The sequence below is a fragment of the Micromonospora wenchangensis genome (assembly GCF_002210435.1).
Lineage (GTDB): Bacteria > Actinomycetota > Actinomycetes > Mycobacteriales > Micromonosporaceae > Micromonospora > Micromonospora wenchangensis.
The window spans coordinates 230,687-287,252 of sequence record NZ_MZMV01000001.1 but is presented as its reverse complement, the minus strand read 5'-3'; the positions used below and the strand labels follow the sequence as shown (position 1 = coordinate 287,252).

Annotated in this window: 53 protein-coding genes (2 of these 53 cut by a window edge); 32 read left to right on the top strand and 21 right to left on the bottom strand. The window is 72.8% G+C overall.

Translation table 11 applies throughout. From position 1 onward, the window contains the following. On the bottom strand, positions 1 to 258 hold the 5' portion of the coding sequence (locus tag B5D80_RS01200) for a DUF427 domain-containing protein (protein ID WP_088641843.1). The gene continues 27 nt to the left of window position 1, outside the view; 258 of the gene's 285 nt are visible here — the first part of the coding sequence; it begins with the start codon at positions 256 to 258; the stop codon falls past the left edge of the window. Positions 259 to 450: 192 nt separating this feature from the next. Between B5D80_RS01200 and B5D80_RS01195 the strand changes: the two genes are divergently transcribed. From B5D80_RS01195 to B5D80_RS01140, 12 genes are all read left to right on the top strand, one after another. Continuing rightward, a complete protein-coding gene (locus B5D80_RS01195) occupies positions 451 to 1,833 on the top strand; it encodes an FAD-binding oxidoreductase (protein WP_088641842.1) in 1,383 nt (460 codons plus the stop codon). Then, positions 1,830 to 3,167: a class I SAM-dependent methyltransferase gene (locus tag B5D80_RS01190; protein ID WP_088641841.1), complete on the top strand. Its 1,338-nt coding sequence runs from the start codon at positions 1,830 to 1,832 to the stop codon at positions 3,165 to 3,167. Before B5D80_RS01195 ends, B5D80_RS01190 begins: the two co-directional genes overlap by 4 nt. A 124-nt stretch (positions 3,168 to 3,291) precedes the next feature. Then, complete coding sequence (locus B5D80_RS01185; protein ID WP_088641840.1) at positions 3,292 to 3,852, top strand: winged helix-turn-helix domain-containing protein; 561 nt, start codon at positions 3,292 to 3,294, stop codon at positions 3,850 to 3,852. Beyond that, positions 3,845 to 4,708, top strand: coding sequence for an SRPBCC family protein (locus B5D80_RS01180; RefSeq protein ID WP_088641839.1), 864 nt, complete (start codon positions 3,845 to 3,847; stop codon positions 4,706 to 4,708). The genes B5D80_RS01185 and B5D80_RS01180 overlap by 8 nt, the downstream gene beginning before the upstream one ends. A gap of 609 nt (positions 4,709 to 5,317) precedes the next feature. Beyond that, positions 5,318 to 6,022 (top strand): S1C family serine protease, encoded by a 705-nt coding sequence (locus tag B5D80_RS01175; protein WP_245854140.1) that lies wholly within the window; start codon positions 5,318 to 5,320, stop codon positions 6,020 to 6,022. Between the two features lie 71 nt (positions 6,023 to 6,093). Further along, entirely contained in the window at positions 6,094 to 6,327 is a 234-nt protein-coding gene (locus B5D80_RS01170) for a zinc-ribbon domain-containing protein (RefSeq protein ID WP_088641838.1), read from the top strand. 239 nt (positions 6,328 to 6,566) lie between these two features. Continuing rightward, the gene (locus tag B5D80_RS01165; protein ID WP_088641837.1) at positions 6,567 to 7,655 is read left to right on the top strand and encodes a hypothetical protein; all 1,089 of its coding nucleotides are present in this window, start codon (positions 6,567 to 6,569) and stop codon (positions 7,653 to 7,655) included. Next, entirely contained in the window at positions 7,652 to 9,148 is a 1,497-nt protein-coding gene (locus B5D80_RS01160) for a hypothetical protein (RefSeq protein ID WP_088641836.1), read from the top strand. The genes B5D80_RS01165 and B5D80_RS01160 overlap by 4 nt, the downstream gene beginning before the upstream one ends. Before the next feature lie 116 nt (positions 9,149 to 9,264). Next, on the top strand, positions 9,265 to 11,538 hold the full coding sequence (locus B5D80_RS01155) for a putative bifunctional diguanylate cyclase/phosphodiesterase (RefSeq protein WP_245854139.1): 2,274 nt from the start codon (positions 9,265 to 9,267) through the stop codon (positions 11,536 to 11,538). A 130-nt stretch (positions 11,539 to 11,668) separates the two neighbouring features. Continuing rightward, complete coding sequence (locus tag B5D80_RS01150; RefSeq protein ID WP_088641835.1) at positions 11,669 to 12,427, top strand: MerR family transcriptional regulator; 759 nt, start codon at positions 11,669 to 11,671, stop codon at positions 12,425 to 12,427. A gap of 63 nt (positions 12,428 to 12,490) precedes the next feature. After that, positions 12,491 to 12,775, top strand: coding sequence for a putative quinol monooxygenase (locus B5D80_RS01145; protein WP_088641834.1), 285 nt, complete (start codon positions 12,491 to 12,493; stop codon positions 12,773 to 12,775). A 107-nt stretch (positions 12,776 to 12,882) separates the two neighbouring features. After that, entirely contained in the window at positions 12,883 to 13,662 is a 780-nt protein-coding gene (locus B5D80_RS01140; RefSeq protein WP_088641833.1) for a hypothetical protein, read from the top strand. A gap of 172 nt (positions 13,663 to 13,834) precedes the next feature. Here B5D80_RS01140 and B5D80_RS01135 read toward each other — a convergent pair whose 3' ends face one another. Continuing rightward, positions 13,835 to 15,388, bottom strand: coding sequence for a gluconokinase (locus tag B5D80_RS01135; RefSeq protein WP_245854138.1), 1,554 nt, complete (start codon positions 15,386 to 15,388; stop codon positions 13,835 to 13,837). 242 nt (positions 15,389 to 15,630) lie between these two features. Here B5D80_RS01135 and B5D80_RS01130 point away from each other — a divergent pair, with 242 nt between their 5' ends. Together B5D80_RS01130 and yidD are read left to right on the top strand one after the other, a co-directional pair. Continuing rightward, entirely contained in the window at positions 15,631 to 16,728 is a 1,098-nt protein-coding gene (locus B5D80_RS01130; protein WP_088641888.1) for a hypothetical protein, read from the top strand. Between the two features lie 113 nt (positions 16,729 to 16,841). Next, positions 16,842 to 17,225 (top strand): membrane protein insertion efficiency factor YidD, encoded by a 384-nt coding sequence (yidD, locus tag B5D80_RS01125; RefSeq protein ID WP_088641832.1) that lies wholly within the window; start codon positions 16,842 to 16,844, stop codon positions 17,223 to 17,225. A gap of 15 nt (positions 17,226 to 17,240) precedes the next feature. Here the strand turns inward: yidD and B5D80_RS01120 are convergent, their stop codons facing one another. Beyond that, complete coding sequence (locus B5D80_RS01120; RefSeq protein ID WP_245854137.1) at positions 17,241 to 17,477, bottom strand: hypothetical protein; 237 nt, start codon at positions 17,475 to 17,477, stop codon at positions 17,241 to 17,243. Between the two features lie 99 nt (positions 17,478 to 17,576). Between B5D80_RS01120 and B5D80_RS01115 the strand changes: the two genes are divergently transcribed. Together B5D80_RS01115 and B5D80_RS01110 are read left to right on the top strand one after the other, a co-directional pair. Continuing rightward, positions 17,577 to 18,290, top strand: coding sequence for a TetR/AcrR family transcriptional regulator C-terminal domain-containing protein (locus tag B5D80_RS01115; RefSeq protein ID WP_088641831.1), 714 nt, complete (start codon positions 17,577 to 17,579; stop codon positions 18,288 to 18,290). A 78-nt stretch (positions 18,291 to 18,368) separates the two neighbouring features. Beyond that, positions 18,369 to 19,529 (top strand): phosphotransferase family protein, encoded by a 1,161-nt coding sequence (locus tag B5D80_RS01110; RefSeq protein WP_088641830.1) that lies wholly within the window; start codon positions 18,369 to 18,371, stop codon positions 19,527 to 19,529. Positions 19,530 to 19,609: 80 nt separating this feature from the next. Here B5D80_RS01110 and B5D80_RS01105 read toward each other — a convergent pair whose 3' ends face one another. Next, a complete protein-coding gene (locus B5D80_RS01105; protein ID WP_211291343.1) occupies positions 19,610 to 20,044 on the bottom strand; it encodes a DUF2690 domain-containing protein in 435 nt (144 codons plus the stop codon). Positions 20,045 to 20,178: 134 nt separating this feature from the next. Here B5D80_RS01105 and B5D80_RS01100 point away from each other — a divergent pair, with 134 nt between their 5' ends. The 4 genes from B5D80_RS01100 (at position 20,179) to B5D80_RS01085 (ending at position 27,580) form a co-directional block, all read left to right on the top strand. Next, on the top strand, positions 20,179 to 21,777 hold the full coding sequence (locus tag B5D80_RS01100; RefSeq protein WP_144081531.1) for an XRE family transcriptional regulator: 1,599 nt from the start codon (positions 20,179 to 20,181) through the stop codon (positions 21,775 to 21,777). Positions 21,778 to 21,886: 109 nt separating this feature from the next. Continuing rightward, complete coding sequence (locus B5D80_RS01095; protein WP_088641827.1) at positions 21,887 to 26,188, top strand: AAA domain-containing protein; 4,302 nt, start codon at positions 21,887 to 21,889, stop codon at positions 26,186 to 26,188. Further along, positions 26,160 to 26,480, top strand: a complete 321-nt coding sequence (locus B5D80_RS34700) for a helix-turn-helix domain-containing protein (protein WP_281253429.1) — start codon at positions 26,160 to 26,162, stop codon at positions 26,478 to 26,480. The genes B5D80_RS01095 and B5D80_RS34700 overlap by 29 nt, the downstream gene beginning before the upstream one ends. A 95-nt stretch (positions 26,481 to 26,575) precedes the next feature. Then, the gene (locus B5D80_RS01085) at positions 26,576 to 27,580 is read left to right on the top strand and encodes a trypsin-like serine peptidase (protein WP_144081530.1); all 1,005 of its coding nucleotides are present in this window, start codon (positions 26,576 to 26,578) and stop codon (positions 27,578 to 27,580) included. A 127-nt stretch (positions 27,581 to 27,707) separates the two neighbouring features. On the opposite strand, the gene B5D80_RS01080 is transcribed toward B5D80_RS01085, so the two are convergent. Next, entirely contained in the window at positions 27,708 to 30,770 is a 3,063-nt protein-coding gene (locus B5D80_RS01080) for a DEAD/DEAH box helicase (RefSeq protein ID WP_088641826.1), read from the bottom strand. 468 nt (positions 30,771 to 31,238) lie between these two features. Between B5D80_RS01080 and B5D80_RS01075 the strand changes: the two genes are divergently transcribed. Further along, positions 31,239 to 32,495 carry a DNA sulfur modification protein DndB gene (locus B5D80_RS01075; protein WP_088641825.1) on the top strand — a complete coding sequence of 419 codons (1,257 nt, stop codon included), beginning with the start codon at positions 31,239 to 31,241 and terminating at the stop codon, positions 32,493 to 32,495. A 78-nt stretch (positions 32,496 to 32,573) separates the two neighbouring features. Here B5D80_RS01075 and B5D80_RS01070 read toward each other — a convergent pair whose 3' ends face one another. Together B5D80_RS01070 and B5D80_RS01065 are read right to left on the bottom strand one after the other, a co-directional pair. Beyond that, positions 32,574 to 33,515 (bottom strand): phosphotransferase enzyme family protein, encoded by a 942-nt coding sequence (locus tag B5D80_RS01070; protein WP_245854135.1) that lies wholly within the window; start codon positions 33,513 to 33,515, stop codon positions 32,574 to 32,576. After that, the gene (locus B5D80_RS01065; RefSeq protein ID WP_245854134.1) at positions 33,512 to 34,705 is read right to left on the bottom strand and encodes an NsdA family TPR-like regulatory protein; all 1,194 of its coding nucleotides are present in this window, start codon (positions 34,703 to 34,705) and stop codon (positions 33,512 to 33,514) included. Before B5D80_RS01065 ends, B5D80_RS01070 begins: the two co-directional genes overlap by 4 nt. A gap of 801 nt (positions 34,706 to 35,506) precedes the next feature. On the opposite strand from B5D80_RS01065, the gene B5D80_RS01060 reads away from it, so the two are divergent. Further along, positions 35,507 to 35,785 (top strand): globin family protein, encoded by a 279-nt coding sequence (locus B5D80_RS01060; RefSeq protein WP_088641823.1) that lies wholly within the window; start codon positions 35,507 to 35,509, stop codon positions 35,783 to 35,785. Continuing rightward, positions 35,782 to 36,741 carry an FAD-binding oxidoreductase gene (locus B5D80_RS01055; protein ID WP_088641822.1) on the top strand — a complete coding sequence of 320 codons (960 nt, stop codon included), beginning with the start codon at positions 35,782 to 35,784 and terminating at the stop codon, positions 36,739 to 36,741. Before B5D80_RS01060 ends, B5D80_RS01055 begins: the two co-directional genes overlap by 4 nt. A gap of 30 nt (positions 36,742 to 36,771) precedes the next feature. Here B5D80_RS01055 and B5D80_RS01050 read toward each other — a convergent pair whose 3' ends face one another. Next, the gene (locus tag B5D80_RS01050) at positions 36,772 to 37,242 is read right to left on the bottom strand and encodes a macro domain-containing protein (RefSeq protein WP_088641821.1); all 471 of its coding nucleotides are present in this window, start codon (positions 37,240 to 37,242) and stop codon (positions 36,772 to 36,774) included. A 105-nt stretch (positions 37,243 to 37,347) separates the two neighbouring features. On the opposite strand from B5D80_RS01050, the gene B5D80_RS01045 reads away from it, so the two are divergent. Together B5D80_RS01045 and B5D80_RS01040 are read left to right on the top strand one after the other, a co-directional pair. Continuing rightward, the gene (locus tag B5D80_RS01045) at positions 37,348 to 38,670 is read left to right on the top strand and encodes an AAA family ATPase (RefSeq protein ID WP_088641820.1); all 1,323 of its coding nucleotides are present in this window, start codon (positions 37,348 to 37,350) and stop codon (positions 38,668 to 38,670) included. Positions 38,671 to 38,703: 33 nt separating this feature from the next. Then, entirely contained in the window at positions 38,704 to 39,078 is a 375-nt protein-coding gene (locus B5D80_RS01040) for a globin family protein (protein ID WP_211291342.1), read from the top strand. 6 nt (positions 39,079 to 39,084) lie between these two features. Here B5D80_RS01040 and B5D80_RS01035 read toward each other — a convergent pair whose 3' ends face one another. Continuing rightward, a complete protein-coding gene (locus B5D80_RS01035) occupies positions 39,085 to 39,963 on the bottom strand; it encodes a cellulose binding domain-containing protein (RefSeq protein ID WP_088641819.1) in 879 nt (292 codons plus the stop codon). A gap of 145 nt (positions 39,964 to 40,108) precedes the next feature. Continuing rightward, complete coding sequence (locus tag B5D80_RS01030) at positions 40,109 to 40,858, bottom strand: SDR family oxidoreductase (RefSeq protein WP_088641818.1); 750 nt, start codon at positions 40,856 to 40,858, stop codon at positions 40,109 to 40,111. Positions 40,859 to 40,960: 102 nt separating this feature from the next. Here B5D80_RS01030 and B5D80_RS01025 point away from each other — a divergent pair, with 102 nt between their 5' ends. Then, positions 40,961 to 41,782, top strand: coding sequence for a helix-turn-helix domain-containing protein (locus tag B5D80_RS01025; RefSeq protein ID WP_088641817.1), 822 nt, complete (start codon positions 40,961 to 40,963; stop codon positions 41,780 to 41,782). Between the two features lie 11 nt (positions 41,783 to 41,793). Here the strand turns inward: B5D80_RS01025 and B5D80_RS01020 are convergent, their stop codons facing one another. From B5D80_RS01020 to B5D80_RS01000, 5 genes are all read right to left on the bottom strand, one after another. Beyond that, positions 41,794 to 42,645 (bottom strand): aldo/keto reductase, encoded by an 852-nt coding sequence (locus tag B5D80_RS01020; protein ID WP_088641816.1) that lies wholly within the window; start codon positions 42,643 to 42,645, stop codon positions 41,794 to 41,796. Positions 42,646 to 42,714: 69 nt separating this feature from the next. After that, positions 42,715 to 43,914, bottom strand: a complete 1,200-nt coding sequence (locus B5D80_RS01015) for an endonuclease (protein WP_088641815.1) — start codon at positions 43,912 to 43,914, stop codon at positions 42,715 to 42,717. A 153-nt stretch (positions 43,915 to 44,067) separates the two neighbouring features. Continuing rightward, positions 44,068 to 44,289: a TM2 domain-containing protein gene (locus tag B5D80_RS01010; RefSeq protein WP_088641814.1), complete on the bottom strand. Its 222-nt coding sequence runs from the start codon at positions 44,287 to 44,289 to the stop codon at positions 44,068 to 44,070. Between the two features lie 116 nt (positions 44,290 to 44,405). Beyond that, entirely contained in the window at positions 44,406 to 44,819 is a 414-nt protein-coding gene (locus B5D80_RS01005; protein ID WP_088641813.1) for a Rho termination factor N-terminal domain-containing protein, read from the bottom strand. Then, positions 44,816 to 45,748, bottom strand: coding sequence for a ParA family protein (locus B5D80_RS01000; protein ID WP_158224099.1), 933 nt, complete (start codon positions 45,746 to 45,748; stop codon positions 44,816 to 44,818). The genes B5D80_RS01005 and B5D80_RS01000 overlap by 4 nt, the downstream gene beginning before the upstream one ends. A 59-nt stretch (positions 45,749 to 45,807) precedes the next feature. Between B5D80_RS01000 and B5D80_RS00995 the strand changes: the two genes are divergently transcribed. Then, the gene (locus B5D80_RS00995; RefSeq protein WP_144081528.1) at positions 45,808 to 46,983 is read left to right on the top strand and encodes a hypothetical protein; all 1,176 of its coding nucleotides are present in this window, start codon (positions 45,808 to 45,810) and stop codon (positions 46,981 to 46,983) included. Here the strand turns inward: B5D80_RS00995 and B5D80_RS00990 are convergent. The 4 genes from B5D80_RS00990 to B5D80_RS00975 all read right to left on the bottom strand — a co-directional run bounded on the left by B5D80_RS00990 (position 46,917) and on the right by B5D80_RS00975 (position 50,874). After that, positions 46,917 to 48,350 (bottom strand): amino acid permease, encoded by a 1,434-nt coding sequence (locus B5D80_RS00990; RefSeq protein WP_088641810.1) that lies wholly within the window; start codon positions 48,348 to 48,350, stop codon positions 46,917 to 46,919. The genes B5D80_RS00995 and B5D80_RS00990 overlap by 67 nt on opposite strands. A gap of 123 nt (positions 48,351 to 48,473) precedes the next feature. After that, complete coding sequence (locus tag B5D80_RS00985) at positions 48,474 to 49,193, bottom strand: YqeB family protein (RefSeq protein WP_088641809.1); 720 nt, start codon at positions 49,191 to 49,193, stop codon at positions 48,474 to 48,476. 2 nt (positions 49,194 to 49,195) lie between these two features. Beyond that, on the bottom strand, positions 49,196 to 49,969 hold the full coding sequence (locus B5D80_RS00980; RefSeq protein WP_088641882.1) for an ABC transporter permease: 774 nt from the start codon (positions 49,967 to 49,969) through the stop codon (positions 49,196 to 49,198). Between the two features lie 5 nt (positions 49,970 to 49,974). Beyond that, positions 49,975 to 50,874, bottom strand: a complete 900-nt coding sequence (locus B5D80_RS00975; protein WP_088641808.1) for an ABC transporter ATP-binding protein — start codon at positions 50,872 to 50,874, stop codon at positions 49,975 to 49,977. Between the two features lie 133 nt (positions 50,875 to 51,007). Between B5D80_RS00975 and B5D80_RS00970 the strand changes: the two genes are divergently transcribed. From B5D80_RS00970 to B5D80_RS00960, 3 genes are all read left to right on the top strand, one after another. Beyond that, a complete protein-coding gene (locus tag B5D80_RS00970) occupies positions 51,008 to 52,249 on the top strand; it encodes a sensor histidine kinase (RefSeq protein ID WP_088641807.1) in 1,242 nt (413 codons plus the stop codon). A gap of 34 nt (positions 52,250 to 52,283) precedes the next feature. After that, on the top strand, positions 52,284 to 52,967 hold the full coding sequence (locus B5D80_RS00965) for a response regulator (RefSeq protein ID WP_281253427.1): 684 nt from the start codon (positions 52,284 to 52,286) through the stop codon (positions 52,965 to 52,967). Between the two features lie 153 nt (positions 52,968 to 53,120). After that, entirely contained in the window at positions 53,121 to 53,612 is a 492-nt protein-coding gene (locus B5D80_RS00960; RefSeq protein ID WP_088641806.1) for a hypothetical protein, read from the top strand. Between the two features lie 79 nt (positions 53,613 to 53,691). On the opposite strand, the gene B5D80_RS00955 is transcribed toward B5D80_RS00960, so the two are convergent. Further along, the gene (locus tag B5D80_RS00955; protein ID WP_088641805.1) at positions 53,692 to 54,471 is read right to left on the bottom strand and encodes a D-Ala-D-Ala carboxypeptidase family metallohydrolase; all 780 of its coding nucleotides are present in this window, start codon (positions 54,469 to 54,471) and stop codon (positions 53,692 to 53,694) included. 319 nt (positions 54,472 to 54,790) lie between these two features. On the opposite strand from B5D80_RS00955, the gene B5D80_RS00950 reads away from it, so the two are divergent. After that, positions 54,791 to 55,426 (top strand): DUF6642 family protein, encoded by a 636-nt coding sequence (locus tag B5D80_RS00950; protein WP_088641804.1) that lies wholly within the window; start codon positions 54,791 to 54,793, stop codon positions 55,424 to 55,426. Between the two features lie 28 nt (positions 55,427 to 55,454). Next, the gene (locus B5D80_RS00945; protein WP_088641803.1) at positions 55,455 to 55,919 is read left to right on the top strand and encodes a PPOX class F420-dependent oxidoreductase; all 465 of its coding nucleotides are present in this window, start codon (positions 55,455 to 55,457) and stop codon (positions 55,917 to 55,919) included. Positions 55,920 to 55,965: 46 nt separating this feature from the next. Here the strand turns inward: B5D80_RS00945 and B5D80_RS00940 are convergent, their stop codons facing one another. After that, a protein-coding gene (locus B5D80_RS00940; RefSeq protein ID WP_088641802.1) for an NAD(P)-dependent oxidoreductase crosses the window boundary here: on the bottom strand, positions 55,966 to 56,566 show its 3' portion. It continues 41 nt past the right edge of the window; the window shows 601 of its 642 coding nt (coding positions 42–642); the start codon falls outside the window, past its right edge; the stop codon is at positions 55,966 to 55,968.

The following is a 56,566-nucleotide window of genomic DNA, read 5'->3' as shown; positions in this document are numbered from 1 at the left end:
GAACGCCACCCGGTCGCGGACCTGCTCCGCCTCGGGCTTCGGATCGGGGTAGTACCAGACGGCGTCGGCGCTCGTGTGCTCACCGTCGGTGAGGGAGTAGTAGGAGGCGGTGCCCTTCCAGGGGCAGACCGTGTGCGTCGCCGACTCGGTGATCAGGTCGTCGCGCAGGGTGCTTCGGGGGAAGTAGTGGTTGCCCTCCACCAGGACGGTGTCGTCGCTCTCGGCCACGACCTGGTCGTTCCACACGGCTTTCGGCATGTCACCACGCTACGCCCCCGGCCTGCCCCGGTCGCGGGCCCCTCGTGGACCGTCCCTTGCGCCCGGTGCCGGGCGGGGTTGGCCGGCCCGCCGGCCGGGCCGGCGACGACCGTGCCGGGGAGGTTGCCGGCTGATCCGAAACGGTCAGCGGTGCGGTCCCCCAGAACGGCGCTTCGCGCGTAAGGTGATCTCATGCGCGCGCTGCGTGATCATGAGCTGGCGGTGGACGCATTGCGACGGTCGTACGCCGCCGTGCCCCCCGGGCACCCCGTACGGCTGGCCAAACGCACCTCCAACCTGTTCCGCCCCCGGTCGGCCACCGGCACCCCCGGACTCGACGTCAGCGGCCTGGACGGCGTCCTGTCGGTCGACCCGGTGGCCCGCACCGCCGACGTGCAGGGCATGTGCACCTACGAGGACCTGGTCGACGCGACCCTCCCGCACGGGCTGATGCCGTTGGTCGTGCCGCAGCTGCGCACGATCACCCTGGGCGGCGCGGTCACCGGGCTGGGCATCGAGTCGACGTCGTTCCGCAACGGGCTCCCGCACGAGTCGGTCGTCGAGCTGGACGTCCTCACCGGCGCGGGGGAGATCGTCACCGCCCGCCCGGACGGCCCGGACGCCGAGCTGTTCGCCGCCTTCCCCAACTCGCTGGGCAGCCTCGGGTACGCCACCCGGCTGCGCATCGAACTCCAGCCGGTCGGGCGGGCGGTGGCCCTGCGCAACGTCCGGTTCACCCGGCTGGAGGAGCTGACCGCCGCCGTCGCCGACGTGGTCGCCAAGGGCGAGTGGGAGGGCCGGCCGGTCGACGCGATGGACGGCGTCATGTTCAGCCCCGGCGAGTCCTACCTGGTCCTCGGTTCGTTCACCGACGAGCCCGAGCGGCCCAGCGACTACACCGGCCAGGACATCTACTACCGCTCGTTGCGTCGCCGGGTGCGCGACACCCTCAGCGGCCACGACTACCTGTGGCGGTGGGACACCGACTGGTTCTGGTGCTCGGCCGCGTTCGGGGTGCAGCACCCGGTGGTACGCCGGCTCTGGCCGGCCCGCTGGCGGCGCAGTGACGTCTACCACCGGCTGGTCCGGCTGGAACACCGCCACCAGGTGGCCGCCCGGGTGGACCGGTGGCGTGGCCGGCCGGCCCGGGAACGCGTCGTGCAGGACGTCGAGATCCCGCTGGACGGCACGGCCGACTTCCTGCGCTGGTTCGACCGCAACGTGGGGATGACCCCGGTGTGGCTGTGCCCGTTGCGGCTGCGCGAGCCCGACGGCCCCGGCTCCGCCCGCGCCTGGCCGTTGTATCCGCTACGCCCCGGCCAGACGTACGTCAACATCGGCTTCTGGGGCAGCGTGCCGATCGCGGAGGGTGCCGCGGACGGCGAGGTGAACCGCTCCATCGAGCGGATGGTGTCGGAGTTCGGTGGACACAAGTCGCTCTACTCCGACGCGTACTACGACCGGGCGGCCTTCGACCGGCTCTACGGCGGGGAGACCTGGCGTGCCGTGAAGGACCGCTACGACCCGGACCATCGGCTCACCGGACTCTACGAGAAGGCGGTTGCACGAAAATGAGCCTGACCGACCGAGAACAGGGGGCGGCGAGCGCCCCGGCCAGCCCGCCGGCGGGGGGTCGGCGGGCGCCGACCGTCGCCGACGTCGTCCGCGCGGTCACCACGCGGGACCTGCCGGTCCGCATCACCGGCTACGACGGCAGCGCGATCGGCCCGGCCGACGCCGGGATCAGCCTCGACATCCGCTCCGAGCGGGGGCTGTCCTACCTGCTCACCGCCCCGGGCGACCTGGGCATGGCCCGGGCCTACGTCAGCGGCGACCTCGGGCTCGGCGGGGTGCACCCCGGCGACCCGTACGAGGCCCTGCGGGTGCTCCAGGACCTGCGGCTGCGCATCCCCTCGCTGGCCGAGGGGCTGGCCCTGGTGCGCGGGCTCGGCTGGGAGCGGCTGCGGCCCCCGCCGGCCCCGCCGCAGGAGGCGCTGCCCCGCTGGCGGCGGGTGATGGGCGGGCTGCGGCACTCCCGCAGCCGGGACAGCACCGCCATCTCGCACCACTACGACGTGTCCAACGCCTTCTACGAGAAGGTGCTCGGCGACTCGATGACGTACACCTGCGCGGTCTACCACAGCCCGACCGACACCCTGGAGCAGGCCCAGTCGGCCAAGTACGACCTGGTCGCGGGCAAGCTGGCGCTCCAGCCGGGGATGCGCCTGCTCGACGTGGGCTGCGGCTGGGGCGGCATGGTCCGGCACGCGGCCCGTGAGTACGGCGTCAAGGCGCTCGGCGTGACCCTGTCCCGGGCGCAGGCTCAGTGGGCGCAGGAGGCCATCGCCCGGGAGGGGCTGACCGGGCTGGCCGAGGTGCGCCACCTCGACTACCGCGACGCCCCCCGCGAGCAGTTCGACGCGATCTCCTCGATCGGGCTGACCGAGCACATCGGGGTTCGCAACTATCCGGCCTACTTCCGGGCGCTGCGGGAACGGCTGCGTCCCGGCGGCCGGCTGCTCAACCACTGCATCACCCGGGCCGACAACCGGGCCCCGCACCGCTCCGGCGCGTTCATCGACAGGTACGTCTTCCCCGACGGTGAGCTGGCCGGGCCGGGCCGCCTGATCAGCGAGGTGCACGACGCCGGGTTCGAGGTGCACCACGAGGAGAACCTGCGGCAGCACTACGCGGCGACGCTCGCCGCCTGGTGTCGCAACCTCGTGGCGAACTGGGACTTCTGCGTCGACGAGGTGGGCCGGGGCACCGCCCGGGTCTGGGGCCTCTACATGGCCGGCTCGCGGTTGGCCTTCGAACGCAACGGCATCCAGCTGCACCAGGTGCTGGCCACCCGCAACGGCCCGCACGGCGTGAACGGCTACCCGCTGCGGCCGAACTGGACGCCCTGACCAGCCTGCGCGGCATGCCCTGACCGCACGCGCCGCACGCCCTGACGAAAGCCGCGCCACCTCGGCGCGGCTTTCGTCGATCCGATTGACAAGGAGAATTTTTACGTACAGGATTGTTTTTGAGATGAGAGACGTCCTGTACCTGGAGCAGATCGAGCAGGCCGAGACCCTGCTCAAACCGCAGCGCGTGGACGTGCTGCGGCAGTTGGCCGAGCCCCGCACCTGCACCGAGGTGGCGGCCCGGCTGGAGCAGACCCCGCAGCGGGTCTACTACCACGTCAAGCAGCTCGCCGCGGCCGGCCTGGTCAAGCAGGTGGCCAGCCGGAAGGTGCGCGGCATCAGCGAGGGCATCTGGCAGGCCGTCGCCCGGTCGTACTGGCTCTCGCCCCGGCTGGTCGGCCGGATCGGCGGGGCCCGCCGGGTCTCCGACGAGCTGAGCCTGGGCCACCTGCTCGACCTGATGGAGGAGGTCCAGGCCGACGTCGCCGCGCTCGACCGGGACGCGCCGGAGCTGCCCTCGATCGGGGTCTCCGGCGAGATCCGGGTGCCGGCCGAGCGCCGGCAGGAGTTCCTGCACGACCTGCAGTCGACGTTGCAGGACCTGTTCACCCGCTACGGCGGTGTCGAGGGGGACGCCTTCAAGCTCGCCGTGGCCTGTTACCCCAAGGGGGAAGACCGTGACTGAACCACTCACGCTGGGCGTCCGGCTCGCCGCTCCGGTGGAGGCCGTGTGGCGGGCGCTCACCGACCCGGCCGAGCTGCGCGTCTGGCTGACCGAGCACGCCGAGGTCGACCTGCCCAGCCGATTCGAGTTCTGGGGCCGGCACACGCCCGAGGGTGACGCGCCCCACCAACGGCTGCGGCACGCCGACCCGTACACGCTGCGCTTCGACTGGCTGCTCGACGGGGTCGAGACGACCAGCGAGCTGCGTCTGACGGCGCAGGGGCCGGACAACACGGCGCTGACCCTCAGCCAGAGCCACTTCGACTTCGCCGAGGCGATGGACGGCAGCAGCATCCGTGGCGTCCTGCAGACCTGGTGGTCGCTGTCGATCGCCAACCTCGCCGCGCACCTGGAGGGGCGTCCGCTGCTGCCGAGGACCGACTTCACCTCCGCCGACCTGCGCGGTGAGCTGACCATCGCCGCGCCGATCGACCGGGTCTGGACCTCGCTGACCGACTCCGCGCAGGCCAGCGCCTGGTTCGGCTACCCGATCGGCATCGAGCCCTGGGTCGGCGGCCGGTACGCCATGGGCGGATTCGACAGCGGGTACCCGGCGAAGGTGATCGACCTGGAGCCCGGCCGGAAGATGTCGGTGGACTGGGGGCCGGTCGGCGTCACCACCTGGGAGCTGGCCGAGTCCGGCGGAAAGACGAGGCTCACCTTCGTGCAGAGCGGCTTCGACGAGGGCAACCCGCCGTACGCGGCGTGGAGCGGGTCGGTGGCGGGCCTGTCCGAGTTGCGCCGCTTCCACGAGATGGCCGACTGGCAGCCGATCTGGGTGGCCGAGGAGATCCACACCGGTGCCCCCGGCACCTGAACCACCACCCCGTACCTGCACCCGGGCCGGTCTTCGAGGTCCGGGTGCAGGTCGCGGACCCGGCCCGCCCTTCAGCCCCGGCCGGATGCGACCCGCAGTCGCCCTGGCTGCGGCGCTACCCCCGGCCCGGGTTGTACCAGCCCCGCTCCTGTCGGTGTCCGCGCTGGTGATGCCGCCTGAATCGCCAACGTCCTCAGCGCGAAAGGACGCCGCACAGAGGTGGGGACCCGGGCAGGCGCCGCGTCGCCGGGTCCGCAAGCCATGCACGGCGGACGCACAGGCACGCCACAAAGGGGCCTCAGCGCGGCGCGGCACGGTGTCTTCATCGCCGTACCGAGGAGGGCCCATGCCGCACCCCGACAACCGCCGCCAGCTGTCCGACAGCCACCGACCCGACCGCCTTCGGCTCGGCCGGATCCTCGTCGAGGGGCGGTGACCCTGATGTCCGACACCGTGTTGCGCCCGGCACCGGCACCCAGCGACCCGATCCCACCGGCTGTCCCGGTCTCCGGGCCGCCACCGACGTCCGCACCGCCGCCGCTTTCGCCACCGCAATCGACGCCGCCGTCGTCGCGATGGCGTCGAAGGCTGGTGGCCGGCGGCGCGGCGATGGCACTGATGCTCGCGGGCGGCGGCACCGGCGCGCTGGTCGTGGACCGGTTCGCCGGCCAGGCTTCGTCCGTCACCGCTACGACGTCTGTCGCCCCGGTCTCCGCCGCCACCATCGACTCCCTCGCCACGGTGGTCACCGTCGTGTCGCCCAGCATCGTCACCGTCGAGGTGACCGGGACCCGGGAGTCCAGCCTCGGATCCGGCGTCATTCTCGACACCGACGGTCTCGTCCTCACCAACCAGCACGTGGTGGACTCCGGCGGCCAGGTCGCCGTGACCCTCTCCGACGGCCGTTCCGCCCCGGCGACCGTGGTCGCGCAGGACGCCGCGGCGGACATCGCGCTGCTGCGGGCGACCGGGTTGACCGGGCTCACCCCGGCGCCGCTGGGCAGCGACGCCACCCTGACCGTCGGGGACACCGTCCTGGCGTTCGGTAGTCCGCTCGGGCTGGCCGGGACGGTCACCTCCGGAATCGTGTCGGCCCTGGACCGGTCGGTGGACGGCCTGACCGGGCTGGTGCAGACCGACGCGGCGATCAACCACGGCAACTCCGGCGGCGCGCTTGTCGACACCGCCGGGCGGGTGGTGGGCATCAACGTCGCCATCGCCACCACCGGGGAGGACGAGGGCAGCGTGGGCCTCGGGTTCGCCATTGCGGCGGACACCGTCCGCGCGGTCGTGGCCCGGCTGACGGCGAGCTGACCCGGCGCGGAACCCCGGGCGGAATTCCCCGCCCGGGGTTCCCGGGACGTCGGGCTGGGTACTGCCGGGCGATGTTCTTCATCTTCGGACTCCGTACCAGGGTCACCCGGTCGGGGGTGGTGACCGCCGTCTGCCGGCACTGCGGCAACCAGGCCGCGCAGGTGGTCAGCCGCCGGTCGACGAAGTTCACCCTGTTCTTCGTCCCGCTGATCCCGATCCGGTCACGCTACGTGCGGCAGTGCTCGTTCTGCGGGGCCGAGTCCGTCGTCGACGCCGACGAGGCCCGTCGCCTCCCGGTCGGCTGACCGTGGCCCGTTTCCTCTGCTGGCTGATCGGCCGCCCGCCGACCGCGCCGGTGCACACCGCCGCCCGCCCGCCCTGCACCCCCGGTCGTCGCCCGTCGCGTCGTCGCCGCCGGCCCACCGCCGGTGCGCGTTCGCCCCGGTCGCCCTGGAACCGGTCCGCCGGCCGCTGACCCCACCCGCCCCGTGCAGGCGCGTTGGCTGCCGGCCGGGGTCGGTCGGTGCCGCTATCGTGGCCTGTCGTGACGAGCACCGCACAACGCCTGGCCGCGATCCGGGGCGACGTGCCCCCGAAACGGCACAACGCCCGGACCATCGCCGCGCTCACCGGAAACCCCGGCTGCGCCCGCCGGGCCGTGCTGGACGGGGCCGGGGTGGACAAGACGGCGCTCGCGCAGCGGGTCGGCTTCCCCGCCCGGTTCGGCCAGTCCCGGTTCGCCATCACCCGGGGCAACGCCTTCGAGGCGCAGGTCAAGGCCGACGGCGGGGCGGAACTGCTGCGGCTGGTCGCGCAGCGGCTGGGCGTACCGGTGCCGCACCGGGCGAGCTGGACGGACCTGGGCGGCGCGGACGACCTGCCCGACCGGCGGGAACGCTCACGGGCCGCGTTGACCGCCACCGGGCCGGACGCGGCGCTGTTCGACCATCCGCTGCTCGGCCTGGACGTGGCCGGCCAGCGGGTGCACCTGGAACCGGACCTGGTCGCCGCCCGGCTCGGTGGCCGGTTCCACGTGGTGGAGATCAAGTCGTTCCCGGTGATCGACGGGCAGGCCGACCCGGCGAAGGTGTCCGCCGCCGCCGTCCAGTCCGCCGTCTACGTGCTGGCGCTGCGCGACCTGCTCGCCGCCGCGGGACGGGACCCGGAGTCGGTGTCGCACGACGTGGTGCTGGTCTGCCCGCGGGACTTCGCCAACCAGCCGATGGCCAGCCTGATCGACGTCCGCAAGCAACTGCTGGTGCTGCGCCGCCAACTGGACCGGATGGCCCGGCTGGACGACCTGCTCACCGCCGTGCCGGTCGGGTTCACCGTCGACCCGGCCGTCGACTCGGTGACGCTGACCGCCGCGCTGCACACCGTGCCGGCCCGGTACGCGCCGGACTGCCTGGCCGGCTGCGAGCTGGCGTACTTCTGCCGGGACGAGGCGCGCGGGCAGACCGGGGCGCTGGGCCGGCCGGTGCGGGAGGCCCTGGGCGGCATCGCCGAGGTGGCCGAGGTGCTGGCCCTGGCGACCGGCGAGCGGGCCGCCGACCCGGAGCGGGAGGAGGCCGCCGCGCTGCTGCGGGCCGCCGCCCGGCTGCGCGCCGACGCCCTCGCCGGCCACCCGGCATGAGTACGCTGCGCGCGCTGGCGAAGGCGCAGGCGCTCGCCGCCGGGGTGGCCCAGCCGGTCGCCACCGTCCGGCACCTGCACCTGGCGCAGCGCCCGCTGGTGCTGGTGCCGCTGGCGATGGCCGGCGAGGCGCACGCCCCGCTCGCCGCGCTGGTCGGCACCGCCCCCGACGACGCCCGGCTGCTGGTCGTGCCGCAGCCCCGCAACCGGGACCAGCGGTTCCGGTTCGTCACCGAGCTGGCCGGGACCGTGCTGCCCTGGCTGGACGGCTTCCGGGGGGTCTCGGAGGCGGTGGCCGTGGACCGGGGCCGCGACGTGCGCTACCGGTACGCCGACGCCCCGCAGCTCTGGGTGCCGAACCCGGCCGGGATCACCTTCCTGCGGCTGCTGGGCCGCTCCACCCGGTTCCGCCGCCCGGACGGCGAGTATCCGGTGCACCCGGCCGTGCCGCTGCTCGGCCGCTGGCTGACGTTCTTCGCCGAGCGGGCCGAGCAGCCCGGCTCGTCGGCGCTGCTGGCGATGACCGACGCGCTCACCCTGCACTGGGCGACCGGGCAGAGCGCGGTGGAGGACCAGCACCTGCCGGCGCTGCTCGGCTGGATCGACCCGCCGGCCGGCTCGACGGGTGTCGAGGCTGCCGCGCGGGCCGAGGACCCGCAGGTGTGCCCGCCGGCCGGCCCGGCCACCGACCCGGAGTTCGACAACGTGGCGCTCGCCCCGGTGATGGCGGCCTGGGCTGCGGCCGACGACGACCCGGCCGCCCGCGACGAGGCGTACGCGGAGCTGGTGCGGTTGCTGCGCGGGCAGCTCGCGCCCACCTGGGAGCTGATGTGGCGCGGCCTGGGGCTGCTCGGCGGCCTGCCGCCCGGCGCGCGGGTGGCGGGCCGTTGGGCCGGCGACCGGGACGCCTTCACCGGCTACGCCGAGCACCTCGACGCCGACGGCGGGCCGCAGCCCCGGCACGACGGCGCGGTCGCGGCGGCGGTCCGGCTGCACCGGCTGGAACGCGCCGCGACCAGCTACGCCGTGCAGCGTGCCTACGACGACCCGCTGGTGATGGCCGAGCACCGGCTGGCCGGGGAGGCGTTCGTCGCCGACGTGACCCTGGCCGACCCGGGGCGGGTGGACGACAGCGGCAAGCGGCCGGTGCTGCGGCCGAGAATCCAGGTGGTGACCACCGAACCGGTCCGGATGCCGGTCGGGGCGACCCTGTGGTCGACGGCGCGGCCCGGCCAGAAGGCGAAGGTGGTCTTCGTGACCCCGGCGGCGGACGGCCGGACCGAGGTGGTGCTGGAGCTGTCGGGCGGGATGGGACGGGGGCTGACCGCGCCGCCGGGCAGCGTGCCGCAGGTGGGGGAGCGGCTCTGCCTGACCACCCTGTCGGAGGCGTACCTGCCTGCCGGGACGTTCCCCGCCGCGGAGGAGACACCGTGGACGCACGGGGGGCCGCCGACCTATGACCCACCCGACGTCGTGTCCTCAGTGGTCGGATAGCCGACCCGGTGAGTGTGGCGGCGACCCGCCCGGCTGGCTAGGCTTCGATGGTTCGCCGTCCGTGGGCCGTCCGCACGGTCGAGGTGCGCGTTGGAGAGAGAGCCGGAGCGATCACCGTGCTACCCCAGGACGCCGTCTCCGGCGCGCCGACCCGACCGCTGACCCTCCCCCGGGTGGGTGCGGTCGTCGCCGCGGTGGCCGTCGTGCTGGAGCTGGTCTGGCTGCTCGCCGCGCTGCCCGAGGCGGCCCTGGTCAGTGACGTCACCGCCACCGCCGTGGCGAGCTGGGCCAGCTACGCCTGCGTCCGTACGATGCGCCGGCATCCCGCCCCGCTGCGCCGGTTCTGGGCGTTGCTCGCGCTCACCATGGGGCTGGCCGCCGCCGGCCGGCTGCTGTGGACGGTGGACCGGCTGCGCGCCGACGAGTTGCCGCACACCCCGCTGATCGGGGCGGTCTTCACCGCCGGCATCGTCACCGGCACGGCCGCGCTGCTGGCCGCGCTGACCGCGCCGCGCAGCGCGGTGGGCCGGGCCCGCACCGTGCTGGACGGGGTGATCGTCGGGCTGGCCCTGCTCCCGATCGGCTGGGTGGTGGTGTTCCGCGACGTCGCCGCCGCCGACCTCGACGATCCGCTGCGTACCCTCGGCCTGCTCTACCCGATGATCGACCTGATGCAGCTGACCATCCTGGTGGCGGTGGCCGGCCCGGCCCGCTCGGTGTGGCCGCCGCTGACCCTGATCGGGGCGGGCCTGGTCACCCGGGCCGGCGCGGACGCGGTCTACGTCTCGCTTGTCGCGCACGGCAGCTACGCCCCCGGGCACCCGGTCGACGTCTGCTGGCCGCTGAGCTACCTGCTGATCGGCATCGCCACCACCCGGCCGCCGCCGCCCACCTGCGAGGGGGCCGAGGAGATCGGCGAGTCCCCGCTCCCGTCCTGGTGGCGGGTGGCCCTGCCGTACCTGCCGGTCGGCGGGGCGATCATCGCGGTGGTGCTGGCCCGTCGCCCCACCGGGCAGACCCCGCCGCTGGTCTTCGTCGGCATGATGGCGTTGCTGGGGGTGCTCGCCCTGCGGCAGGGGCTGGCCGCCAACGAGAACCTGCGGCTGGTGGCCCGGCTGCGTCAGCTCGCCTACGTCGACCAGCTCACCGGCCTGCCGAACCGGCTGATGTTCAACCGGCAGCTCCGTCAGGCGTTGCGCGAGGGGCCGCCGGTGGCCGTGCTGCTCCTCGACCTGGACGGCTTCAAGCAGGTCAACGACCGGTTCGGGCACGCCACCGGCGACACCCTGCTGACCAGCATCGCGCTGCGGATGCGCGCGGCCGTCGGCGACGACGGCACGGTCGCCCGGCTCGGCGGGGACGAGTTCGCCGTGCTGGTCGCCGGGGACCGGACGGTCGTGCCGGAACGGCTCGCCGAGCGGCTGCTCGCCGCGCTGCAACCGTCGGCGGGCGAGGAGGACGTCGGCGTCCACCCGTCGGCCAGCATCGGCATCGCCGAGTTCGGCCCGCAGCACGCCTCCCACACCGACCTGCTGCGCGACGCCGACATCGCGATGTACGCGGCGAAGGCCGCCGGGAAGTCCGCGTACCGCACCTGCACGCCGGCGCTGCGGGAGTCGGCGGTGACCCGGGCCGAGCTGATCGCCGACCTGCGGCGGGCCGTCGACGAGCGGCAATTGCACCTGGAGTACCAGCCGATCGTGGACCTCGCCACCGGCGCGGTCCGTAGCGCGGAGGCCCTGGTCCGGTGGCGGCACCCCCGGCTCGGCCTGCTCGCCCCGGCGGCTTTCCTGCCGCTGGCCGAGGAGACCGGGCTGATCGTGCCGATCGACAGGTGGGTGATCCACGAGGCGTGCCGGGCCGCCGCGACCTGGCGGGCCCGGGTGCCCGAGGCGACCGTGGCGGTCAACATCGCCGCCGCGCACCTGCGCCGCCCCGACCTGATCGCCACCGTCACGGCGGCCACCGCCTCCGCCGGCCTGGCCCCGCGTGCGCTCACCCTGGAGCTGACCGAGTCGGCGCTCATCGACGGCAGCGAGGCGGTGTTGGAACGCCTCGCCCAGCTTCGTGAGCTGGGCATCCGCATCGCCATCGACGACTTCGGCACCGGCTACTCGTCGTTGAGCTACCTGCACCGCATCCCCGCCACCGAACTCAAGATCGACCGGTCGTTCGTGGCCCGGCTGGACACCGACGTGCGGGCGTACGCCACGGTGGAGATGGTCACCCGGTTGGCCGGGGCGTTCGACCTGGCGGTGGTGGCCGAGGGGGTGGAGACCGAGGGGCAGCACGCGGCGGTCACCGCGATCGGCTGCGTCCACGGCCAGGGCTACCGGTACGGCCGTCCCGGCGGCCTGTCCGCCCTGCACGCCCTCGCCGCCCCGCGCTGACGCCCCGCTCCCGCCGCCGACCCGGGCGGGCCGGCGGTCGTGCCGCCCCGGCCGGGGAACCCGGCGCAGAATCGGGCTTGACCCTCACGTCGCGGCAGGCCGGAGCCTTGGTGCCGGAAGGGAGGAAACCATGGCGTACACGGTGGGTCAGGTGGCGAAGGCGGCCCGGGTGACGGTCCGGACGCTGCACCACTACGACGGGATCGGGCTGCTCTCGCCGAGCGGCCGGACGCCGGCCGGCTACCGCCGCTACGACGACGCGGACCTGGAGCGGTTGCAGCACATCCGCTTCTACCGGGAGCTGGGGTTTCCGCTGGAGGAGATCGCGGTGATCCTCGACGACCCGGATGCCGACCCGGCGGCGCACCTGCGCCGGCAGCACGACCTGTTGAGCGGGCGGATCGGGAAGCTCCAGGAGATGGTCGCCGCGATCGAGATCGCGATGGAGGCGAGACGGATGGAGATCAACCTGACCCCGGAGGAACGGTTCGAGGTCTTCGGTGACGCCGATCCGGAGGAGCACGCCGAGGAGGCGCGGCAGCGCTGGGGCGACACCGAGGCGTACCGGGTGTCGACCCGGCGGGCGGCGAGCTACTCGAAGGAGGACTGGCTGCGCATCAAGACGGAGCAGGACAACTGGGGCCGGCGGATCGTGGCGGCGCTGACCGCCGGGACGCCCGCCGATTCGGCGGAGGCGATGGCGCTGGCCGAGGAGCACCGGCAGCTCATCGTCCGCTGGTTCTACGACTGCTCGTACGAGGTGCACACCGGGCTGGCCGACATGTACCTGGCCGATCCCCGGTTCACCGCCTACTACGAGAAGATCGCGCCGGGGTTGGCGGAGTACCTGGCCGAGGCGATCCACGCGAACGCGATCAGCCGGGCCTGAGCGGTGCCGCCTGCGGTGGGTGAGGATGGGGGTTCGTCCCGCCCACCCACCGGAGGTCGCCCCGTGTTCATCGTCGCCGGAAGTCTCTACGTCGACCCCGCCGAGCGGGACACCTATCTGGCCTCCTGCGTGGAGGTGGTCCGGCAGGCCCGCTCGGCGTCCGGCTGTGTCGACTTCGCCATCGGCGCCGACATGGTGGAGCCGGGCCGGATCAACGTGTACGAACGCTGGGAGTCCGACGACGAGCTGCTGGCGTTCCGGGGGTCCGGCCCGGAGCAGGAGCAGGTCGCGGCGATCCGTGGCGCGGAGATGCACCGCTACCGCATCTCCGCCGTCGAGGCCCCCTGACCGGCCCCGGCCTGTCGGTGGCCGGGCGCCGGGCTAGGCTGGCGCGACCGCTCTGTCACCAGCGTCGATCGGCTCGGCCGGCGGGCGCGCCTCCCGGGGAGACCGCCGTGAAGCACCCGAAGCTGGCCGCCGCCACCGCCGCCCTCGTCGCGCTGGTGACGGCGGCCGGCTGCACCTCGGACGACGGCGGCGCGGGGCCGACACCCGCCGCCGGGTCGTCCACGACCGGCCCGGCCCCGACCACGCCGGCCGCCGTGCTGGCCGCCGCCGCGCAGCGGGTCGACCAGCAGTCCTACCGGCTGGACCTCGGTGACGGCGGCACGGGTGGTGACGTCACCACCCTGGTCTGGGACCCGAAGGGCCGGCGGGGGCGGGAGACCACGACGCTGGCCGTGGCCAACGGCAAGGTGGTCATCGAGCGGCTCGTCACCGGCACCGACGTGTACGTGAAGGTGACCGCCCCGGACCGGCGGGTGCCGGTCTGGGACGGGCGTACCTGGTGGCACCTGGGCACCGCCGAGGCGGCCGCCGCGAAGCGGACCGGGCTGGACAACACCCGGTTGGCCAGCACGCTCGGCACGGCCACCGAGGTGCGCGCCACCGGCGAACGGGCCTACGCCGGGACCCTGGACCTGCGGCGCAGCACCGAGGTGCTCGGCGACGGGGTGGGCGGGGTGCTCGGGGAGCGGGCCGCCGCGGTGCCGTTCACCGCGACCGTGGACGCGCAGGGGCGGCTGGCCCACTACCGGATCGAGCTGTCCGGCGAGCAGGGCAAGGTCTCGGCGCTCGACCTGACGTACGCGGACTTCGGCCTGCCCGTGTCGGCGGACAAGCCGGCGGCGGACCTGATCGGCGAGGACCCGCCCCGCAACATCCCCGGCGCCTGACCCCGCCCCGCCCCGCCCGGCCCGGCGGGCCCGGCTCGCCCCGGCCGCCCGGCGGGCCCGGCTCGCAACGTCGCCACAGTTGCGGTGTCCGCGCGCTCCGATACCGCTCTTGCGGCGACACTGAGTTGATCAACGCCGACCCGACCCGGTCCGACCCGGTCCGGGCGGGCGGTCACATGGGTGCGGGGGTGGGTGGTGGCTCCGCCGGCAGGCCGGGGGCCAGTCGGCGCAGCGACGCGAAGGTGGGCACCAGCGCGTCGTACAGCTCGGAGTGCAGGGGGAGCAGGGCGGCGTAGGTGGCGGCGGAGGCCGGTTCGGGGCGTACCGTCTCGTCGATGCGGACCAGGTCGGCGGCGACGTCCACGGAGTCGATCAGGCCGAGGGCCTGCATGCCGAGCAGCGCCGCGCCGAAGCTGGAACCCTCGTGGCCGGCGGGGAACCGCACCGGCATGCCGAGCGCGTCGGCGAGCATCTGCCGCCACAGGGGGCTGCGGGCGAAGCCGCCGCTGGCCCGCACCTCGCGGACCTCGTTGCCGGCCGCCCGGACCGACGCCAGGACCAGGGCGAGCTGCTGGCAGACCCCCTCCAACGCGGCCCGGACGAGGTGCTCGCGGCGGTGCCCGTGGGTCAGCCCGACGTACGCCCCGCGCGGCAGCGCGCTCCAGTGCGGGGCACGCTCGCTGAGCAGGTACGGCAGCATGATCAGCCCGCCGGAGCCGACCGGGGCGGTGGCGGCCAGCGCGAGCAGTTCCTCCTCGCCGTGCTCGCCGAACTCGGGGGCGAGGGTGTCGCCGGCCCACTGGAGCACGATCCCGCCGTTGTTGATCGCTCCGCCGACGACCCACCGGTCCTCGGTGAGCGCGTAGCAGAACACCCCGCCCAGCGGGTCGACGGCGGGACGTTCGACGGCGACCCGCATCGCCCCGGAGGTGCCGATCGAGCAGGCGACGACGCCGGGGCGTACCGCGCCGAGGCCCAGGTTGGCCAGCGGACCGTCGCCCGCGCCGACCACGACGGGGGTGTCGGCGGGCAGTCCGGTGGCGACGGCGGCGCGGGCGGTCAGCCCCGGCAGCACGGTGGTGGTGGGCACGAGCCGGGGGAGCTGCTCCGTGGTGATGGCGGCGACGCGCAGCGCCTGGGCGTCCCAGCGGAGCTGGTGGATGTCCATCAGGCCGGTGGCCGAGGCGACCGAGTGGTCGGTGACCAGCGCGCCGGTCAGCCGCAGCAGCACGTGGTCCTTGATGCCGACCCAGTGGGCGACCCGTTCGTGCAGCGTCGGTTCCTGCTCGGCGTACCAGAGGATCTTCGACAGGGGGGCCATCGGGTGCACGGGGGTGCCGGTGCGCCGGTGCAGGGCCAGCCCCCACGGGGCGGCGCGCAGCCGTTCGGCCTGGCTGCTGGCCCGGGAGTCGGCCCAGGTCACCGAGGGGGTGAGTGGTACGCCGTCCGGGTCGAGGCCGATCAGGCTGTGCATCGCGGTGCTGAACGACAGGCCGGCGATGCCGTCGCCGAGTTCGGTGACGACGCGGCGGATGGTCTCCACGACCGCGTCGACGATGAGCTGCGGGTCCTGCTCGGCCCAGCCGGGGTGCGGCTCGTCGAGGGGGTAGCCGACGGAGTGGCTGGCGAGTTGGTGGCCGTCGGTGTCGTAGGCCACGGTCTTGGTGCTGGTGGTGCCGATGTCGACGCCGAGCACCACGCGGCGGCGCTGGTCCGGACCGGTCACGGGCCCCCCTTCGCGTCGGCGGCGCGGTCGGCGTCGCCCGGCTGCGGCTGACGTTACCGACGCCGGCAGCACCCCGCACGGCGGAGAACCGGAAGGTGAACCGGTGTGCGGTCGCTGCGGTCGGGTGGATTTCCATCCCCCGATCGGGTGGTAAATCCGTAATGCCGGGTCCGTCGGTCTTGTCGCTGCCGTTGTGCCGGGTGAACACCCCGGTTGGTGGCTCGCACGGCGGAGGGGTCGGCGTGGCGATGACTGATTCGACGGGTTCCACCTGGCGCTACACCTGGGCGCGGCAGCAGAACGAACGACGACGGCGGGCCTACCGCGCCGTCGAGCGGGCCTGGCGACGCCGCGACGACGAACTCCGTCGGCTGCGGGCCCTCGCCGTCGGCCTGCGGGGCACCGCGGCGGCCGGGGTCGGCCTGCCGTTGGCGTTGAGCCCCGGCGAGGCGGTCCTGTGGACGATGCCCGGCGCGCAGCTGGTCGAGGTCCGGCACACCACCGTGCTGCCCGCCCCCGACCTGGTCGTCGAGGCGGAGCCGGGGCCGTTGCGCCACCGGCTGCCCGACGGGGTCCGGGCCACCGACGCCGGGATCGCGGTGGTCACCAACCGCCGGCTGGTCCTGGTCGGCGGGCGTGGCCGGCGCGACTGGGCGTACGGGAGGATGACCGGGCTGCTGCACGACCCGGCGGCCCCGGTCACCCTGATCCAGGTCCTGGACCGGCGGCAGACCTCCGGCGTGCTACTGCCGCCGGGCGCGGCGGCCGAGTTCCGGTTCGTGCTGACCCTGGCCTTCGCCGACGCCATCGAGCAGCGGCCCGCCGTCCTCGCCCAGCTCGACGAGCTGATCGCCACCCATGCCGAGGTCGCGCCGTTCCGGCCGGCGATCGCCACCCCCGCGCAGGCCCGGATCAGCGCCCGCGTCCCCGGCGGGCGGCGCACCGTCGCGGTGGCCGCCGCGCTGACCCTGGTGGTGCCGGCCGTGTTGGTCGAGTCCGATCCGCCGGTCACCCCGGAGGTGGCGTCGGCGGCCACCGCCGCGCCCGCTCCGGTCGTCACCCGGCCGCGTACCGGGCCGCCACAGCCGTCCCCGTCACCGTCCGTGGTGCGGGAGCGGCGCTGCGGTGCGCCGGCCAACCCGATGGGGTACGACTACTGCGGCGGCGAGCGGGTCCGTGAGCCCGACCACCGGGTCTGCGACTGGTTCGACTGTGTGCCGCAGTTCTGGGCCGGGCGGGGCTACCTGGTGCTGTGCCGCGACGGCGCGGTCAGCCTGACCGGTGGACTGCCGAAGCCGTGCGCCGGCCACGACGGCGTCCGCCGCACCGTCAACCGCTGACCCCTGGGGTGTTCCTCGCGGTTGGGGCGAAGTAGTGGTGTCCGGCCCCGGTTGATGCCGCCACTTCGGCCCACCGGCGGCCCCGACAGCGGGGCTGGCGCGACCGTCGCATCATGTACGGCGTGATCCATTTCAAGCGTAAGCAGCGCAAGAAGAAGCGCGACTGGTGCGACGCCGACTGCGACGGCTGCGACTGTGACGGCCTGCCCTGCTGCGACTTCGGCCTGTTCTCCCTGCTGCTCACCCTCGGCGCGGGCGCGGCCCGGGTGAGCCGGGCGCCGGTGGTGGACCGGGCGGGCCGGGCGGCGATCCTCGGTTACCGGCGGTGGTTGTCGCACCGCTGGCCGGGCCAGTGCCGCTACACCCCGACGTGCAGCGCGTACGGGCTGGCCGCCGTCGAGCGGCACGGCCTGGCCGTCGGTGGCCGGATGGCGGCGGACCGGTTGCGCCGTTGCCGCCCGGGTGTCCCGCGCGGCACCCACGACCCGGTCCGCTGACCGCCCGGCGGGGGTCTACCCGACGACGTCCCGGTAGACCTCGACGTCGTAGACGAGCCGGACGGGCTCGCCGTTGGTGGTGCCGACGAAGACGGGTTCCGCGGCGGGGGTGCGCCCCCGCCGCCACACTTCGGCGCGGGCGGCGTCCCGGGATTCGCGGTGGACCTTCCCGGCCCGGTGCAGTCCCACCACCCGGCGCGCGGTGTACCGGTCGCTGTCCAGTTGGATGCGCATCAGCGGCACGGTCGTCACCGCCCTTCCGCGAGTACCCGCCGTCCACCGGGGACGCGGCCCGGCGAACATTAATCTAACAGCGTTAAATTAACTGTGCACGGTACTAGGCTGCTGCGGGTGGACGCGACCGAATTCAGTGACCGACCGGCCGGGCGACCGGACGGCCGGCCCGCCCCGATCTGGCTCCGGACGGAGCCGGCCCGCAACCGCCGGACCACCCCGCTGACCCGGCAACGGATCGTGACGGCGGCCGTGGACCTGCTCGACCGCACCGGCGTCGACGGGCTGACCATGCGCCGGCTGGCCGAACTCCTCGCCGTGACCCCCACCGCCCTCTACTGGCACGTCGCGACCCGGGACGACGTCCTCGACCTGGCGGTCGACCACATCTTCGGCGAGGTGCCGCTGCCGGCCGCCGGCCCCGACTGGCGCGACGACGTCCGCACACTGACGTCCGGATGGCGGGCGGCCATGCTCCGCCACCCCTGGGCGCCGAGCCTGATCGGCCGCCCCATGCTCGGCCCGCACGTCCTCGCCCGCACGGAGTTCCTGCAGTCGGCGCTGGTCCGCGCCGGGTTCACCGGCGTCCACCTGGCCGTGGTGACCAGGCTGGTGGCCAACTACGTGATCGGCGCGGCGCTCACCGAGGCCACCTGGCGGCAGACCGACGATCCCCAGGTACGCGCCGACGCCCGTCGCCACCTCGTGGCGAACCCCGCCGCCTATCCCACCCTCGTCGCCTCCGGCCACCTCGACGGCACACGGTGGAGCGACGACGACCTCTTCCTGCGGGGCCTCGACGCGATCCTCGCCATCGACCCGGGACGCTGACCCCTCCCGTGACCAGGTGGCCCGCTCCGGCGCGCTAATCGGCTCGCCCGCTGCCGGGGTCACCGTTACCGTCCGGGCATGTCCCGCACCGTCCGCCTCGTCCTGGTCGACGCCACCGGCCGGACGCTCGGCGCGCTACCCGACTTCGACGTGCCGGTGCCCTGGTGGCAGGACGCGGCGGCGGTCGTCGCCGGGGCCCGCGCCGCGTACGACGTCGACGTGACGGTGCTGCGGCTGCTCGCCGGACGGCGCGGCCGCCCACCCGGGGGACACGTCAGCTACCTGGCCGAGGCGGCCGGCCCGGTCCGCGTACCACTGCTGCCGGCGGAGGCGGTGCAGCCGGCGGCGCATCCGCTGCGCGCGCCCTACGCGCAGCCGGGCGGGCCGGCGGCGAGCCTGGCCTGGGCCGCCGCGCAGCTCGACCGGCTGGGCCGGCCGGCGACCGTGTCGGCCCAGCAGCGTACCTGGAACCTGTCGGCGATCTGGCGGCTCGACGGGCCGCACGGCACCGCCTGGCTCAAGCAGGTGCCGGTGTTCTTCCGGCACGAGGCGGCGGTGCTGCGGCTGCTGGCCGACGACCCGGCCACCCCCACCCTGCTCGCCGCCGACGACGAGGGGCGGATGCTGCTCGACCACGTGCCGGGGGAGGACCGCTACGGCGCTGAGGCCGCCGAACGCGCCACGATCGCCGTCCGGCACCACGCCCTCCAGATCCGCACACTGCCCGCCGTCGACCGGCTCGTCGCCGCCGGAGTGCCGGACCTGCGCGGCGCCGCCCTGGCCCGGTGGCTGTGCGCGACGCTCGCCCTGCATCCGGCGCACCGGCAGCTCGCCGGCGTCGGGACGCGGCTCGACGAGGTGGCCCGCTGCGGGCTGCCCGACACCCTCGTGCACGGCGACCTGCACCCCGGCAACGTCCGCGCCGACGGGCGGCGGCACACCGTCATCGACTGGGGTGACGCGTTCGTCGGCCACCCGGCCTTCGACATCCTCCGGTTGACCGAGCAGTTGCCCGCCGGGCCGGCCGCCGCCCTCGTCGCCGACTGGTGCGCGCGCTGGCGGGCCGACGTGCCCGGCTGCCGGCCGGAACGGGCGGTGGCGCTGCTGCGGCCGGTGGCGTGGCTGCGGATGGCGGCGGTGTACGCGATGTTCCTCGCCGGCATCGAGCCGAGCGAGCGGGTCTACCACGACCGGGACGTGCCGGAGAACCTGGCGCGGACGAGCGCCGAAACCGGCTGACCGCCGGCCGTCGTGAACGTTCCACGACGGCCGGCGGACCGGTTCGGGCGGGGGGAGACCCGGCGGGCCGGGTCGTCAGGTCAGGCCCAGCTGGTGTACGTGGAGCCGGCCTCGCCCCGGCAGAGCAGTGACGGGCTGTAGATCATCGCCGTCCACCGGAACGAGCCGTTGGACCCGCTGCTGCTCTGCTTGTAGCCGGTCGTCTGGACCACCCAGAGCGAGCCGCCGTAGCCGGCCCCGATCCTGGCCCAGTTGGTCTTGCAGGACGGTGACCATCGCAGCTCGACGGTGTAGCTGCCGGTCCAGGCGCTGGTGACGGTGTAGGCGTCGGCGCTGCACCCCATCGCCTCGGGGTCCTTGCCGGAGCAGTAGTCGCCGTAGCAGCCGGCCTGGATGCCGATCCCGCTGACTGCTGATCCGCTGCCCGGACCGGCGGAGGCGGAGGTGGACGGCAGGAGGAACGCGGTGACGGCGAACAGCGCCGCGGTCACCAGGACCACGAAGGAACGTTTCATCGGGGAACTCCTCGGTTGGTCGAGACGTGGCACCGGCCGGTCGATGGACGTGCGCGCCATAATGACGTTACGTATAGACAAGCGTCTTAAAAGATCGATTGCACGGGCGAACTCTCTCCGCATCGGGACTTGCCATGAGTGACCTGACGCCACCCGCAGCCTTCGGCCGGACCGGGACGATGCCGAGCGCCACCGAGCGCGTGGCCTGGTTGTTGCGCTGCAACCGGTTGCTCGGCGCAGACGGGGGGTGGGCGCAGGCCAAACGTTTCGCCGCCGCCTTCCGTGGTGGCTCCTGGACCGGCTCGGTCACCGAGAGCAGGATCTCCCGTTGGGAGACCGGCGTCGTCCGACCGCCTTCCGCGGCGGTCACCCGCTACGAGGAACTGCTCCAGTTGCCCGAGGGCAAGCTCGCCGCCGTCGTCGCCGTCCTCCGTCGACACGCCAGGGGCCGTGACGGGGCGGCGACGGCGGCCGACCGGTGGCCCGTGACGCCTGGCGACGAGGAGCAGTTGGACGAGCTACTCGACCGGGCGTTGTCTCCGGCGGTGATGACGGGGGCGCAGTGGGACCGGCTCTCCGGGCTGGTCGCTGCGCGACCCGGCCTGGTGTTGACGCCCCGGTCCGCCCGGGCCCGGATGACCGAGCGGCTGGTCAGCGAAATGATCATCGCCAGCGGGGTGCCGTGGCAGCAGCGGTTCGAGGCGCTCAACCGGCTGCTCGGGCACCCGTCCTGCGGCCCGGCCGCCGTGGCGGCGTGCGCGGATCTGGGGGCGGACCGGGAGAACCAGATCTTCATCGAGGTGGTCGGTGCGCTGGACGCCACCGGGCATCCGGACGCCAACCGGGGGGTCCTGCGGCAACTCGACGACCCCACCAACGACCGTGCGCTCTGCGGCGCGTTGCTGGCCTGTGAACGTAAGATCCGTTTCGGGCACTTCACACCCGAACAACTCCGCGTTGTCGCCGGCACTGTGGACGATCTGCTGACCGACCCCGTACACGCCGAGGACGCCCAGGTTCTGGCCGGCCTGCTGACCCGGCGCGGTCACCGCTTCCGCGCTGCGACGAACAGCCCTCCGCGGCGTGCGCCGGGTGCCCACGGACCCGTCCCGACACCGGCCGAGGCCGCCACAGCCGGTCGGATCGCCCGAACGGTCATGGCGCAGCTGGGCGGAAATCCCACCGTGACCCTGGGTGAGACCTTGTCGTGCCTGGTGGCTGAAATCCTGTTCCACCCGGTCAACGACGTCCGCCTCTATACGGCGATGCTCGTCGCCGCCACCCCGTGTGGACCACCGCTCGCCCGGGCACTCGCCGCGGAACTCGAACCGACGCGGGGCGACCGGCTGGCGGCGAACCTGCGGATCCTGACCGCCGTCCGGGTGCTCGGCGACGATCCGGAACGTCCGGCGGTGGAGCGGATCGTCGTCGCGGCGAACCTGCCCGCCGAACTGGTCCGGGCTGCCTGCTTCGGCCTGGGGCACCTCAGGGGGGCCAGCACGAGACGCTTCTGGACGGACGCCGTGACACGGCACCTGGACTCCTGGACACGAACCGGCGACGACACCCGACTCGCCGCGCTGACCGGCATCGTCTACAGCCTCGGAATCTGTGGCGACGACATCCTGCTCCGACGGGTGCGCGACACCTGCGACGCGCCGGACGTCGTCCGACGGGCGGCAACCTGGTGGTTGGGGATTCCCGGTCACGTCCGGCGCAGCGCCGCACGGTAGAACGACCACCAGGCAGCCGTCAGAGGTGAAGAATGCCGACCGGAGATCCCGTCCGGGAGGAATTCGCCGGTAGGGTGCCGGGGACCGCCACAGCCAGCAAAGGTGCCGCATGCTCTCCCGCGCCACGTCCGACATCGAATCGCCCGCGCTGATCCTGGAGCGCACCACCGCGCTGGTCGACTACCTGATGGCCGTGCGCGCCCAACTGGAGAAGCCGGCCCGCACGGTGCCCACAGCGGACGTGTTCTGGCAGCACGACCTGCCCGAGCACCCCGACTGCCAGGTGGGCGTCTCGGCCGACGGGGTGAGCTGGCTCCAGGTCGGCCTGCCGGCGGCACCCCGCCGGCTGAAGACCCCCGTCGAGTTCGTCGCGCACCTCGCCGACACCCCGCCCTACCCGGCCGAGCCGAGGCTGACCGGCGACGAGGAGACCATCGCGCGGCTGCGGCCCCGCTTCGAGCAGTGGCGGGAGCAGGACTGGCGGCCCTGGGCCGAGCAGGCCGCCCGCACCGAGCGGGTACGCCAGCTGCACCGCGCCCTGTTCGACCTGATGCACCGGGTCGACATGACCGCCGCCAGCCACGAACTCGTCTGGGGTCACGGCGTCATCCACACCGAGGTCGCCGGTAACCGGGTGCGGTATCCGCTGGTGGTGACCCCGGTCGCCGTCGAGTACGACCCCGACCGGTCGGTCGTGCGGGTGGTGCCGCAGGGGCCGGCCCGGTTGCAGACCGACCCGCTGACCGGCCTCGACGAACGGTACCTGCGGCAACTGCTGGCCCTGGCCGGGTCCGGCGGGCAGCTCGACCTCGACGTCTGGGCGGAGTTCGACAGGCGGGAGTTCTTCGAGCGGGCGCTGCGCCGCCTCGGCCACGACCCGGTGCTGCGCGACGCCGACGCCCCCGCCCCCACCGGCCCGCACGTGCACGACACCGGGGTGCTGTTCGTGCGGCCCCGGCAGCGGATGCTGCGCCGGTTCCTGGAGGAGCTGCGGGCCCGGCTGCTCACCGGTGACACCACGGGCATCGGCGCGCTCGCCGCCATCCTCGCCCACGAGCCGAGCCGGCTGGAGATGCCGCAGGACGAGCCGCAACGGTGGCAGCCGCTGGGGGAGCGGCTGCTCATGCCGCTGCCCACCAACGAGGCGCAGGAGTCCATCGCCCGCCGGCTCGCCCAGCACCGCAACGTCGCCGTGCAGGGGCCACCCGGCACCGGCAAGACGCACACCATCCGCAACCTGATCTGCCACCTGATGGCGCACGGCAAGCGGGTGCTCGTCGTCGCGCAGAAGGAGGACCCGCTGCGGGTGCTGCGCGACGGCCTGCCGCCGGAGATCCAGCCGCTCTGCCTGGCCGTGCTCGGTCGTTCCGCCGACCAGCTCGTGCAGCTCCAGCTCGCCGCCCGGGAACTCTCCGACCGGGGCGCCACCCTGGACCGTCGCGCCGAACAGCAGCGGGTTGACCGGCTGCGCCGGCAACTGGAGGAGGCCGAGCGGGACCTCGGGCTCGCCCTGGCCGGCCTGCGCGCGCTCGCCGAACACGAATCCGCCAGGTACGAGATCGACGGCGTCCGGCTGTCCCCCGGCGACGTCGGCGGGTGGCTGCGCGAACGGGCCGACCGGTACGGCGACATCCCCGACCCGCTCGCCCCCGACCTGGACGCTCCGCTGACCGGGGAGGAGTTCAGCGACCTGCTCGACGTGGCCCGGCGTACCCGGCGATCCGACCGGGCACAGGCGTTGCGGGAGCTGCCGACGGCGGCCGACCTGCCGACCGCCGAGGCGATCCGGGACGACCGCCGGGAGCTGGCCGCGACCCGGCACGAACTGGACCGGCTCGCCGACGCCGGGGTGCTGGTCGCCGAGGTACGCGCCGTCGGTCAGCCCGCCCTGGAGGAGCTCGGCGGGCAGCTCCGGGAGGCGCTGACCCTGCTCACCGAGCGGGAGGGCGCGTGGACCGACCGGCTCGGCGCGCTGTCGCAGGCCGACGCGAACTGGCGGATCCGGTGGGAGGACCACGTCGCCGCCAGCCAGCAGGCGCTCGCCGACCTGGCCGCCGCCGCCCGGGTCATCGCCGGGCACGACGTCGCCGTCGCCGAGCTGCACCTGACCGAACCGCGCCGGCTGCTGGCGCTGCTCGACGAGCTGCGGCAACGCTTCGCCGCCGGCAAGGGCGTCAACAAGCTCTTCCAGGGCACCCTGGCCCGGATCGCCACCGACTGCCGGATCGACGGCGAGGTGCTGCGCAGCGCCGACGACGTCGACATCGTCGTCGCGTACGTCACCCGGCGTCGGCTGCGGCATGCGCTGGCCACCCGGTGGGCGGAGTGGCGCGCGCCGCTCGGCCTGCCCGCCGAGGTCGGCGACGAACCGGAATACTGGACGGGCCGGCTGCTCACCGCCGCCGCCACCGCGCTGGACTGGGACCGGCGGCGCTGGCCGACGCTGCTGCGCACCGTCCGCCGGGTGCTGCCGCGCGCCGAACACACAGTCGACGTACGCCGGCTGACCGCGCTGATCGCCCTGCTCGGCCGGGCCACGGCGGTGTTCGTCCACGACGAGCTGGTGGCCGAGGAGCACCGGCTCGACGCGCTGCTCCAACGCGGCATGTCCGGCGTGGACGCCAGCGACCTGTGGCGGCTGCTCGACCACAGCTACCAGGGCGACCTCGACGGCTGGGACGCCCTGCTCGACGAGGTGCGCCGGCTCGCCGCCCTGCGCCCCGAGGCGCAACGCTTCGCCCAGCTCACCGGGCGGCTGCGGCCCGTCGCCCCGGACTGGACCGCCCAGCTCGAGGACGGCACCGCCGCCGCCCTGCACGGCACCGGCGCGGACTGCCTCGACCGGTGGCGGTGGCGACGCGCGCAGACCTGGTTCGACCAGGTCGTCGGCAGCGTCGACCCGGTCGCCCTGGGCCGGCGCGTCGACCGCACCCGGGAACGCATCCGCCAGCTCACCCGGGAACTCGTGGTCGCGTCCGCCTGGCTGGAGGTGTCGCTGGCGCTTGACGACCGGCGGCGGGCCGCCCTCGCCGACTGGACCACCGCCCTGCGCAAGATCGGCAAGGGCACGGGGAAGAACGCTGCCCAGTGGCAGGCCCACGCCCAGAAGGCGATGACCGCAGCCGTGGACGCCGTGCCCGTGTGGGTGATGTCCGTCGACCGGGCCATCGAACAGTTCGCCGGCGGGGCGCGGTTCGACGTGGTCATCGTCGACGAGGCGTCGCAGGCCGACCTGTTCGCCCTGCCCGTGCTCACCCTGGCGCAACGGGCCGTCGTGGTCGGCGACGACCAGCAGATCGGCCCGCAGCTCTCCTTCGTCGGCAGCGTCACCGGCCTGATCAACTCACACCTGGTCGACGTGCCGTCGGCCGAGCACTTCGACCCGGAGAGCAGCCTCTACGACCACGCGGTCCGTCGCTCGCCCGAACGTATCCTGCTCACCGAGCACTTCCGGTCCGTGCCGGCGATCATCGGCTTCTCCAGCGACACCTACTACGGCGGCGAGATCGAACCGCTGCGCACCGACCGGCCCGCCGGCATCGGCGACCCCGTCGTCGCCGTGCACGTACCCGAGGGCGTCCGCCAGGAGCTGCCCGGATACGGCAACGTCAACGTGGCCGAGGCCGAAGCCCTCGTCACCCGGGTCGTCGCGATCGTCGCCGACCCGGCGTACGCGGGCCGCAGCGTCGGCGTGGTCAGCCTGCTCAGCACCAGCGGGCAGGCCCTCTATCTCCTCGCCCGGCTGCGCGAGGAGATCGGCGCGGAGGAGATGGAACGCCGCCGGCTGCGCGTCGGCGACTCCTACACCTTCCAGGGCGACGAACGTGACGTGGTGCTGGTGTCGACGGTCGTCTCCCCGCACCAGGGACCGGTCGCCGCCTTCACCAAGCGTGACCACCACCGCCGGGTCAACGTCGCCGCCTCCCGGGCCCGCGACCAGCTCTGGGTGTTCCACTCCGTGCAGCCCGACGACCTGCGCCCCGACGACGCCCGGGGCCTGCTGCTGCGCTACTGCCAGAACGTCACCACCGCCGAGGAAGCGTACGACGACCTGGAGCGGCGCTGCGACAGCGACTTCGAACGCGAGGTGCTGCGCCGCATGCTGCGCCGGGGGTTCCGGCCGTTGCCGCAGTTCCGGGTCGGCTCGTACCGGATCGACTTCGTGCTGCCCGCGCCGGACGGGCGGCGACTGGCGATCGAGTGTGACGGGGACGCCTACCACGGGCCGGAGCAGTGGGAGAGCGACATGCGCCGGCAGGCGGTGCTGGAGCGGGTCGGCAACTGCGTGTTCGTCCGGATCCGGGGGAGCGTGTTCAGCCGGGACCCGGAGGCGGCATTGGCACCGCTGTGGCAACGCATCGAGGAGTTGGGCATCGGGGGCCATCGGAAGGTCGAGGAGCACCAGTCCTGATCGCGTCGACTGGAACGACCTGCGTGACCGCCGGCTGGCCGAACCTGGAGCAGCCGAGGCATACGAGGCGACCCGAATCGCCCATGAGCTGGGCCAGGAGGTTCGGCACCTGCGTGAGCGCAGTGGCTGGAGCCAGAGTCAGTTGGCCCGAGCCGCCGGGATGACGCAGTCCGCCGTGGCGTGGTTCGAGGCCGGTGGGACGATACCCACTCTGCCCGTCCTGGAGCGGCTGGCCGGCGCCCTCGATATGCGGCTCGATGTCAGGTTCACACCGAACACCGATGCGGCCTGAGAGCCGACCCCCTCGCACCGGAGCACGTTGAGTCGAGACCGATCCGGGGAAGGCGCACAACGATTTTCTGACAATTCGGCCGTACGTTCCCCGTCATGACATCGAAGCCAACCCCCGGTCTGCGTCGTCGCGTCGGCGTCGCGGGAGCGGTCACCGCGCTCGTGACGACGACTCTGACCGGGCTCGCTCAGCAGCCCGCCACCGCCGCTCCCGGAACGGTCGCCACCCACGCCGTCGCCGTCACCGCCGCCGAACGGCAGGCGGTGCTGGCGTACTGGACGCCGCAGCGGATAGCGGCTCTGAAGACCCCGTCGGCGCAGGTGCCGCCCGTGGCGAAGCCGGACGGCGCACCATGGACCCGGGCGGACGCCGTGTCGCGTACCGTCGGCAGGCTCTTCTTCACCGACCACGGCGAGGACGCCAGCTGCACGGCGACGGTGCTGGACAGCGCCAACCGCAGCACGGTGGTGACCGCCGCGCACTGCGTCAACAACACCGATCTCATCGGTGAGAACAACCAGTGGTCGGCCAACGTGCTGTTCGTCCCCGGCTACACCGACGGCCGGGCACCGTACGGCAGGTTCGTCGCCCGGCTGTCGGTGGCCCCGTCGACGTGGCTGCTCAACGACCAGATCGAGAGCCTGTACGACTCGTACGACCAGGCGTTCGTGGTGCTCAACCCGAACAGCGACGGACGCCGGGTGCAGGACGCCGTCGGCGTCGCCCAGCGGATCGGCTACGACGTGCCGGGCGCGCGGGTGGTGCACCAGTTCGGCTACCCCCGGGCCAGTTCCGACGAGGCCCGCGAGGGGCTGCCGGAATACACCGGTGAGCGCCTCGCCTACTGCGCCGGCCGGGCGGTGGAGCAGCAGTCGACCGAGGACTGGCCGGAGCCGCCCGGCCAGTGGGGCACCGCGTGCGTGATGGGCGGCGGCTCCAGCGGCGGCCCGCGTTTCGCGCACTTCGACCGGCACACCGGGCTCGGCACCGTCGTCGGCGACAACTCCCACGGCTATATCCCGGGGAAGCGTTACCTGGTGGGGCCGCAGTTCAGCACGGCGATCACCCGCCCACTCTTCGAGCGGGCGCAACACAGCTGATTTGGGCTGGGCACCGGGCAGCCCACCTCGCCACGGGTGTGGGCGCCCGGTGCCGACGACGCTCCCCCAGCCGTACGAGGCAGACCATCCATGGGTCCTCCGCCACCAGAGGATCTGTCATCGTCCCTCAGGCGGCGATGGTGCGGGCCGCCGCGTACAGGTCGGCGGGTAGCGGGGTCGCCAACTCCCAGACGATCCGCATCGGCCGTTCCCCGCTGTGCTGCCGGTAGGTCATCGGCCCGGCGTACAGGTAGGCCGGTGCGCCGAGGTCCCGATCCGGAACCCGGGTCTCCCGCACGAACAGGTGCACCGTCGAGCCCCGTGCCGCGTGGTGGACGTACCGCTGACCGGTAGGGGACGACTCCGAGGTGGTGCTCTGCGACTCCCACTGGAACAGCCGCTCGGTGATCGCCCGGTCGGCGTACATCGTGGTGGGGGAGTAGTGCTGCTCCGACTTGACCAGCGTGACGAAGAACAGGTCCGCCTGCTCGGCTTCCAGCCACTTCACCCCTTCCCGTAGCGACCCGGGGTTGGTCATGCCGAACGCCGCGCACGCCTCGTTGCGGCTGTACCGGGCGTGCACCCGCAGCACGCCGACGGGCGCGGTGACCCGGTGGATGCGCTCCCGCAGCACCTCGGCGACCTGGCGCAACTCGGTGCAGCGGGCCGGCGTCGCCCAGAGCCGGCTCAGCTGGTCGTCCCGAGCGGTCAGCGGCACGTTGGGCCCCCACAGGTCGAAGTGCAGCATGTCCCACAGCCGCCCGTCCGGCGGCGGGTCACCGGCGGCGACCCGGGCCAGCAGGTCGAGCCGGTCGACGTCGTCCAGGTGCAGCATCCGGCCGATGGCCCGGCCCAACTCGCGGTCGGCCGGGCCGGGTGCGGAGGTGTCGAGGCCGGCGAGCCGCCGCAGCCCGGTCCATCCGCCGGCCGACGCCGACCGGTAGACGTCCTCGATCTCCAGGCCGGTCTCCCGTAGGAATTCGGCGAGGCTCACGTCACCGAGCTGCCGCAGCTCGGCCACCAGGCCCTTCTTGGACGTGGGCAGCGCGGTGCGCAGGTTGTCGAGCACGATCTCCTTGGCGACCCGGTCGAGCTGCACGTGGCAGCCGCTGGGTAGCGACGGGAAGTCCTGCTCGACGGCGGCGCTGACGGCTCGGCGGCTGACCCCGGTCAGCGCCCGCCAGCGCAGGTCGAACCGGAAGTTGGCGTGCTGCGCGCCGATGAAGTCGAGCACGGTCAGGCACGGCTTGTCGTCGTCGAGGCGCAGCCCACGGCCGAGCTGCTGGAGGAAGATGGTGGCGCTCTCGGTGGGCCGCAGCATCAAGATCGTGTCGACCATCGGCAGGTCGACACCCTCGTTGAACAGGTCGACGGTGAACAGCACCCGTAGCGTGCCGGCCCGGAACTCCCGCAGCAGCCGGTCGCGTTCCGCGCGGTCCGCCCGCGAGGTCACCGCCGCCGACGGTACGCCGTGCCTGGTGAACCAGTTCGCCATGAACTCGGCGTGCCCGATGCCCACGCAGAACCCGATCGCCCGCATCCGCCCGGTGTCCACGGTGTCCCGGACGGCCTTCAGGATGATCCGCGCCCGCGCGTCGTCACCGGTGTATACACGGTCGAGGTCGGCTAGGTCGTACCCCTGGCCGCGCCGCCAGCGCAGGTGCGACAGGTCCGTGTCGTCGTGGACCCCGAAGTACTGGAACGGCGCGAGCAGTTGCCGCTCCAACGCGTCCCACAGGTGCAGTTCCACGGCCGCGCGGCCGTCGAACCACCGCCGCACGTCGCCGCCGTCGGCCCGGTCGGGCGTCGCCGTCAGCCCCAGCAGTACGCGCGGCGCGAGCCGCTCCAACAACCGGGCGTACGTCGGCGCTTCCGCGTGGTGGAACTCGTCGACGATCACTATGTCGTACGCCTGCGGGTCGATCTCCCGCCGTTGCAGCGACTGGATGGAGGCGAAGACGTGCGTCCAGTGCGTCGGCACCTGCCCGCCCACCAACGTTTCGCCGAAGCTGCCGTCCCCCATGACCTGCCGGAACGTCGACAGGCTCTGCCGCAGGATCTGCTCCTGATGCGCGACGAACAGCAGTGAGTCGACGGTCTTGTTTCGGTGTAGCCGCCGGTAGTCCAGGGCGGCGACGACCGTCTTGCCGGTGCCGGTCGCCATCACCACCAGGTTGCGGTGCCGGCCGTGCACCTGCCGCTCGGCGTCCAGGTCGGCCAGGATCTCCGCCTGGTACGGGTACGGCCGCACGTCCAGGTTGGCAATGGGTGTCGGTTCGTCGCCGGAGCGTTCCCCGCGCAGCGCGTTGCGCAGCCGCTCGGCGTCCCGCCCGGCGTCGTAGGTCTCGAACGCCGGGTCGTTCCAGTAGTCCTCGAAGGTGGCGGTGAACGTGTCGATGACGTGCGGCTGCTCGACGTTCGAGATCCGGACGTTCCACTCCACCCCGTCGACAAGCGCGGCCTTCGACAGGTTGCTCGACCCGACGTACGCGGTGGTCAGCCCATGGTGACGGCGGAACAGCCACGCCTTGGCGTGCAGCCGGGTGGTGCGCGTCTCGTAGGAGACCTTGATGTCGGCCCCGAGTTCGGCGAGCCGGTCGAGGGCGCGTTGGTCGGTCGCGCCCAGGTAGGTGGTGGTGATGACCCGCAGTGTGCCCCCACGCCGGATCAGCTCCCGAATCGCCGGTTCGACGATGCGCAGGCCGTGCCACTTGATGAACGCGCAGAGCAGGTCGACGCGCTGCGCCGAGGCCATCTCGTGGTTGACCTCGTGGCCGATGCGCGGCTGGTGCTTGCCGTTGACCAGCAGCGCGCCGGTGGAGAGCGGGGTGGTGGGGCGCTGCGGGAAGGTCGGCTGCGCCGGAGGTGTGGGTGGGGCTGCGATGGCGTGCAGGAGGTTTCTGGCGTCGGCGATCTGGTCGTGGTGGTCGGTCGCGGCAGGGCTGAGGGTGGCGATGGCCTCGGCGATCCGGTTGGTCAGCTCGACCTGGTGGCGCAGCTTGTCGTCGCCGTTGGGAACGGCTTGCAGGGCACGGCTGATCAGGGCGGCGAGGTGGCGGGTGAGGGGGTGGTGGGCGTCGGCGGGGTCCAGGGGATGGTGCTGGACGTGGGCCGGGTCGAGGTGGCGGAGGCGTGCGGCGAGCTGTTCAGTGATTAGGTGCTCGTAGCTACCCAGCTCAAGATCCGTCACTCAGGCACGGTAGCTGCCGACGCCGTATCTCTGGATCAGCTGTCGGTTCTACGACAGTCTGAGATCTCATGAATCGAAGAGTTGCGATTCTTCAACTGATAAGCCTTGGCATCGTAGTGGCGGTTGAACAGGGGAAACCCTCCTTGTGGCGGTAGCGCAAGACCTGTGCTTAGCCCGTGGGGCGCTCACTGCTAGGCCTCGTTTTTGCGGCGCAGTTAATGGGATTGGTTTTCGGGTTCTGGTTGTCGGTCCCGTGGCTGTAAAGTTCCCGGAGCGCTTGCGTCAGTGAGGCGCAAGGCTTGGGCATGGATCGACGTTGCTGCATGCTACGCAACGTCATATTCATTGTGCACGCTGGATTTTTGATTGACAAACTTTCGATTCATGGTGCTGTCAATGTGGTGGGATTCCCGCGCAGCCCCACTGAGTTTGAATCCGCAAGGGTGAAGAGGATGGAGTGAGGCGCTGATGTTTTTCGCTGAGATGGGTCTTACTCAGCATGATTCATTGACTGCTGCCCAGCAGGCCGCGAGTGAGGCGGCCTCGGCATCTGGTGGCCGTTCTTTCACCTGCGTCGTATTTCAGCAAGGTGGGCGACTCATGCTCACCACCGCCTTTTCGAATGCTTTCCTCATCAATCACGTTGTGGCTGAACCTGCCGCTAAGGGTGGCAATCCCCGTATGGCAACGAACCGCCCCATGGATACGACGCATGTTCGGGCGATCAGCAAATACCTTGTTGAGAACGAGCGGAACTACATCCTTCCGCCCGTGACCCTGAATGTTCGTTCGGTGCCCGCGATTCACGTGCCGCGTGGAAACTTCGCCACGACGGTCGGATTCGTTGTCATCGGCGACGAAACGAAGTTCTCGGTCACTGATGGGCAACATCGCCTGGCCGCTATCAGCAGGGCAAAGGATTTTCTCAGTGATCCTGATTCGACGTTCATGGGTGACAGTGTCTCGGTGGTCATCGTTGTTGAGCCGGACCTCGCCCGGATTCATCAGGATTTTGCCGACGCGGCGCAGACGAAGCAAATTCCGGCCAGCCTTCTGGCGGCATTTAACACCAGGGAGCCGCTCAATCGGGTTCTCACTAAGATCGTAGATGGTTCCACCTTGTTCCGCTCCCGCATCGATGAGACCTCGAAGAGTCTGTCGAAGAACTCACCAGCGATATTCCTGCTCAACCAGGTTCGCGGTATGGTCAAGGAGTTGTTGTTCCGGGATTACGCGCTTAGCGAGTCTAGTATCCCTGCGCGGAGCAACCAGGTGATCGGCACGACGGAGCGGCAGGATGCTTTTGTTGAGCGCACGCTCTCGATGATGGAAATGCTGACGACGCACATGACGCCGTGGCAGGCCATCGCAGAACTGCCTACCTCCGGTGGGCCTGCTAATCAGGTTGTCGACTATCGGAAGCACTACATTAACATGACCGCCACCGGGCTCGTGATTATTGGCCATGTCGCATACGAGATTGAGAAGAACCCAGATCCGGGCTGGCGTACTGATCAATACCTCCGGCTTTCCACGAAGATTGATTGGCGGCGCGACGCCGAAATTTGGCAAGGCGCGATTATTTCAGGTGACAAGATCAGCACTACTCGGGCGCCAGGGCGTCTGGCGGCGAAAAGGGTCATGGCTGCTATTGGGTTGCCGGCTGCCGACGTCGTCGAGGGTGCGCCACAAGGGGCGGAGCCACTCCTGCGCGTTGAGATATGAAGTCGACTGCCAGTTCGATGCTTCGTTGGGGGTGGTTAGGTCCACCTCGATGGACTCCGGGGTTTTTAACCCAATCTCTTAGCCGCAGCCCCTGTTTGAACAGGGGCTGCGGCTGCCTGGAGTGGCCAGGTCAGCGAAGGGCTTCCAGTGTTTCCCGTGGTTGCCCTCTCGAATAGATCGAAGACGGTCATCGAATTCGGCAGAGACCTCTGCCGAGGTCGTCAGGAGAGGAACGGCGGCGACGATCATCTTCAACTCGCGTGCCTCCCGCAGCAGCGGCCAAGAGGGATCAGAGGTCACGTCGTGGCCGTATGCGGCGGCCAACAGTTCGTGTGCCCCCGTCCGCCCGAACCGACGCTCGCCCACCGCAACCGCCGCTAGGTCGGCCTGCCAGGGGCCAACGCAGGTGGCGTCGAAGTCACACAGCACCGTCCGGCCCGATGGCTCTTTGAGCAGGTTGCTGAGATGGGCGTCCCCGTGGATGAGTCCCTCTTTCGTGCGCTGGTTCAGGGCAACGAGTTGCGGCTCAAGGCGGTCGCACCATTGCGTCAGGAAGTCACGGTCACTCCCACCAAGGCCGTCGGCGTCGGCCAGTCGTTTGCGTGCGTCAGCTACCGGGTCCCAGGTGGGGAGCGGAAACGGTGGCAGGCCGAGAGAGTGAAACTCCCGCAGGACATGGCCAAGGTCCTCCAGCGTCGGGGTGGGTGATCCGGGTGGGAGGTACTCCCAAACGGATGCGGCCAGGGTGCCGACCTCGACCGGCTGCTCGACACCCGGTGCCAGGCGGATGGTCGGCGCGTCGATGTCGGCGAACCAGTGTGCGAGTCGGACCACCTTGGTCACCCGGTCGCGCAGTCGATGAGTGCGTGCGATCCGAATAACGAGGCCGGACCTCGGCAGGGCAAAGACGGCATTGTTGGTCAACCGCAGCAACTGCGCGTCCTCTGAGGAAACGCCCAGGCTGGCCGCGACTTCTCGCATCGCCTCCATCATTGCCTGTTCGGAGAACCGCCCGCTCATGTCGCTGCCGCAGCACGGGCGGTGAGGGCACGCTCGAACGCGGCCACCTCTGGGAGTTCGCGATGGCGTACCAGATCGCGGCGTAGGTTGACGACCCGATCTCGTACCCGTCGGGAACTGATCCCGCGCGCCTGTTCCATCACCCGGGCACCCACAGTGAGGGCTCGCTCCGGCTCGTCGGCGAGGAACAACGCACTGCACAGGCCGACTTCGTTCAGGACCGTGCTGCGTACGTTGGCTGTGCCGAAGGATGCGATGGCGGCCTCGACCCAGCGCACCGCCTCGGGCGCATGTCTGCTGTCCTGCCGCGCTCTGTCCCGGTAGACGCGGCCGTACTGGGCGAGTAGTTCGCCCCGGTCGTAGAACCCCATGCAGTCCGGCTCGCGCTCCTGGCTGATGCGATCGAACTGATCGCTCGCGTTGCCCAGGGTCGACACTGCGGTCCGGTGGTCGCCGAGGGCTGCGGCCGAGGCGGCTTCCGCACCACAGAGGAGTGCCTTGACTGCCGGGGTGGCCTGCGCTCCGAGCTGGGCTTGTGCGAGCTGAAGCGTCGCCAGGGCGTCCCGGTTGTGTCGCAGGTGTTGAAGCTGCTTGGCCTGTGCATAGCGGATCATCGCGGCCAAAGATGAATCGCCGGAGGTGAGTGCAGCCCGTTCGCCGGCGATGAAGTGCCGTTGAGCGTCGTCGTGTCTGCCCGCATCGAAGGCCGTCCAACCGGCCAACTGGCGAGCTGCGGCGACCGCAGCCACCAGACGCGGGGTGAGCCCGGCCGGGTGCGTCCAGTCGAGCATGCGGTAGACCGACTCGGCGAAGCGGGCGACCTCTCGATACAGCAGGCCGCCTCCGCTCTCGCGGTCCACCGATCGGTAGAGAGTCAGCACGGCGTTGAGGCGTGTGACATCCGCAGCTCCGATGCGCCGGGATGGGACGAGGTTCGTGCTGCCGATCAGGCCCGCTCCCGCAGCTACTGCGGCGATGGCAGCCAACAGCGACCGCCGGCCCTCGTCCGGTTCTGGGGAGGGTGGCTCGCCTGCCCCGGCAACACCCGTCATGTGGTTCCGGCCGGTCGGGGTGAACCACAGGTAGGCCCCAGGGATACCGAATAGCTGCGCCCAGTGCGCCATCCGGTCCAGGTGCACCAGTGGCGGGCCGTTCTCCACTCGGCTCAACTGCGCCTGGGTGATCCCCATCCACCCCGCCACCACGGTCTGGGGCAACGGGTTTCGTCCGTGGTACGGATGGCATCGGTACGCCCTGATCACCTGCCCGAGGTGCCGTTCAGCCAGCGCCTGTCGTACCGGTGGATGCTCCCAGAAGGAAGTCGGCACCTCGGGTGGCGCGCTCAGCCGGTCGCGCTCGGCGGCCTGGCAGGGGGCGCACCGTCCGCTGTCGTTGTCGCGGGCGAGCCGTCCGCCACAGCGTGGGCAGTTCGCAGATGTCACCGGCAACCTCGCCAATCACGGACGGCTGAAATTGAAGTCGAGCGTATCCATTCAACCCGCTCTGTGCGGGATCGGTATACGCAGCGCGCATATCGAGGACGTTCACGCTTCTCCATCCACAGGGTGCATCGCGCGCCGGAAGGAGTCGACAGCGGTCAGCAGTCGGACGTCATCTCGTCGCCGGGACGTAGGAGATCGTTGGTTCGGCCGGACTGGGTAGTCGGCTGGATGTCGAGCGCGCATGGCGTCCACGATCATCCAGGCATAACCGGCTACGGATCTGCGACCAGGGTTGATGCATGGCCCGGGGCGGGTGCTGGGCTCCGGGGCGTGTCGATCCGAACGACGCGACCTCGTCCCCGCCCGCCCCGGTGCCCGTCACCCTTCCGCCGAGAAACAGGGGCCGCAGACACCATGAAAACCGCCGCTACAGACCTCCCCGTCCCGGCCACCGACGAGGAGGAGGAAACGCAGCGCGCCAGCGAACACACCCCGTACCCGTGCCTGCTGTCCGATCGTGAGCAGGGCACCCGAGGGCGGTGCGCAGTCATGACGCCGGAGGAGATCGTCCATCGCTGGCTGCGGCTGGTGACGGCGGACGCGGAGCTGTCGCCGTACCTCATCGGGGTGGATCAGGTCCGGCTGGCCGTGCACCTGACGGCGAGCGTGACCGCCGCGCTCGCCGGGGAGCCGGCGGACGCCTGGGGTGGGCTCGGCCTGTCCGAGGAGCAGCATCGGCGCATCGGTGACTACCTGTTCGGGGTGTGCTGGGCGGCTGACCTGCCCGAAGGGCGGATCGCCCGGGTGCGGCGGGCGGTGGCCCGGTGAGGGAGGCCGACGAGTTGCGGTCGGCGCTGCCGGATCGGCTCGCCGCCCACGATGCCGAGCTGCTGATCGCCACGCTCCGCCGGCTCGCCACCGACCCGGAGCCGGCGGCGCAGGCGGTGACGCTGACCGTGCTGGGCCATGCCTTCCGCCGGTTCGCGTTGCTGCCGCACGCCAAGCTGATCAGCGCGCTGGCCGGTGCCGACGTGCCGGTGGAGTTGCTGCGGCAGGCGGCGGCGCGGGCCGACGACGATCCGCCGTGGCGGCCCGCCCAGGTGCTCGCCCGCGACAACCCCGGCGACCACATCGCCGTCCTGACGGTACGGCCGTGGCGGCGGCTGCGCTACCGGCCCGGCCAGGCCGTCGCCGTCAGCACGGCGCGCAATCCCGGTCGGTGGCGCTGGTATTCCCCCGCCAACGCGCCCCGCCCCGAGGGCACCGTCGAGCTGCACGTTCGTGCCATCCCCGCCGGCAGCGTCTCGGTCAGCCTCGCCCATGAGATGAACCCCGGCGACGTGGTCTGGCTCGGGCCGCCCCGCGACACCGGCCAGCACCTGCGCGACGGTGACCTGCTGCTGGTGGCCGGCGGCACCGGTCTGGCCCCGCTGCGCGCCCTGGTCGAACAGGTCGCCGCTGCCCCCGACGGCCGCCGGGTCACCCTGGTCGTCGGTGCCCGCACCTTCTTCGACCTCTACGACCCGATCGTCCTCGACAAGCTCCAGTGCGCCCACGACTGGCTGACCATCGTGCCCGTCTTCTCCGACGACCCCGAGGCGCACCCGACCGAGCAAGGTGACGCGCTCACCACCGCCCTACGCCACCACCAACCCCACCAGCAGGTGTACGTCTGCGGCCCGCCCGCGATGCTCGACGACGCCCGCCGCTGGCTGCCCCTGGCCGGGGTGCCCGTGGATCGTCTCCACCTGCCCGATCCGGCAGCCCCGCAGGCTCCGTGGTGAGGCAGGAGAGCAGGTCCGCCGGGCGTAGGCTCAGGACCGGGCAACAGCGCCGGCCGGGGGGAACAGCAGCACCCGTACGTCGGGCAGGTCGGCGAACGCCTGTGTGATCATCGGCTCGACCACCGTCCAGTCGAGGCCGCCGGCACCGCAGCCGAGGGCGGGCACCGCTATCGAACGGATCTGCCGCTCCCGGACGACCCGGGCGAGGTCGGACAGGCCCGACTGGATGTCGGGCAGCTTCGCGCCGGCCCGCCAGTGCCCCTTGGTGGGGAAGTTGATGACGTAGCGGTGGCGGCCGGGCCGGCCGGAGTCGACCACGAACATCCGGCCCAGCCGCACCTCGCCCGCCGCGCAGGCGGCCCGGTAGGCGGCGTAGTTGGCGGGGTGGGTGTGCTTGAACTGGAGGGCGATCCCCTTGCCCATCACCCCCACCGTGTTGACGGCGTTGACGAGTGCTTCGGTGTCGGCGGTGAGCAGGTCACCGTCGCTCAAGATGATCATTCGGGCGTCCTTTCCTGGTAGCGCTGTCGTACCAGGAAGGTGTGACTACGACGTCCTGTCGGCGCAGGCCGGTAGGGTGCCGGGAACGCTGGGGAGGAGAGGCCGATGCTCAGGCTTGAGGTGCCGCCCGCCGTAGAGGCGGAACGGGTCGTCGCGGCCGTCCTTGCCGACCTGCGCTCCGGCGACCACCGGGGCGTCGTCGTCGACTCCCCGCCCGGGGCCGGCAAGTCGACCCTCGTGGTGCGGGCCGCCGTCGAGCTGGCCGCCGCCGGCGAGCCGCTGATGATCGTGGCGCAGACCAACGAGCAGGTCGACGATCTCATCGACCGACTCGCCACCAAAGCCCCCGAGCTGCGCATCGGCCGGTTGTCGGCGACCGACTACCGGCCGTCGGAGCGGGTGCGTGGGCACGACACGGTCCGGGTCGCGTCGAAGGTCGCCGACCTGGGCGACCCGGCCGTCACCATCGGTACGGCGGCCAAGTGGGCCACGGTCACCGACGGCCGGTGGCCGTGGGCGATCGTCGACGAGGCGTACCAGATGCGCTCGGATGCCCTGCTGCGGGTGGCCGGGCGGTTCGAGCGGGCGCTGTTCGTGGGCGATCCGGGGCAGCTCGACCCGTTCTCCACCGTCGAGACGCCGCGCTGGACGGGCCTGAGCTGGAACCCGATGCAGGCGGCGGTGGCGGTGCTGCTGCGGCACAACCCGGAGCTGCCGGTGCACCGGCTGCCGGTGTCCTGGCGGCTGCCGGCGTCGGCGGCCCCGGTGGTCGCGGCGGCGTTCTACCCCTTCACCGGGTTCCGCGCCGGCACCGGCCCGGCCGACCGGGCGTTGACGCTGACCCGGCCGGGGCCGGGCGACGCGCTCGACGCGGCGGTGGAGCTGGCCGCCGGCACCGGTTGGGCGTTGCACGAGCTGCCGGCCCGGCACACCCTGCGTACCGATGCGGAGGCCGCCGCGGCGTGCGCCGCGCTCGCCCTGCGGGTGCTGCACCGGGGCGCGGTCGCGGTCTCCGAGCACGCGCCGGCCGGGGCTCCGGTGACCGCCGACCGGATCGCCGTCGGCGCGGCGCACCGCGACCAGGTCGCCGCGATCCGCGCCCAGCTCGGCCCGGCCGGGGCGGACGTCACCGTGGACACCGCCAACCGGCTCCAGGGCCGTGAGTACGACGTGACGATCGTGCTGCACCCGCTGTCCGGCCGGCGGGACGCGACGAACTTCCACCTGGAGTCGGGGCGGCTGTGCGTGCTGACCTCCCGGCACCGGCACTCCTGCATCGTGGTGGCCCGCGCCGGCATCGGTGAGCTGCTGGACGCCCATCCGTCGACAGAGTCGGTGCACCTGGACGTGCCGGTGAAGTTCCCCGACGGCTGGGCCGCCAACCAGACCACCATGACGTTCCTGGCGGGGCAGCGTCCGGGACGGTGAACTGCGGGTACGCGACGATCCGTACTGAAGGGTGTGCGGACGACGGAACTGGTCACCTGCCCCCGGAACGTGTTCGACTGGCTCGGCCCGGCCGGCGTGCGTGCGGTGGTGATCCGCTGGCTGCGCCTGGTCGCGGCGGACGCCGAGTTGGCCCCGTACCTGATCGGGCTGGACCGGCCCCGGCTGGCCGGCCGCCTGACCGCCCAGCTGGCCTCGGCCCTGGGCGGCCCGGCCTCCGGCGGTGGCGGTGGGCGGGCGGCCGCAGGGGCGTGGCGGCGGCTCGGGCTGACCGACGAGCAACACTGGCGGGTGCTGGACTACCTGGCCGCCGTGCTCTGCGGCCTGGGACTGCCGGTCGACACGATCGTCGCGGCCCAGCGCGCCGTCGCCGGGGAGGCCCACGCCTGACGGCGGTCAGCCCCAGTTGTCGCCGTACTCGCGGACCCCGTCGACGTCGAGGGTGATCCGGCTGTTGGGGGTCCACGCGCCGGTGGCCGCCTGCCAGCTCGGGTCGTCGCGTTCGTCGATCGTGGTCCAGTTGGGCCGGTGCAGCCGGAGCTGGATCGGCCCGGACGACGCGCCGGGGGCCAGCACGCCGGTGTCGAAGGTCAGCTCCACCCAGCCGGGGAAGGGCGTCCCGGGCACCGGGTAGACGGTCGGGGTCGGCGTGGGGCCGGGCGGCGGCGCGGGCGGCGGAAAATACTGGAGAGTACGCCGGATGTGGTCGCAGCCGAGCGTCGCCCAGTCGCACTCGGTGGTCAGGGCGGCGTTGCCGTTCTCGAAGCGCAGGTGGTAGCGGACCCGTACGGTGGTCAGGTCCAGCGGCCGGCCGCCCGTGTTGGTGATGTTCAGGCGGAACTGGGCCTGGTTGTCGGTGGGCGCCCAGTCGAGGTTGAGGTAGTCGACCTTCGCCCGCCCGTACGCGGTGCGCACGGTGGTGACCGCCGAGGTGTCGGAGTAGCCGCCGACGGCGTACGCCTGGAGCGCGATCCGGTAGTCGGTGCCCGGGGCGAGGTCGGTCAGGGTGACGGCGTTGGTCTGCGTGCTGCCCAGGCCCCGGTAGGCGTTCGGCCCGATCGGCGAGCGCACGTCGTAGGTGATCGGGCCGCCCGGCTCGCCCTTCCACGTCGACGGGGTCCAGGTCAGGCTGAGCCGGTGCGGGTCGTTGGCGACCACCACGGGCGCGCCGGGGGTGGTCAGCGCCGGTGTGTCGTCGGCGCGGGCGGCGCCGACCGCGACCAGGCTGACGAGCGCGGCGGCAGCGGCGGTGGCGGTGGCACGACGGGCACGCATACCCCGGATGGTACGGAGTGCCATGCACGCTCATCAATGACAGAACCGGTGATTCGTTTGCGTCATCAGCTCGACAGCATCCGTATCACCCCACGGCACCGCCGACCATCGAGGACCCGGAACGGCCCCGCGGGGCGCACGCCGGTCACCAGGGCAGCACCCCGTACGAGTCGTCGGCGGCGAGATGCCCCCAGAGCTGCCCGGTCGGCCCGTCCGCCGGCAGCGTCGCCAGCCGCACGCTCACCTCGGCACCCTGCTCGGCGGTGCGGTAGCCGCTGTGGCCGTTGAAGTCGGTCGCGCAGTAGCCCGGGTTCGCCGCGTTCACCCTGACCGCGGTGTCCCGCAGCTCCTTGGCGTACATCGCGGTGACCATGTTCAGCGCGGCCTTCGACGACGGGTACGGCACCGAGGTCAACGGCCACACGGAACTCTCCGGGTCGGTCATCGCGGTGATCGAGCCGACCTCGCTGGAGACGTTGACGATCCGTCCGGCCGGCGCGCGCAGCAGCAGCGGCAGGAACGCGTTGGTCACCGTGACCACCGCGAAGACGTTCGTCTCGAACACCTCGCGGATGGTGGTCAGGGTGGTCTCGCTGGGCCGCGCCATCCCGTCGGCCCGGACGATGCCGGCGTTGTTGACGAGCACGTCGAGCCGGCCGTGCTCCCGCTCCACCTGCTCCGCCGCGGCGGCCACCGACACCGGGTCGGTCACCTCCAGCGGCAGCGGACGGGCGTCCGCCCCGCCGTCGCGCAGCGCGGCCACCGCCGCCGCGCCCCGGTCGGCGTCCCGTGCCCCGACCAGCACCGTCATCCCCCGCGCGGCGAGTTGCCGCGCGGTGGCGTACCCGATTCCCCTGTTGCCCCCGGTGACCAGGGCGAGTGGCGTCGTCGTCATGGTGTCGAGCGTGCCGGCTCCACGCCGGGCGCGGGAGGGGCCGGCGCAGCCTGGTACCGGTGGTACCACCCTGCGCGCCCCCCGCTGCGGCAGGCTGAACGCATGACGTCGCGCCGCGCCGAACTCGCCACTTTCCTGCGCAGCCGCCGCGCCCGGTTACGTCCTGTCGAGGTCGGCCTCCCCGAGGGGCTGCGCCGCCGCACCCCCGGCCTGCGCCGGCAGGAGGTCGCCCAGCTCGCCGGCATCTCCGTCGACTACTACGTCCGGTTGGAGCAGGGCCGGGGAGCACACCCGTCGGGGCAGGTGCTGGCCGCGTTGGCCCGCGCGCTGCTGCTCAGCCGGGACGAACGGGAGTACCTGTTCCGGCTGGCCGGTCAGGGGCCGCCACCGGTGGCCGGCCCCAGCGCGGTGGTGGCGCCGGGAGTACGGCACCTGATCGACGCGATGACGGAGACCCCGGCGTACCTGGCGGACGCCAGGTACGACGTGTTGGCCTGGAACCGGCTGGCCGGTCACTTCGTGGGCGACCTGCCGCCCGGCGACCGCAACATGATCCGGTGGTGGTTCCGGCAGGAGGCGTCCGTGCCGTGGACCGACACGGAGACGCTGCGCTTCGCCCGTGACTCGGTGGCCGACCTGCGCGCCGCCTACGGGCGTTACCCGGGCGACCGGGAGCTGGCCGAGCTGGTCACCGAGCTGCTCGGCGTCTCGCCGAGGTTCGCCGCCCTGTGGGCCGAACACGACGTGGCCACCCGCCGACCGGTGGTCAAACGGGTGGCCCACCCCGAGCTGGGACCGCTGGAGTTCGAGTGCCGGGTGCTGCTGGTGCCGGAGAGCGACCAGCGGTTGATCGTCTACACCGCCGCGCCCGGCTCGCCGACCCGCGAGGTCTTCCGCCGTCTCGGCGAACGGATCACCGGCTGAACCCCGCCCGCTCAGGCGGGGATGTAGTCGAACTCGTCCGGGTTCGGTCCGGTCCGGCCGGCCTCGCCCCGGTCCAGCCCGCTGATCCGCTCCATCGTCGTGTCGTCCAGGGTGAAGTCGAAGAGCTGGAAGTTCTCCTCGACCCGCTTCGGGGTGGTCGACTTCGGGAAGACGATGTCGCCGCGCTGCACGTGCCAGCGCAGCACCACCTGGGCGGGGGTGCGGCCCACCTGCTCGGCGACGTCGACGATCGTCGGGTCGTCGAGAACCAGGCCCTGGGCGATCGGGGACCACGCCTCGGTGAGGATGTTGTGCTCGCCGCCGTACGCGCGCACCTGCTCGTTGGTGAGGTACGGGTGCACCTCGATCTGGTTGACCGCCGGCACCACGTCGGCCTCGGCGGCCAGCCGCTCCAGGTGCGGCACCTGGAAGTTCGACACCCCGATCGAGCGGGCCCGGCCGTCGCGCTGGAACTCCTCCAGGGTCTTCCAGGTGGAGACGAAGTCGCCGTCGTAGCGGGTGGGCAGCGGCCAGTGGATGAGGAACAGGTCGACGTAGTCCATCTTCAGCGCGGACAGCGTCGACTCGAACGCCCGGCGGGCGTCCTGCGGGCGGTGGAAGCCGTTGTTCAGCTTGCTGGTCACGAAGACCTCGCCCCGGTCCAGCCCGGAGGCGCGGACCGCCTCACCGACCTCCGCCTCGTTGCCGTACATCTCGGCGGTGTCGATGTGCCGGTAGCCGATCTCCAGCGCCCGGCCGACGGCCTCGGCGGTGTCCTTCGGCTCGATCTGGTAGACCCCGAAGCCGAGCTGCGGGATGGTGTTGCCGTCGTTGAGACTGATGTCGGGAACGGTGTTGGCCATGCCCGTGGGTTACCCGGTCGGGCGGTTTCCTCACCGCCCGACCGGGGTGATCTGCGACAACCGGCCCGTTCAGCCCCAGATCGCGGTGGCCCACTCCGGGTGGTCGACGAACGGGTTGCGGTTGCCCTGCCACCGCTCGTAGATGCGCTGGTTGCGGCGCTGCTCGAAGGCGTCGGGCGGGTCCTGCCGGTGCCACTGGAGCAGCACCGGCAGCCGGCCCAGGTAGGGCGCGGAGCCGTTGCTGACCGAGTTGTTCATCTCCAGGTTCGGCCAGCCGTCGTCGCCCTCGTACCGGATCGCCATATACATGATCATGCGGGCGACGTCGCCCTTGACCGCGTTGCGGGGCTCGAACGAGTCGGCGTCGCTGTAGCTGCCCGGGGCCTCGGCGACCGCGCTGCCGCCGGTGTCGAAGTCCTTGTTGCCGCGGGTGGAGTTGACCGTCACGTCCTCGGGGCGCAGGTGGTGCACGTCGGTGCCCGGCCCGGTGGCGGTGCCGAAGTCACCGTGCGACTTGGCCCAGACGTGCTCCCGGTTCCAGTCGTTGGCCCCGCCGCCGTTGCTGCTCTTGCTCTGCGACCGTCCGCTGTAGAGCAGGATCACGTTGTTGGCGTTCGCCGGGTCCTGGTCGGTGTCCTTCAACGCCTCCCACACCTGGTCGTAGCTGAGCTTCGTCTGGGTCTTGATGATGGTGTGCAGGGACGTGCGCAACGCGCCGCCGGTCTTGCCCATCGCGTTCGCGTAGTACGTCGAGTCGTACGGCCCGGTGGAGCCGGTCGGCCCGGGGGTGGGGGAGGCGGTGGCGGTGGGCGTCGGCGTGCTGCTGCCGCCGCCGAGGCTCATCGCGGTCGGGCTCTTCAACCCGCCGTGACTGAAGTACGCGGTCAGCGTCCCGGTGGCGGTGACCTGCCGGCCGCGCAGCGACGGGTTGGTCAGCAGCCCGAACGTGCTGCGGTAGTCGGCGGTGATCTGGACGTAGAGCATCCGGCTGGTGCCGGTCTCGGTGGCCGTGTCGGCCAGGGCGATGGCGGTGTCGGCGGTGTAGCCGGAGGTGAGCACCGTGCTGGTGGCGGTCGGCTGGCCGATGACGTACCCGGTGACCGTGGCGGTCCGGCCGTCCTGGCTGGCGAGCGCCTGCGCCACGGTCGACGTGGCCGCCGCGGACGCCGACGTCGCGGCCACCGCCACCGGGACCGCCAGGGTGACGGCGGCGGTGAGCACGGTGACCAGCCGCCCGGTTCGCGGGCGGATGCTGCTCTTCATATCCATGCCCGGCGATGTTATCGGCCGGGACCCGTCCGGCGGGAGGTCGTCGGGGTTAATTCCCGTCGACCGTCTCGCCGCCGGTTCCCCCGACACCGGCAGGTGTCCGGCGGGCCGGGCGACGCCGGGGCCGTGCGGGCCCCGGCGTCGCCCGGCGCCTCACTTGACCAGCGGCTGACCCTGCTTGTCGCGGAACGCGCCGACCAGGATCATGATCAGATCGATGAACGCCCAGATGCCGAACCCGCCGATGGTGATCAACTGGAGCACGCCGGTGCCGACCTTGCCGGTGTAGAACCGGTGCGCGCCGAGCACGCCGACGAAGAAGCAGAGCAGCAGGGCGACGACCCAGGACTTCTGAGTGGTGACAGGAGCGGTCACTGCGGTCCTTTCTCGGGTGGAGACAGCCGCGGGAGCGTATCCACCGTCCCGACGTCACACAAGATCGAGACTGACGGCTCGGCCCGGACGGACGAGCAGGTCGGGGCCGGTCCGGCTCAGCGGGCGCGTACGGCGGCGGAGGCGACCCGGAACCCGATCGTCCGGTCGACCAGCCGTTCCACCAGTTCCGCCTTGCGCAGGCCGGTCACCCCGCGCAGGCCGAGCCGGACGGCCAACGCCCGCAGGTCCCGCATCGCCCAGGGCGTCAGGTATTCCATGCCGTCCCGGCGGTGCGCGAAGGCGTCCAACGTGGCCGACGCGGCGGCCAGGTCGACGCCCGACGGGGCGGACGGCCCCGCCCCGACCGGCCGGTCCGGAACCTCCGGGGACGGCGTCACCGGGGCGACGACCAGCCGGGCCCGCCCCTGCGCCAGCGCGACGGCGTCGGCGGCCGACAGCCCGGCCAGCAACTCGCCCACCCGGGCCAGGACGCCGACCGCGACGTCCCCCGCCGGCTCCGGGCCGTTCACACCGTCACCTCGCGGGGTTGCAGGTGGGCGATGAACTCGGTGGTGATCTGCCGCAGTTCCTCCTGCACCACGGGCGAGGTGACCCGGTGCCGCAGCACCACCGGGACGCCGCGCGGGGTGTTCCCGGCGAACAGGGTGACGTTCTCCCGTAGCGCGGTGGGGAAGACCGGCAGCCCGAGCGCCCGTACCTGGTCCAGGTAGCCCTGGTGGGCGGCGATCGGCCGCTGCGCGGTCAACTGGATCATGGTGAAGACCACCCCGGCCACGTCCGGGGCGACCTTGTGGTGCCGGCGGCTGGTGGCGAACCGGCGGGCGTCGGCGTTGTACCGGTCCACCAGCTCCCCGACGCTGCCGCAGAGGTGGTCGATGCCGAGGGTGGACAGGTAGTCGGCCTTCGCCGGGATGAGCAGGTGGTCGCTGGCGATGACGGCGGACTGGGTGACCACGTTGAAGTTCGGCGGGCAGTCGATCAGCACCAGGTCGTAGCCGTCGAGGGCCGCGTCGTGCAGCCCCTCGGCCAGCGCGCCCCGGACCCGGAACAGCTCCCGGTCGTAGTCCTCGCCGTCGGCCACGCCCCGGGCCAGCGCGAGGTCGATGTCGGCCAGGCCGAGGTGCGAGGCGATCAGGTCCAGCCGGCCGGCCCCGGTCAGGTGGGCGTTGGCCGGGCCGGGGGAGACCACCAGTTCACCCAGCGTCACCGCCGGGGTGTCCCCGCGCAGGCCGTCGTACCAGCGTTTCACGGTGCGGCCGTCGCGCAGCCGTTCCCGCCAGTCGTCCGGGTCGTAGAAGCTGAACGTCAGGCTGGTCTGCGGATCGAGGTCGATCAGCAGCACCTTCATCCCCCGGTTCGCCAGTTCGGCCCCGAGGTTCGCGGTCACGGTGGTCTTACCCACCCCGCCCTTGTAGTTGATCACGGACACGACGTACACCGACGGCACCTCCCCAGAGGGGGAACCGTAGCCGCCCGGATGGCGTCTGACCATCCATGATGCCCATTCCGACCGGTCACGCTCCGCGATCGGGCGGCCGGCTCGCCGCCGTCGGCACCGGGCTCGCGGCCCTGGCCGTGCCGCTCTGGGCGGTCGGCATGACCAGGTGGCAACCGCTCACCGAACCGGTCGGCCCGTGGTCGGAGCGGCTTCCCGAGGCGTCCACCTACTGGGCCCGCGACCTGCGTTTCCTGGCGCTGATGGCGGTCGCGTCCGGGTTGGTGCTGGCCGGTGCCGGCCGGCGCTCGTGGCTGGTGCCGGCCGTGCTGCTCGGTGGTGGCGCGCTGGCCGCCGACGTCGCCGTCGACCGGGCCGACCCCACCGGCCCCGGCGCGACCGTGTCACTCGTCGCCGCCGGCTGGCTGGCCGTCGGCGTCACCGTGCTGCTCGCCGTACGCCGGGACGGCGCGACCCGTGCGGACGGTCCCCACCGCCGGGCGGCCGGGACCGGCCCGGGAGACACGTCAGGCGCGGCGGTCGTGGCCGGGTCGGACCGTACCGCCTCTGCGGCAGGCCCGCTCCGGACGGGCGGCCGGGACCGGGCCGTCCTGGCCGGGGTGGCCGCCGTCGCGGCGGTGCTGGCGCTGACCGCCGTGCTGACCCGGTCACCGACCGGCCGGGAACCGGCACTCGACCCGGCAGCCCTGGTCACGGCCCTGCTCCTGCTGGCGGTGACCGTGGCCGGCGCGGTGGCCGCCGCCCCCGCCCGGGGTCGACGTCGGCTCGCGGCGGCGGCGGGCCTGGCGGTGGCCGGCGGGGTCGGCCTGCCGCTGGTCCGGCTCGTCGGGCCGCCCGCCCGGCCCGTGCCGGCGGCGCTGCTCGGGGCGGTCCTGCTGCTGGGGGTGACGCTGCTGACCCGGCCCGCCCTGCCGGCACGGCGCTACCCGGTGCTCGTCCCGGTGGCCCTGCTCGCCCCGCTCGCGCTGTGGCACGTCGCGCTGCTGGTCAGCGTGGCCCTCTCACCGGGCGCGGCGTTGACCGCGTTGGCCGGCAACAGCCCGGTCGGCGGTGGCGACCCGGACGTGCTCCCCTCGCTGGCCGGCCTGTTCGCCGGCCTCGGCACCGCGCTGGTGCTGGCCCGGACGGCAGGCGTCCCGGGGCGGCCCGGTCACCGCCCGGGTCCGTCGGCCGGGGGGTCGGCGCGACCGGCCAGCGCGGAGCGCCGGTACCCGTAGCACGCGTAGATCAGCCCGCCGAGCAGGAACCAGACGGCGAACCGCAGCCAGGTGACGTGGTCGAGGAAGCTGATCAACCAGATCGAGAAGATCACCCCGAGCGCCGGCACCACCGGCATCCCGGGCAGCCGGAACGTGCGCGGGGTGTCCGGGCTGCGGTAGCGCAGCACGATCACCGCGACGCAGACCACCACGAAGGCGAGCAGGATGCCGATGTTGGTCAGCTCGGCGGCCTGCCGGATCGGCAGGAAACCGGCGATCAGCGCCGAGGCCACCCCGACGATCCAGGTGACCCGGGTGGGCACCCGGCGTACCGGGTGCACCTTGGCGAACCAGGCCGGCAGCAGGCCGTCGCGGCTCATCGAGAACCACACCCGGGTCACCCCGAGCATGAAGGTGAACATCACGGTCAGGATGCCGATGATCGCCCCGACGGCGATGACGCTGGCCAGGCCCGAGAGCCCGACCGAGGCGAACGCGGAGGAGAAGCCGCTCTCCGGGTCGATGTCCCGGTAGTTCTGCATCCCGGTGAGCACCAGGGTGGCCAGCACGTACAGCGCCATCGAGATGACCAGCGACCAGACGATCGCCTTCGGCATGTGCCGGCGGGAGTCGCGGGACTCCTCGGCGGCGGTGCTCATCGCGTCGTAGCCGAAGACGGCGAAGAAGACCGTGGCCGCTCCGGTGAACGCCCCGCCGAGCCCGAACGGGAAGAACGGCGAGTAGTTGGCGGTGCGGACGTGGAAGAAGCCGACCACGATCACCAGCAGCACCACGGCCACCTTCACCCCGACCACTACCGTCTCGAACCGGGCGGCGGTCCGGATGCCCAACGTCAGCAGGAAGGCGATCAGCAGGCAGAGCAGCACGGCGAACAGGTCCACCCGGTGCCCGTCGCCGGTGCCCGGGGCGCCCAGCATCCAGGCCGGCAGGTCGACGCCGAGCTGCCCGACGAGGAAGCCGAAGTAGCCGGAGATGCCGATCGCCACCACCGCCACGATCGCGGTGTACTCCAGCAGCAGGTCCCAGCCGATGAACCAGCCCACCACCTCGCCGAGCACCGCGTAGCCGTAGGTGTACGCCGAGCCGGCCTTCGGGATCATGCCGGCGAACTCGGCGTACGACAGCGCCGCCGCCGCGCTGGCCAGCCCCGCGATCAGGAACGACACCAGCACGGCCGGCCCGGCGGTCTCGTTGGCGACCGCTCCGGCCAGGGCGAAGATGCCGGCGCCGATGATGCCGCCGACGCCGATCGCGGTGAGCTGCCACAGCCCCAGCGAGCGGGACAACCCCTGGTCGGTCTCGTCGGCGGTCTCCTCGACCGGCTTGCGGCGGAAGATCCCGCCGCGGTCGACCGTGGAGACCATCGTCGCCCCCTCCGCCGTAAGATATCCACCTAGGTTGATACTCCCTGCGCGGCGAATGCACAATCGGCGACGGCCCGGTCACCCGCGAACGAGGTGCCGGGTGGCCGGACCGGGGACACCGGGCTACGGCTGCGGTGGGGCCTGCCCACCCGGGCGCGGAGCCACCCGCCAGTACTGCCGTCCCCCCTCGTCCCGGACGACCACCCCGATCCGGGCCAGTTCCCCCCGCAGCTCCCGGACGTCGCGTCCCCGGTCGGCGTCGACGGCCCGCTGCCGGGCGCGCAGCAGCGGGTCCGCCCCCGGCGGCAGGTCGGGCAACCCCTCCACCCACCGCCGGTACGCGTCCCGGTGCGGGTCGGCGTCCCGCCACGGCCACCCGTGCCCGTCGAAGGCGTCCCGCAGCCGCCGCCGGCTCAGGTCGGAGCGTTCCCGGGTCAGCTCCGCACCGGCCGGCCCGAGCAGCACCAGCTCCCTGCCGTCGACGAAGACGGCGGTGACGGTGTGCCGGGGCAGCTCGCGGTCGACGCCGTCCCGCCGCCACCGCACCCCGCTACGGTCCACCGTGACGATCAACCGTTCCCGGGTGCCGACGTGGGCGACGAACAGGCCGGCCAGCACCCCGAGCGTCACGCCCCCGGCCAGCGCCCGCCGGTACGGCAGCCCGGCGACCAGCTCGAACCACCCCTGCACCGGAGCCCAGGGCAGCCCCGCCACCCAGTCGGCGACCAGCGGAAGCAGCCCACCCACGGCGGCACCCAGCAGCGGGACGCCGACCCACAGCACCACCAGCTCCCCGACATCGCCACCGACCCTGGTCGGGCCGCCCGGCTCCCGAGCCCGCATGGTCAGTGCACCTCACGCCGCAGCGTGCGCACCATTCCGACGGCGAGCGGCGCGACCACCCAGACCAGCAGGGACACCCCGAGCCGACTCCACTGCCCGGCGGTCATGTCCGGGCCGAGCAGCGGCTCCATGGTGATCGACGTGTCCAGCCAGCGGGCCGGGCCGTGCAGCGCCTCGATCATCGCGGACAGGATGCCCCACACGGTCGGCAGCAGCAGCGAGGTGACGATCGCCAGCGGGGTGTTGAGCAGCAGCAACCCGAACCCCGCGCCGATCAGCACGTTGATGGCCTGGAACACGGCGGCGTGCCCGGCCAGCGTCCAGTCGAAATCCCAGCTCCCCGCCCCGCCGGTGACCCCGGCCAGCAGGGTGCCGACGGCGGCGACGGCCAGGCTCACCAGCACCGACGCCAACGCGGCGAGCAGCACGGCGGCGAGCTTGGCGACGATCACCCGTTCCCGGCGCGGCACCAGGGCGAACGTGGTCAGCGCGGTGCGCTGGGACCACTCGGCGGTGATCGACAGGATGCCCAGCACCGGCAGCAGCAGCGCCACCGGCGCCAGCGACGCGGTGAAGAAGTTGGTGAAGGTCTGCCCGGCGTCGTCGACGAAGCGCAGTTGCAGGGCGACGATCGCGGCGGCGATCAGCCCGATCGAGGCCAGCAGCCAACGGCCGGCCCGGGTGTCGCCGAGCTTGCGCAGCTCCACGCCGACCAGCCGGGCCAGGGACGGCCCGGGGAGCGATTCGCGGACGGTGGCGGGGGGAGTGGTCGTCATGGTGGTCACTGCACGGCCTCCTTGGTGCTCGCGCCGGCGGTCAGGGTGAGGAAGAGCTGCTCCAGGCCACCGCCGCCGGCCGGCCGCAGCTCGGTCAGGACCAGCCCGGCGTCGGCGGCGGCCTGCCCGACGGCGTCGGGTTCGGCGCGGACCACGCACCCGCCGTCGGCCCCGGCGGTGGCGTCCAGCCCCGCCCGGTCGAGGGTGAGCCGCAGGGCGTGCGGGTCGCGGGCCCGGACCAGGGTGCCGGCCCCGGCCAGCAGCTCGTCCTTGCCGCCCTGGGCGACCACCCGGCCACCGCCGATCACCACCAACCGGTCGGCGACCGCCTCCACCTCCCGCAGCAGGTGGGAGGAGAGCAGCACGGTGCCGCCCCGGTCGGCGAAGTCGCGCAGCAGGCCGCGCATCCAGAAGATCCCCTCCGGGTCCAGGCCGTTGGCCGGCTCGTCGAGGACCAGCACCCGGGGCTCGCCCAGCAGCGCCAGCGCCAGGCCGAGCCGCTGCCGCATCCCCAGCGAGTACGCCCCGACCCGCCGCTTCGCCGCCACCGGGTTGAGGCCCACCCGGTCGAGCACCGCGGGCACCCGGTCGGCGTCCACGCCCATGGTACGGGCGGCCAGGAACAACGTCTCCCGCCCGCTGCGCCCGACGTGCTGCGCGGAGGCGTCCAGCAGCACACCCACCTCGCGGCCCGGGTTGGGCAGTTCGCGGTAGGGCCGGCCGGCGACGGTGGCGGTGCCGGAGGTCGGGCGGGTCAGCCCGCAGAGCATCCGCATGGTGGTGGACTTGCCCGCCCCGTTCGGGCCGAGGAAACCGGTCACCGTGCCCGCTTCGCAGCGGAACGAGACGTCGTCGACGGCGGGGTGCGGGCCGTACCGTTTGGTGAGGTGGTCGACTGCGATCATGCCGTCGAGCCTGTCCCAGCCACCCGGCCGGGCGCTGCGGCCGACCGTCGAGAGCCGCCCCTACCTCGGTCTACCCGCAGACCTCGACTTTGGTTGGTGTCCGCGGTGCCGTCCGGCTTTCTAGCATGGGTGGGTGAGTGCTGCCGTCGTACCCGATCATCCCTGGCTGCTGCCGGGGGCGCTGACGCCCGAGGCGAGGGCGTCCCGGCGGACGCCGCGGGACTGGCTGGTCGACACGGTGGCCTTCCTGCTCGCCGTCGGCTGGGCGCTGCTGGCGTTCGGCGACGCGACGTCGCCCGACCCGCAGTTCGCCCACAACGCCGGGCCGTCCTGGCTGGTCGGGGTGGACCTGGCGGCGGGCCTGGGCTACTGCGCGGCGCTGTGGCTGCGTCGGCGCTGGCCGGTCGGGCTGGCCGTGGCCGGCCTGCCGCTGGCGCTGTTCTCGGTGACCGCCGGGCTGGCGCTGCTGGTCGTGGTGTTCACCGTGCTGGTCCACCGGCCGCTGCCGATCGGCGCGGCATTGGTCGGCTTCCACCTGGCGGTCATTCCGGTCTACACCGTCGTGCGCCCCGACCCGACGCTGCCCTACTGGGCGACGGTGGCCTGGACGGTGATGTTCGTCGGGATCGTGGTGGCGTGGGCGCTGTTCGTCCGGGCCCGCCGGCAGCTCGTGCTGTCGCTGCGGGAGCGGGCCCACCGGGCCGAGGCCGAGCAGCAGCTCCGCGTCGACCAGGCCCGCCAGCTCGAACGCACCCGCATCGCCCGGGAGATGCACGACGTGCTGGCGCACCGGATCTCGCTGCTCAGTCTGCACGCCGGGGCGTTGGAGTTCCGTCCGGACGCGCCGCCGCAGGAGGTGGCGCGGGCGGCCGGGGTGATCCGGGGCAGCGCCCACGCCGCCCTGCAGGACCTGCGCGAGGTGATCGGGGTGCTCCGGGCCGACACCGCCGACGGCGACGCCGCACCGGAACGCCCCCAGCCCACCCTCGCCGACGTGCCTGAGCTGGTCGCCGAGTCCCGGGCCGCCGGGGTCCGGGTCACCCTGGTCGACGAGGTCGCCGAACCGACGCGGGTGCCGACGGCGGTGGGGCGCAGCGCGTACCGGATCGTGCAGGAGGGGCTGACCAACGCGCGCAAGCACGCCCCCGACACGACGGTCGGCGTACGGCTGGCCGGCGGCCCGGGGCGGGAGCTGGCGGTGGAGATCCGTAACCCCTGGCCGGTGGGCACCTCCGCGCCGGCCCTGCCGGGTGCCGGCACCGGGCTGGTCGGCATCGCCGAGCGGGTCACCCTGGCCGGTGGCCGGCTGACCCACGGCCGGGACGGGGCGACCGGCGACTTCCGGCTGGCGGCCCGGCTGCCGTGGCCGGCGTGAGCAGCCCGGCCGACCCGCGGCAGGGCGGTGCCCGGTGACCACGGACGGCGACGCCGCCCCGGTGCGGGTGTTGATCGTCGACGACGACCCGCTGGTCCGCGCCGGGCTGTCGATGATCCTCGGGGGTGTGCCGGACGTGCGGGTGGTGGGCGAGGCCGCCGACGGCGACGAGGTGCCCGCCGCCGTCGCCCGGTGCACGCCGGACGTGGTGCTGATGGACATCCGGATGCCCCGGGTCGACGGGCTGGCCGCCACCGAGGCGCTGCGGGCGCTGCCGGATCCGCCGGAGGTCCTGGTGCTGACCACCTTCGACGCCGACGAGCAGGTGCTGCGGGCGTTGCGGGCCGGGGCGGGCGGTTTCCTGCTCAAGGACACCCCGCCCGCCGAGATCGTCCGGGCGGTGCTGCGGGTGGCCGCCGGTGAGGCCACCCTGTCGCCGACGGTGACCAGGCAGTTGATCAGCCACCTGACCGTAGGGCCCACGCCGGGCCCGGACCGGCGTCGGGACCGGGCGCTGCGGCTGCTGGCCGGGCTCACCGAACGGGAACGCGAGGTCGCGGTGGCGCTCGGCCACGGCCGGACCAACGCGGAGATCTCGGCGGAGCTGTTCATGAGCGTGGCGACGGTGAAGGCGTACGTGTCCCGGCTGCTGACCAAGCTGGCGCTGAACAACCGGGTGCAGGTGGCGCTGCTGGTCCACGACGCGGGCCTGGTCTGATCGGCGTCCATGCCCGGGGTGCGGGTGTCGACGCCGGAGGATCTGCTCACCGCGTGGGGGATTGAACCGCCGCCGGTCACCGCCCGTACCACTGCGCGAGGATGCGTTGCGGCGATTCAGCCGCAGTCGCTGCCGAGTTGCGGGAGGCCTGCCGTGCGAGTTGGTGAGCAGTCGACGGACCCCATCGATCAGGTTCTGGGCGAGGTGCCGGTGCCCGCCTCGTTGACACCCGAGGACGTCCGGCTCGCGGTGCGAGCGGTCGTGGTGCACGCCGCCGAGGAGTGGCCCAACGGCCCGCTGTGCCGCAACGACGGGGCGTCGTACCCGTGCCGGCTGCACCGCTGGGGGCGGCGGGTGCTGGAGAACCACGGGCTGAACGAGCGTCAGATCGACGCGCTGATCCGGCACGGCAACCCGTTCGTGCACGTGCCCTTCCCGTTCACCTACACCACACCCCGGCCCGGCGCGGCCCCGGCGCGGACCGCCCCGGCGGCCGGCTACCCGGCCCGTGGCCAGGCCGGTCGGCCGGTTGCCCCCGGAGCCCGGTCCGCCGCGGCGGGGATGCGGCCGGGCGTGCGTCCCGGCGTTCCCGGCCGGCCGGTGACGCCCCCCACCGCCGCGCCGCGCTGGCCCCGGGCGAGCTGAGCGCCCGGCCCCGGTGCCCCGACGCCGGCCCGGCCCTGGTGATCCCGTGGGGCCGGGCCGGCGTCGGCCGTCGCGTCGGTCAGCGGCTCACGCCGCAGTCCGGCGCCGCCCAGCTGGTGCGGTTCGTCAGGTTGTCCCGGTTGTTCTCCCGTCGGGAGTCCACGTGGACGTGGTCGTCGTGCCCCGGGTAGCCGGGGCCGTAGATGCCGCTGAACCCGTGGTCGCGGGAGGCGCGGGCGATCTCGCAGAGCGACCTGCTCTGCGACGTCACGTCGGCGGCGTTGCCGTAGAGGTGCTGGCTGTTCGACGCCCCACCGACCTGCTTGTTGCAGCTTTCGTCGCGGAAGCCGCTGGTGACGTAGAGCGGCTTGTCACCCAGGCCACGCCGCAGCGCCTCCAGTTTCCACATGGTGTGTACCGCGTTGGCCTTGGTCTCGGTGGCGGAGAGCGGACCGCCGCTCCAGCCGCCCTTGCCGCAGCCGCCGTCCAGCTCCCGGTAGCTGAAGTGGGCCGGCGTGCAGTCGTTGTCCTGCAACTGGTAGAGCTTGCTGAAGGTCTGCTTGCCGGCGATGCCGTCGCTGCGCAGCCCGTACGCGGTCTGGAAGCGCTTGACCGCGGCGGCGGTCTCGGGGCCGAAGTCGCCGTCGATCCGGACGATTCCCCCTCGGGCCGCCCATCCGGCGACCCGGATCTGCAACTGTCGGACGTCGTCTCCGGAGCGCCCCTGGTAGAGGTCGCGTTTCCAGGTGTAGCAGCCGTCGGCGTGGGCCGCTGGCGCGGCGACCACCGTGGCGATCGCGGCTCCCGGCAGAGCCAGGGCGAACGCGACGAGTGCCCGCTTCACAGTGTTCTGGCGCACAGAAGTCCTCCCGATTGGAAGTGAATGGGGTGGTGAACAGGGCATCGCCCGGGACGTCCTGCAACTTCCACCCTGACAGCAAGCCGGCCGATTCGCGGCAATAAAGGGGAATCGTCCTCACAGTCGGTGATAGCTGGGTATTGCCTGTGAATGGCGATGAATGGCGATTCGGGCAGTAGGTGCCAGCCGGTGACGGGAGGGACGCCAATTCCGACACCGGTGAAGTGTCCCGAAACGGATCAGCCGGGCACCGAGGGTGATGTGGGTCCGTGACCCGGACCCGGTAACGTCGTCCCGGCGGGGACGGGGAGGTGGGGCGGTGGCGCGGGGCGGGGTCTTCTGTGTCGAGGGGCAGTGGCACCGCGACCTCAACGAGCGCGGGTCCGTGCTGCCCACCCTCGACCTGCTCGAACGGCTCGGCCGCATCCGCTACATCCACAAGGACGCCGCCACCCGCGACGAGCTGTTCTACTTCCTCGACCGGTGGCTGCTCAAGCAGTACGCCGACCACCGGGTCGGCTTCTTCGCCATGCATGGCGAACCCAGCCGGCTCTGCCTCACCGACTGGGACTCCGTCGAGCTGTCCGACGTCGCCGAGCGGATGGCCGGCCGGGGCGAGGGCCGGCGGCTCTACTTCGGTAGCTGCTCGGTGCTGCGCGCCTCCGACGCCACCCTGCGCGACTTCCTCGACGTCACCGGCGCGGCCCTGATCTGCGGCTTCACCCGCGAGGTCGACTGGGTCGAGTCGGCGGCCTTCGAGACGGTGCTGCTCGACGTGCTCGCCAACGGCCAGCGGCACAACGCCGCCGAACTACGGATGGGTTCGGCGCACTGGGCGCCGCTCGCGGCGTATCTCGGCTTCCGGGTGATCTACGCCAACGGCCGCGCCTGGCGGCCCGCCGTCCGGCCCCGGGTCCCCGCCCAACCGGGCCGGGTCGGCGGCCGGTCCGGCTGACGCCCGCCGGGCCTGGTAGAACCGGGGGATGGCACGCAGCGTCGCAACCAACACCCGGGTCGACCGGGACGCCCTGCTCGATTTCGTCCGGCCCCGGCACCGGGTCCTGCTGATGACCACCCGCGCCGACGGCCGGCCGCAGTCCTCCCCGGTCGCCTGCGGCGTGGACGCCGCCGGACGGCTGGTGATCTCCACCTATCCGGAACGGGCCAAGGTCAACAACATCCGCCGTGACCCCCGGGTCTCCGCCTGCGTGCTCTCCGACGACTGGGACGGCCCGTGGGTGCAGGTCGACGGCGTGGCCGAGGTGCTCGACCTGCCCGAGGCGCTGGACCCGCTGGTGGAGTACTTCCGCAGCATCGCGGGGGAGCACCCGGACTGGGACGAGTACCGGGCGGCCATGGTGGCGCAGGGCAAGTCGCTGATCCGGATCACCGTCGAGGGCTGGGGCCCGATCGCCACCGGCGGCTTCCCGCCCCGCCTCGCCGACTGATTTTCCGGTACGCCGGCCGCAGCCGTACCGGCTGCCACCGGCCGGCTCAGTACGCCGCCGTGAACCGCATGTTCTCGAAGCGGGGCTCCTCGATCTCGTCCACGATCGCCACCGCCAGGTCCTCGTAGCTGAGCACCGAACGGCCCTGCCCGTCGGTGACCGGGTGCTCGGTGCCGGTGCGGTACCGGCCGGTCCGCTCGCCCGGGTGGAACTCCACGGGCGGCGGCGAGACGTACGTCCAGGTCACCCCGTCGGCGGAGGAACGGTACAGGGCCAGGGCGTCGGCCTGCCCGAGCGCCGGTTCCCGGTACCCGGCGGGGAAGTCCGGCTCGTCGAGGAACGGGGTGTCCCGTTCCGTCAGCAGGGTCGCCCCGCCGCCGACGTGGATCACCCGGGGCGGGTCGGGCAGGTCCCGCAGGACGGTGACCAGGTTCTCCGCCGCCGTACGCCACAGCGCCCGCTCGCCACCGCCGACCGCCACCACGATCACGTCGGCTTCCGGGGCCAGCTCGGCGACGCTACGCGCCGAGGTCACGTCCCCGGTCACCACGCGCACCCCGGCCGGCAGCCAGGTGACCGCCTCCGGACGGCGGACCGCCGCGGTGACCCGGTGCCCCCGGCCGGCCGCCTCGGCGACGATCCGTGAG

Excerpts from the sequence above, each read along its gene's own strand:
- B5D80_RS01195 (WP_088641842.1), top strand. The coding sequence starts at position 451 with ATGCGCGCGCTGCGTGATCATGAGCTGGCGGTGGACGCATTGCGACGG.
- B5D80_RS01190 (WP_088641841.1), top strand. The coding sequence starts at position 1,830 with ATGAGCCTGACCGACCGAGAACAGGGGGCGGCGAGCGCCCCGGCCAGC.
- B5D80_RS01185 (WP_088641840.1), top strand. The coding sequence starts at position 3,292 with ATGAGAGACGTCCTGTACCTGGAGCAGATCGAGCAGGCCGAGACCCTG.
- B5D80_RS01175 (WP_245854140.1), top strand. The coding sequence starts at position 5,318 with ATGGCACTGATGCTCGCGGGCGGCGGCACCGGCGCGCTGGTCGTGGAC.
- B5D80_RS01170 (WP_088641838.1), top strand. The coding sequence starts at position 6,094 with ATGTTCTTCATCTTCGGACTCCGTACCAGGGTCACCCGGTCGGGGGTG.
- B5D80_RS01160 (WP_088641836.1), top strand. The coding sequence starts at position 7,652 with ATGAGTACGCTGCGCGCGCTGGCGAAGGCGCAGGCGCTCGCCGCCGGG.
- B5D80_RS01150 (WP_088641835.1), top strand. The coding sequence starts at position 11,669 with ATGGCGTACACGGTGGGTCAGGTGGCGAAGGCGGCCCGGGTGACGGTC.
- yidD (WP_088641832.1), top strand. The coding sequence starts at position 16,842 with ATGTACGGCGTGATCCATTTCAAGCGTAAGCAGCGCAAGAAGAAGCGC.
- B5D80_RS01110 (WP_088641830.1), top strand. The coding sequence starts at position 18,369 with ATGTCCCGCACCGTCCGCCTCGTCCTGGTCGACGCCACCGGCCGGACG.
- B5D80_RS01105 (WP_211291343.1), bottom strand. The coding sequence starts at position 20,044 with ATGAAACGTTCCTTCGTGGTCCTGGTGACCGCGGCGCTGTTCGCCGTC.
- B5D80_RS01100 (WP_144081531.1), top strand. The coding sequence starts at position 20,179 with ATGAGTGACCTGACGCCACCCGCAGCCTTCGGCCGGACCGGGACGATG.
- B5D80_RS01095 (WP_088641827.1), top strand. The coding sequence starts at position 21,887 with ATGCTCTCCCGCGCCACGTCCGACATCGAATCGCCCGCGCTGATCCTG.
- B5D80_RS01085 (WP_144081530.1), top strand. The coding sequence starts at position 26,576 with ATGACATCGAAGCCAACCCCCGGTCTGCGTCGTCGCGTCGGCGTCGCG.
- B5D80_RS01075 (WP_088641825.1), top strand. The coding sequence starts at position 31,239 with ATGTTTTTCGCTGAGATGGGTCTTACTCAGCATGATTCATTGACTGCT.
- B5D80_RS01070 (WP_245854135.1), bottom strand. The coding sequence starts at position 33,515 with ATGAGCGGGCGGTTCTCCGAACAGGCAATGATGGAGGCGATGCGAGAA.
- B5D80_RS01065 (WP_245854134.1), bottom strand. The coding sequence starts at position 34,705 with ATGGGGATCACCCAGGCGCAGTTGAGCCGAGTGGAGAACGGCCCGCCA.
- B5D80_RS01060 (WP_088641823.1), top strand. The coding sequence starts at position 35,507 with ATGACGCCGGAGGAGATCGTCCATCGCTGGCTGCGGCTGGTGACGGCG.
- B5D80_RS01050 (WP_088641821.1), bottom strand. The coding sequence starts at position 37,242 with ATGATCATCTTGAGCGACGGTGACCTGCTCACCGCCGACACCGAAGCA.
- B5D80_RS01045 (WP_088641820.1), top strand. The coding sequence starts at position 37,348 with ATGCTCAGGCTTGAGGTGCCGCCCGCCGTAGAGGCGGAACGGGTCGTC.
- B5D80_RS01035 (WP_088641819.1), bottom strand. The coding sequence starts at position 39,963 with ATGCGTGCCCGTCGTGCCACCGCCACCGCCGCTGCCGCCGCGCTCGTC.
- B5D80_RS01030 (WP_088641818.1), bottom strand. The coding sequence starts at position 40,858 with ATGACGACGACGCCACTCGCCCTGGTCACCGGGGGCAACAGGGGAATC.
- B5D80_RS01025 (WP_088641817.1), top strand. The coding sequence starts at position 40,961 with ATGACGTCGCGCCGCGCCGAACTCGCCACTTTCCTGCGCAGCCGCCGC.
- B5D80_RS01020 (WP_088641816.1), bottom strand. The coding sequence starts at position 42,645 with ATGGCCAACACCGTTCCCGACATCAGTCTCAACGACGGCAACACCATC.
- B5D80_RS01015 (WP_088641815.1), bottom strand. The coding sequence starts at position 43,914 with ATGGATATGAAGAGCAGCATCCGCCCGCGAACCGGGCGGCTGGTCACC.
- B5D80_RS00995 (WP_144081528.1), top strand. The coding sequence starts at position 45,808 with ATGCCCATTCCGACCGGTCACGCTCCGCGATCGGGCGGCCGGCTCGCC.
- B5D80_RS00990 (WP_088641810.1), bottom strand. The coding sequence starts at position 48,350 with ATGGTCTCCACGGTCGACCGCGGCGGGATCTTCCGCCGCAAGCCGGTC.
- B5D80_RS00985 (WP_088641809.1), bottom strand. The coding sequence starts at position 49,193 with ATGCGGGCTCGGGAGCCGGGCGGCCCGACCAGGGTCGGTGGCGATGTC.
- B5D80_RS00980 (WP_088641882.1), bottom strand. The coding sequence starts at position 49,969 with ATGACGACCACTCCCCCCGCCACCGTCCGCGAATCGCTCCCCGGGCCG.
- B5D80_RS00975 (WP_088641808.1), bottom strand. The coding sequence starts at position 50,874 with ATGATCGCAGTCGACCACCTCACCAAACGGTACGGCCCGCACCCCGCC.
- B5D80_RS00945 (WP_088641803.1), top strand. The coding sequence starts at position 55,455 with ATGGCACGCAGCGTCGCAACCAACACCCGGGTCGACCGGGACGCCCTG.